This window comes from Streptomyces specialis, from assembly GCF_001493375.1.
Lineage (GTDB): Bacteria > Actinomycetota > Actinomycetes > Streptomycetales > Streptomycetaceae > Streptomyces > Streptomyces specialis.
The window spans coordinates 1-42571 of sequence record NZ_LN929762.1; the positions used below are offsets into that span (position 1 = coordinate 1).

The 42571-nt window shown below is 72.6% G+C and carries 33 protein-coding genes and 2 pseudogenes; 14 read left to right on the forward strand and 21 right to left on the reverse strand.

The window, feature by feature from the left end; translation table 11 throughout:
• The 10 genes from BN2279_RS03505 to BN2279_RS03550 all read right to left on the reverse strand — a co-directional run.
• Positions 1-4196 (reverse strand): amino acid adenylation domain-containing protein (locus BN2279_RS03505; protein ID WP_159037035.1); only part of this gene is annotated, 4196 nt, incomplete at its 3' end.
• A gap of 51 nt (positions 4197-4247) precedes the next feature.
• Complete coding sequence (locus tag BN2279_RS03510) at positions 4248-5429, reverse strand: alpha/beta fold hydrolase (RefSeq protein ID WP_059006309.1); 1182 nt, start codon at positions 5427-5429, stop codon at positions 4248-4250.
• An 11-nt stretch (positions 5430-5440) separates the two neighbouring features.
• The gene (locus BN2279_RS03515; RefSeq protein WP_079031800.1) at positions 5441-6406 is read right to left on the reverse strand and encodes a chlorinating enzyme; all 966 of its coding nucleotides are present in this window, start codon (positions 6404-6406) and stop codon (positions 5441-5443) included.
• 49 nt (positions 6407-6455) lie between these two features.
• Complete coding sequence (locus BN2279_RS03520) at positions 6456-8258, reverse strand: amino acid adenylation domain-containing protein (protein ID WP_059006311.1); 1803 nt, start codon at positions 8256-8258, stop codon at positions 6456-6458.
• Between the two features lie 78 nt (positions 8259-8336).
• On the reverse strand, positions 8337-9329 hold the full coding sequence (locus BN2279_RS03525) for a DUF6039 family protein (RefSeq protein WP_199827621.1): 993 nt from the start codon (positions 9327-9329) through the stop codon (positions 8337-8339).
• Between the two features lie 80 nt (positions 9330-9409).
• Entirely contained in the window at positions 9410-11713 is a 2304-nt protein-coding gene (gene fabD, locus BN2279_RS03530; protein WP_079031801.1) for an ACP S-malonyltransferase, read from the reverse strand.
• A complete protein-coding gene (locus tag BN2279_RS03535) occupies positions 11710-12495 on the reverse strand; it encodes an enoyl-CoA hydratase-related protein (protein WP_059006316.1) in 786 nt (261 codons plus the stop codon). Before BN2279_RS03535 ends, fabD begins: the two co-directional genes overlap by 4 nt.
• A 4-nt stretch (positions 12496-12499) precedes the next feature.
• Positions 12500-13732 (reverse strand): hydroxymethylglutaryl-CoA synthase family protein, encoded by a 1233-nt coding sequence (locus tag BN2279_RS03540; RefSeq protein ID WP_059006317.1) that lies wholly within the window; start codon positions 13730-13732, stop codon positions 12500-12502.
• Positions 13719-14618 carry a DUF6039 family protein gene (locus BN2279_RS03545; protein ID WP_059006319.1) on the reverse strand — a complete coding sequence of 300 codons (900 nt, stop codon included), beginning with the start codon at positions 14616-14618 and terminating at the stop codon, positions 13719-13721. Before BN2279_RS03545 ends, BN2279_RS03540 begins: the two co-directional genes overlap by 14 nt.
• A 101-nt stretch (positions 14619-14719) precedes the next feature.
• Positions 14720-15337, reverse strand: a complete 618-nt coding sequence (locus BN2279_RS03550) for a Crp/Fnr family transcriptional regulator (RefSeq protein WP_059006321.1) — start codon at positions 15335-15337, stop codon at positions 14720-14722.
• 504 nt (positions 15338-15841) lie between these two features.
• On the opposite strand from BN2279_RS03550, the gene BN2279_RS03555 reads away from it, so the two are divergent.
• Complete coding sequence (locus BN2279_RS03555; RefSeq protein WP_104530925.1) at positions 15842-17137, forward strand: cytochrome P450 family protein; 1296 nt, start codon at positions 15842-15844, stop codon at positions 17135-17137.
• Here BN2279_RS03555 and BN2279_RS03560 read toward each other — a convergent pair.
• Together BN2279_RS03560 and BN2279_RS03565 are read right to left on the reverse strand one after the other, a co-directional pair.
• Entirely contained in the window at positions 17121-17852 is a 732-nt protein-coding gene (locus BN2279_RS03560) for a Crp/Fnr family transcriptional regulator (protein WP_079031803.1), read from the reverse strand. The two genes, BN2279_RS03555 and BN2279_RS03560, sit on opposite strands and share 17 nt — an antisense overlap.
• 175 nt (positions 17853-18027) lie before the next feature.
• Complete coding sequence (locus tag BN2279_RS03565; protein WP_059006327.1) at positions 18028-18582, reverse strand: DUF1697 domain-containing protein; 555 nt, start codon at positions 18580-18582, stop codon at positions 18028-18030.
• A 962-nt stretch (positions 18583-19544) separates the two neighbouring features.
• Here BN2279_RS03565 and BN2279_RS03570 point away from each other — a divergent pair.
• Complete coding sequence (locus BN2279_RS03570) at positions 19545-22964, forward strand: WD40 repeat domain-containing protein (RefSeq protein WP_079031804.1); 3420 nt, start codon at positions 19545-19547, stop codon at positions 22962-22964.
• On the opposite strand, the gene BN2279_RS03575 is transcribed toward BN2279_RS03570, so the two are convergent.
• Together BN2279_RS03575 and BN2279_RS03580 are read right to left on the reverse strand one after the other, a co-directional pair.
• A complete protein-coding gene (locus BN2279_RS03575) occupies positions 22961-25141 on the reverse strand; it encodes a (Fe-S)-binding protein (protein ID WP_059006329.1) in 2181 nt (726 codons plus the stop codon). The genes BN2279_RS03570 and BN2279_RS03575 overlap by 4 nt on opposite strands.
• 519 nt (positions 25142-25660) lie before the next feature.
• Positions 25661-26764 (reverse strand): helix-turn-helix domain-containing protein, encoded by a 1104-nt coding sequence (locus tag BN2279_RS03580; RefSeq protein ID WP_079031805.1) that lies wholly within the window; start codon positions 26762-26764, stop codon positions 25661-25663.
• Between the two features lie 188 nt (positions 26765-26952).
• On the opposite strand from BN2279_RS03580, the gene BN2279_RS03585 reads away from it, so the two are divergent.
• From BN2279_RS03585 to argS, 8 genes are all read left to right on the forward strand, one after another.
• On the forward strand, positions 26953-27381 hold the full coding sequence (locus BN2279_RS03585) for an ATP-binding protein (protein WP_234347381.1): 429 nt from the start codon (positions 26953-26955) through the stop codon (positions 27379-27381).
• On the forward strand, positions 27378-27800 hold the full coding sequence (locus tag BN2279_RS03590; protein WP_059006332.1) for a hypothetical protein: 423 nt from the start codon (positions 27378-27380) through the stop codon (positions 27798-27800). The genes BN2279_RS03585 and BN2279_RS03590 overlap by 4 nt, the downstream gene beginning before the upstream one ends.
• 136 nt (positions 27801-27936) lie before the next feature.
• Positions 27937-28431, forward strand: coding sequence for an NUDIX domain-containing protein (locus BN2279_RS03595; protein WP_159037036.1), 495 nt, complete (start codon positions 27937-27939; stop codon positions 28429-28431).
• Positions 28432-28478: 47 nt separating this feature from the next.
• Entirely contained in the window at positions 28479-28823 is a 345-nt protein-coding gene (locus tag BN2279_RS03600) for a hypothetical protein (protein WP_059006337.1), read from the forward strand.
• A 5-nt stretch (positions 28824-28828) separates the two neighbouring features.
• A complete protein-coding gene (locus BN2279_RS03605) occupies positions 28829-29053 on the forward strand; it encodes a hypothetical protein (RefSeq protein ID WP_059006338.1) in 225 nt (74 codons plus the stop codon).
• A gap of 353 nt (positions 29054-29406) precedes the next feature.
• On the forward strand, positions 29407-29679 hold the full coding sequence (locus tag BN2279_RS03610; protein WP_159037037.1) for a hypothetical protein: 273 nt from the start codon (positions 29407-29409) through the stop codon (positions 29677-29679).
• 36 nt (positions 29680-29715) lie between these two features.
• Positions 29716-30549 (forward strand): SAM-dependent methyltransferase, encoded by an 834-nt coding sequence (locus BN2279_RS03615; protein ID WP_059006343.1) that lies wholly within the window; start codon positions 29716-29718, stop codon positions 30547-30549.
• Between the two features lie 167 nt (positions 30550-30716).
• On the forward strand, positions 30717-32495 hold the full coding sequence (gene argS / locus BN2279_RS03620) for an arginine--tRNA ligase (RefSeq protein WP_059006367.1): 1779 nt from the start codon (positions 30717-30719) through the stop codon (positions 32493-32495).
• A gap of 110 nt (positions 32496-32605) precedes the next feature.
• On the opposite strand, the pseudogene BN2279_RS27070 reads toward argS, so the two are convergent.
• Positions 32606-32758: pseudogene (locus BN2279_RS27070) on the reverse strand (alpha/beta hydrolase); the annotation flags it as partial.
• Positions 32759-32970: 212 nt separating this feature from the next.
• Here BN2279_RS27070 and BN2279_RS03625 point away from each other — a divergent pair.
• Positions 32971-33402 (forward strand): NUDIX hydrolase, encoded by a 432-nt coding sequence (locus tag BN2279_RS03625; RefSeq protein WP_059006345.1) that lies wholly within the window; start codon positions 32971-32973, stop codon positions 33400-33402.
• Between the two features lie 290 nt (positions 33403-33692).
• Here BN2279_RS03625 and BN2279_RS03630 read toward each other — a convergent pair whose 3' ends face one another.
• The 3 genes from BN2279_RS03630 to BN2279_RS03640 form a co-directional block, all read right to left on the reverse strand.
• Complete coding sequence (locus BN2279_RS03630) at positions 33693-34616, reverse strand: NsdA family TPR-like regulatory protein (protein WP_159037038.1); 924 nt, start codon at positions 34614-34616, stop codon at positions 33693-33695.
• 263 nt (positions 34617-34879) lie between these two features.
• Entirely contained in the window at positions 34880-35134 is a 255-nt protein-coding gene (locus BN2279_RS03635; RefSeq protein WP_059006348.1) for a type II toxin-antitoxin system RelE family toxin, read from the reverse strand.
• Positions 35131-35427 carry a hypothetical protein gene (locus BN2279_RS03640; RefSeq protein ID WP_059006349.1) on the reverse strand — a complete coding sequence of 99 codons (297 nt, stop codon included), beginning with the start codon at positions 35425-35427 and terminating at the stop codon, positions 35131-35133. The genes BN2279_RS03635 and BN2279_RS03640 overlap by 4 nt, the downstream gene beginning before the upstream one ends.
• Positions 35428-35763: 336 nt before the next feature.
• Between BN2279_RS03640 and BN2279_RS03645 the strand changes: the two genes are divergently transcribed.
• Complete coding sequence (locus BN2279_RS03645) at positions 35764-36174, forward strand: ATP-binding protein (RefSeq protein WP_059006352.1); 411 nt, start codon at positions 35764-35766, stop codon at positions 36172-36174.
• A 33-nt stretch (positions 36175-36207) separates the two neighbouring features.
• Here BN2279_RS03645 and BN2279_RS03650 read toward each other — a convergent pair whose 3' ends face one another.
• Entirely contained in the window at positions 36208-36873 is a 666-nt protein-coding gene (locus BN2279_RS03650; RefSeq protein ID WP_079031806.1) for a TetR/AcrR family transcriptional regulator, read from the reverse strand.
• A gap of 135 nt (positions 36874-37008) precedes the next feature.
• Between BN2279_RS03650 and BN2279_RS03655 the strand changes: the two genes are divergently transcribed.
• Both BN2279_RS03655 and BN2279_RS03660 read left to right on the forward strand, forming a co-directional pair.
• On the forward strand, positions 37009-37872 hold the full coding sequence (locus BN2279_RS03655; RefSeq protein ID WP_059006354.1) for an SDR family NAD(P)-dependent oxidoreductase: 864 nt from the start codon (positions 37009-37011) through the stop codon (positions 37870-37872).
• Positions 37873-37933: 61 nt separating this feature from the next.
• A complete protein-coding gene (locus tag BN2279_RS03660; protein ID WP_059006356.1) occupies positions 37934-38782 on the forward strand; it encodes a maleylpyruvate isomerase family mycothiol-dependent enzyme in 849 nt (282 codons plus the stop codon).
• Between the two features lie 53 nt (positions 38783-38835).
• Here BN2279_RS03660 and BN2279_RS03665 read toward each other — a convergent pair whose 3' ends face one another.
• Positions 38836-41574 carry a LuxR C-terminal-related transcriptional regulator gene (locus BN2279_RS03665; RefSeq protein ID WP_234347383.1) on the reverse strand — a complete coding sequence of 913 codons (2739 nt, stop codon included), beginning with the start codon at positions 41572-41574 and terminating at the stop codon, positions 38836-38838.
• Between the two features lie 350 nt (positions 41575-41924).
• Positions 41925-42571, reverse strand: a pseudogene (locus BN2279_RS03670) (hypothetical protein); the annotation flags it as partial.

A 42571-nucleotide genomic window follows, 5' to 3' on the forward strand; every position in this document is an offset into this window, starting at 1 on the left:
GGAGGGGACGTGACCGGCGCGGGAACGGGCTCGGGGGCGGCCACCGGTTCCGGGGCGGGCGCCCGATCGGCCGGGGCGGCGGAGCGGAGCAGCGCCGCCCGGTCCAGCTTTCCGTTGGCCGTCGCGGGGAACGCGTCCACGCACCGCACCGTGTTCGGCACCAGATAGGCCGGCAGCCGTTCCGCCGCGTGGGCCCGCAGCGCCGCCGGGTCCGGCGCGGCGCCCGGCGCGGCGGTGACCCAGGCGCGCAGCACGCGGTCCCCGCCCGGCGCGGTGTCGGCCAGCACCACCGCGTCCCGCACCGCGGGGTGCGCGCGCAGACAGTGCTCGATCTCGCCCGGCTCCACGCGGTGCCCGCGGATCTTCACCTGCCCGTCCTCCCGGCCGGTGATCCGCAGCAGCCCGTCGGCGCCCCACAGCGCCCGGTCCCCGGTCCGGTACATGCGGGCGCCGGGCGCCGCGTCGAACGGATCCGGGACGAACAGGTGCGCGGTGAGCGACGGCCGCCCGGCGAAGCCCACGGCCAGGCACGCGCCCGCCGTGTACAGGTCACCCTCGACCCCGACCGGGCAGGGCCGCAGCGCCCGGTCCAGCACGTAGTGGCGGGCGTTGTCGACGGCCCGCCCGTAGGGGATGCCGCGCCACTCGGGGTCGATCTCGCCGACCCGGTGATGGTTGGACCACACGGTCGTCTCGGTCGGCCCGCCCAGCGCCGTCGTGACGGCCGCCGCGAAGGCCCGCCGGACCCGGCCGGGCAGGGTCACGGGGATGACGTCGCCGCTGAGCAGCACCATCCGCAGCCGCCCGGTGCCCGGGCTCCCCGGCTCCTCCGGCAGCAGCGGCACGAGCTGGTGCAGCGTCGTCGGGGCGGAGTTCCACACCGTCACCGGCTCGGTCACCGGCACGTCCAGCAGCAGGCCCGGGTCGCGCTGCTGCGTCTCGTCCGCGACGTAGACCGCCGCGCCCGCGCCGAGCAGCCCGAACAGGTCGAAGACCGACAGGTCGAACCCGAGCGACGTCACGGCCAGCCCCAGGTCACCGGGGCCGGGCCGCAGCACGCGGTGGCAGAAGTGCAGCAGGTTCCGCACCGAACGGTGCGCCACGGCCACGCCCTTGGGGGTGCCCGTGCTGCCGGACGTGAACAGGACGTAGGCCAGGTCGTCGCGCCCGGCCAGGCGCTCCGGGTCCCGGTCCGCCGCCTCCGGCGAGGCACCGGGGCCCGGCACGCTCTCCAGGGCGAGCACCCGGACGGAAGCCGGCGGAGCCGGTGCGGCGGTCGCCTCGGTGGCGACCAGCAGCGTGCTGCCCGCGAGCCGCAGAACGGCCTCGGCCCGGGCGGCGGGCAGCGCCGGATCGACCGGCAGATAGGCGCCGCCCGCCTTCAGCACGCCGTGGACGGCGGCCACCATCGCCGGTCCGCGCGGCACCCGCACGCCCACCACCCGGCCGGGGCCGACGCCGAGTTCCCGCAGGCGGTGGGCGATCCGGTTGGCCCGCCGGTTGAGTTCGCCGTACGTCAGGGTGCCGCCGCGCCAGCGCACCGCGACGGCCTCCGGCCGTTCCCGCGCCTGCCGCTCGAACAGCGCGTGGACCGGGTCGTCGTCGGGGAGCGGGACGGCGGTGTCGTTCCACCGCTCCAGCACGTTCCGCCGCTCCTCGCCCGTGGCGGCCGGGCGCGCGGCGGTCTCCTCGCCGACCGCGTCGGCCGATGTCCACCACGCCTCGTCGGCGCAGCGCCGCAGCTCCTCCTCGAACGCGGCGAACAGGCGGGCGGCGGCCTCCTGGTCCACCACGCCGTCCGCGATGTCCCACGCGTACTCCAGCCGGTCGCCCTCCGCGACGGAGACGCAGTCCAGCGCGCAGCCGGGCGTGGCGGTGAGCCACTCGACCTCCCGCACCCCGTCCGGCAGCGGCAGCCCGTCCAGGTCCACGAGCCCGGTGTGGACGACCGGGTGGACGGGCGCGGCGGCGCCCGCGCGCAGCGCGCGGCGGCTCATCGCGGCCAGGCCGCCGTCGCCGCCCTCGGCCAGGTCGGCGAGCAGGCGGCGGCGGTAGCCGCGGGCGGTGTCCAGCGCCGGTTCCCCGGCGGGGGGCACGGTCAGCCAGGTGAGGAACGAGTGCTCGCCGACGGCGGACGTGCGCAGCTCCTCCGGGAACGCCACCACGGCCAGCGCGAACGGCCCGTCCGTCTCCCGCGCCAGCACCCGGCCCAGCGCGGTGAGCAGCAGATCGTCGGCCGTCAGGCCGTGTCCGGCGTGCTCACGGGTTTCCGCGCGCAGCCGGTCCAGGACGGCCCGGTACGCGGCGTCCCCGGCCCCGGTCAGGTCGATCACCGGGATCTGCCAGTGCGCGGGCCCGCGCGGATGGACCAGGGCGCCGTCCGCGCCGAACCGGGTCCGCAGCGCCGGATGCCGGTCCACCAGGCGCCGCACCGCGCCGGCCAGCCGCCCGGGGTCGGCGTCCGGCACGTCGTAGACGCGGTAGCACTGGCAGCCGTCGGCCGGGGTGTCCGAGGCGCGCGCCACCAGGTACGCCTGCCGCAGCGGTCGCGGTGGCCCGCCCGGCGCGGGTACCGGGGCGGGGAGCGCGGCGGCGGCCAGCGCGTTGCGGAAGAACGCGAAGGCGGTGTCGGCGGTGCCGGGCGTGAACCGGGAGTCGTCCACGTCCCAGCGGAACCGCAGCCCGCCGTCCTGCTCCCACATCTGGTGGTCCAGCGCCACGTCGGTGGTCTGGCTGACGCCGTACTCGACGGCGGCGCCGAACCCGCCGGCCACGCCGGGCGCCGGGCCCACGCCGAGCAGGCTGGTGAAGACCACCGGCGGCGCGGTGGGCGGCGCGGGGGAGTCCCGGTGTTCCGCGCGCAGGGCGCGCAGCGCCTCGGTGCCGGAGACCCGGCCGTGCCGCGGGTGCGCGGAGAGCCTCTCGCCCGTGGCGCGGACCGACTCCTCGGGATCCGCGCCCGCCGCCTCGTCCACCCGGTGGATCGCCGTGGACGTGAACGGCCCCACCACCGCGTCGGCCGCGCCCGGCAGGTACGGCCGCAGGCTGGTGGTGACGGTCAGGCAGTACGGGCGGCGGGCCCCGGCACGGTCCAGCGCCTCGGTGAACGCGTCCAGGACGAGGGCGGTCGGCGACACCCGCAGCCGGTCGGCGGCGTCCCGCAGGGCGTTCCACTCCTGCGGCCCGAGCGCGCCGTCCAGGGGGCGGCGCGGGCGGCACCACGCGTCGGCGCCGTCGTCCGGGGATCCGTCCGGGGTGCCGGCGCGCGGCGGGTCGAGCACGAGGTCCGGGCCGGGGGGCAGCCCGGCCAGTTCCCGTCTCCAGTGGGCGAGGTCCGCGGCCCGTGCCGGGTCGGCCTCGTCCGGCGTCCCGGGCGCGGGCGCGCCGGGGAGGGCGCGCACGCAGGCGGCGACGTCGGGGCCGGGTGGCGGCAGCGGGCGGTCGGGGGGGTGGTAGCGGTCGTGCCACTCCCGCAGCAGCAGGGCGAAGCCGTGGGCGTCGGTGAGCAGGGTGTCCAGGCTGAGGTGGACGATGCCGCGCCCGCCCGGCAGCAGCGACACCTCGATCGCGAACAGCGGCCGGGCGCCCGCGTCGTACCGGCGGTGGGAGAGCCTGTCCCGGACGGCGAGCCGGTCCCGTTCGGCGCGGCCGGGCGTCAGCCGGGGCAGGTCGTGCACCGGCATCGGCCATCGCGGCGGCCGGGGCGGGACGCGCTGCGTGCCGTCCTCGCGGATCTCGGCGCGCAGCATGGCGTGCCGGTCCACCAGGTCCTGCCAGGCGCGGCGCAACCGCGTCGGGTCGGGGGAGTCGAGGCGGAACTCGCGGTACAGGTGGCAGCCGACCGGGTCACCGACCGCGTCCGGGCGCTTGGCGACCAGATACGCCCGCTGCAACTCGGTGACGGGGAACGGCGCCCCCGGTTTTGCCTCCGGCTCCGGCTCCGGAGCGGTGGCCGGCGGCGCGGCGGGTCCGGCCCGGCCGATGCGTTCCACCAGCCCGGCCTCGGTGAGGTCGGCCAGCTCGCGCGGGTCGAGGGTGACGCCCAGTTCGCGCTGGATGCCCAGCCACAGCCGGGTCAGGGCGAGGGAACCGAGACCCCAGTCGCGCAGGGTGCCCGGCGGCCGTTCCGCCGCGTCGGCGGGCCGCAGCTCCGCGAGCAGTCCGGCGACGGCCGAGGCGTGGTCGCTGCCTTGCACCTGGTCTTCCCTTCAACGGTGGCTCGGTGGGGTCCGGTCGCCCGGTGGTGCTCAGTCGCGCGCGGCGGCGCCGGCCGGGATCCGGGACAGGAAGTCCAGGGCCGGCCCGGCCAGCCGGGCGCCGTCGGTGAACAGCGAGATGTGGTCGCCGTGCGGCTCCACCCGCAGCGTCGCGTTCGGCAGCAGCCGGGCCATCTCGACGGACCCCTCCGGGTGGGCGGTGGTGTCGTCCTCGCTGGTCACGACGAGCGCCGGCTGCGGCACGGCGGCGGGCAGGCGGCTGACGTCGAGGTCGGTGACCGGGCCGTTGACCCGGCAGTAGCGGTAGAACAGCTCCGGCGCGGCGAAGGGGTGGAGCACCAGGTGCGCCACGTCCGGGGGCGCGGAGCCCAGCAGGGTGCTGAGGAACACGCCGTGGACGGCGGCGGCGGTGTCGCGACTCTCGGCGGCGGCGGCCATCAGCGCCTGGATGTTGCGGTGGTGGTCCAGCTTGGGCCGGTCCGGGCCGAGTTCGTAGGCGCCGTGCCAGAGGCTGAGGGAGCCGACCCGGTCGGGGTGGTCGGCCGCGGCCTGGAGGGCGACGACGCTGCCGCCGCAGAAACCCATCAGGTGGGCCCGCCGGATGCCGAGCCGGTCCATCACGGCCCCGGCGTCGGCGGCCTGCGCCGAGGTGTCCCGGCCGAGGGCGTCGAAGTCGGCCGGCGCGCGCAGCGCCGGGTCGAACAGGCCCCGCGTCTCCCAGGTGACGACCCGGTGGTGCGGCGCCAGCGCCCGCAGCCACGGTTCGCACAGCCGGGCGGGCATGCCGCACGCCGAGGCCAGCACGACGGCGGGCGCGTCGGGGTCGCCCGCCGCGTACACGGGCAGCCTCGCGCCGTCGGGGGCGATCGCGTCCTCGGCCAGGCGGAACGCGTCGAACCCGGTCGCCAGCGCCTCCCGGGCGGCCCGGTCGGGCGGTTCCGCCTCGACCGGCCCGGCCAGGGCGGGCGCCAGATGCCGGCCGATGATCCGTTCGAACACGCCGAGGCCGTCGGGACCTTCCGGCCCGTGCGCGGGCCGCAGCGGGACGCCGAGCCGGGCGGCGAGGGCGGTGAGGGCCCGGGCCCGCGCGGCGCCGCCCGGGACGTGGACCCGGGGCGGCTCGGGCAGGGCGCGGGCGAGCTGGCGGATGTCGAGCAGGGCGTGGGCCAGCGCCGTCGCGGGCCGGCCGTCGTGGGCGGGCGGCTGAGGCATCGGCCCGCCCCTCACAGTCCGGACGCGCGGGGCACGAACGGCCGCCCGGTGGTGGTCCGGGTCGCCATCCGGTTGTGCCCGAACCGGTCCTCGCCGCTGACCAGGACGGCGCCCCAGCGGTCGAGGGAGACGGTGCCGCCGTACTCCTCGATGACGTCGGTGTCCGGGTAGACCCGCACGCAGGTCGGGACGTAACGGCTCGCGAACCCGAGCCGCATCTCGCCGGTGCCCGAGTGCGGCAGCGAGGCGTGCATCAGGGTGGACCAGAACATGATCGCCTGGCCAGGGCGCATCACCATCGACACGGCCTGCGACTCGTCCGGCTTCCAGTCCGGGTCCACCTGGAGTTCGCGGTAGTCGTAGCCGAAGAAGCCCCGGCGGACACCGTCCTTGTCGACCTGGTTGATGCTGTCGGGGGAGTACCGCATCCGCTTGGTCTCGTCGTAGTTCATCCGCTCGTGGGTCCCGGGGATGAACTGGAGGCAGCCGGTCTCCTCGCTGGCCTCGGTGAACGCGGTCCACACGGTGATGGTGCCGCCGAAGTCCTTGAACTCGTCGGGCCACACGATCTGCGGCTTGCCGGAGGCGTTGGCGAACGTGTCGGCCTGGTGCCAGTCGGTGCCCTCGTCCCCGGGGTACTTGGGGAAGAACTCGGTGCGCCAGCACAGCACATCGGGCCCGAGCGCGCCGCGCACCCGGTCGGTGATCTCCGGCCGGCAGATGTGCTGGGCGAGGAAGTCCGAGTCGAGGTGGCGGTCGTAGTTGGAGATGTTGGTGTTCCCCGACGTGGCCGCCTCGTCCTGGTAGATGGCGTCGCGGCGGTCCATCAGCCGCAGCCGTTCGCGCCGCCAGATCTCCTTCATCTCGTCCACCTCGTAGACGGTGAAGGGGCCGAAGTAGCCCTGCTCGCGGAACGCCCGCAGTTCGTCGGGGGTCATCTCCCCCGGACGGCGCGTGTCCTGCCCGGTCGATGCCATGGCGTGGGTCCTCTCGTGTCGGTGGAACGTCGGGGTCGGGGCCGGCCGGTCAGGCGGCGGCGTCGATCCGGGCGGCGAGGGCGCGGATCGTCGGCTCGTCGAGTTCGGCACCGGTCAGCCGCAGCCCCCAGCGCCGGTTGACGTCCGCGATGATCCGCACGAAGGCGAGCGAGGTGACCCCAAGACCGAACAGGTCGTCGTCCGGGCCCTGTCCGGCCCGGCCCATGACCTCGGCCACCACCGCCGCCACGGCGCGTTCGGTCGGCGTGCCGCCGGCCGGGGCCGGGGCGGCGGCCCGGCGGTGGGGGAGCGCGGCGAGCGCCGCCCGGTCCGCCTTGCCCTGCGGGGTCAACGGCACGCTCTCGACGAACAGGTGGTCGGACGGCCGCATGTGCTCCGGCAGCGCCGCCGCCGCGAGCGCCGTCAACTCGGCGGTGACGACGCTGAGTTCGGCGTCGGCGAGCGGGCGGTCCGGGACGGCCGTCAGATGGGCCGTCAGCCGCAGGTCGCCCTCGCCCCGGTCGGAGACGGTGACATGGGCGGCGCCGATCCGGGGGGGCCGCACCAGGACGGCCTCGATCTCCCCCGGCTCGATCCGGTACCCGCGGACCTTGAGCTGGTCGTCGGCGCGGCCCAGGTACTGGTAGCCGCCGTCCGCCGTCCGCACCGCCCGGTCGCCGGAACGGTACAGGCGGGCTCCGGCGGGCATCCCGGGCCCCGCGCCGGTGACGAAACGCTCCGCCGTCAGCTCCGGCCGCCGGAGGTAGCCGCGGGCCACCCCCGTGCCGCCGACCAGGATCTCCCCCGGCGTGCCGTCGGGAACGGGACGGCCCCGCGTGTCGCACAGGGTGAGGGTGACGCCCGGCAGCGGCACCCCGATCGGGCTGACCCCGGGCTCGTCGAGGTCGGCGCGGGTGATCCGCCGCCACGTCACGTGCACGGTGGTCTCGGTGATGCCGTACATGTTCAGCACCACCGGCCGGTCGTCGCCGTACCGCTGGAACCACGGGTCGAGCAGCTTCACGTCCAGCCGCTCACCGCCGAGCACCACCAGCCGCAGCGCGTACCCGGCCGGCGGGCGCGCCTGGTCCGCCGCCACCAGGCGGGCGAACGCGGACGGCGTCTGGCTGAGGACGGTGACGCGTTCGGTGACGAGCAATTCGCGCAGCAGCTCCGGGCTGCGCGCCGTCCCGGCCGGGACGATCACCAGCCGCGCGCCGTGCAGCAGGGCGCCCCAGATCTCCCAGACGGAGAAGTCGAACGACGCCGAGTGGAACAGCGTCCACACGTCGTCGTCGCGGTGCCCGACCAGCTCCGCCGTCTGCTCGAACAGGGCGACGGCGTTGCGGTGCTCGACGAGGACGCCCTTCGGGGTGCCGGTGGTGCCCGAGGTGTGGATGACGTACGCGAGGTCCCCGCCGTCCGCGTCCGGCGCGGCGCCGGGCGCCTCCCCGGGCAGGGGCTCCAGGGCGTCCAGCCACAGCACCGGGACGCCGCCGTCCGGCACCCGGTCCCGGACCCGGGTCACCGACACCACGGCGGACACGTCGCCGTCCCGCAGCAGGAACCGGATCCGCTCCTCGGGATACGCCGGATCGACCGGCACGTAGGCCGCGCCCGCCTTCAGGACGCCGAGCATGCCGACGACCAGATCGGCGCCGCGGGCCACGCAGAGCCCGACGAGGCTGCCGGGGCCGTGCCCCAGCGCCCGCAGCCGCGCGGCGACGGTGTCCGCGCGCCGGTCGAGCTGCCGGTAGGTCAGGGAGCGCCCGCCGTCGGTGACGGCCACGCGGTCGCCGTGACGGGCCGCCTGTTCGGCGAAACGCTGGTGCAGGGTCGGAGCGGATGACATACGGGTTCCCCTCCCGGTGAGGCCCGGTGATGCCCGGTGTGAGTGGTGGTCGGCTCCCGGCGGCGCCGGGGACGCGCGCTACGCGGCGCCGTTCTGCCCGGCGGGGGTCTGGGCGGCCTGGGCGGCCGGAGCGGCCTGGGTGGCGTACATGCCCCAGTGCTGCGGGGTGAGCGCGGCGTCCCGCAGGGTGCCCTGCACGAACATCCGCTCCCAGCCGCCGCCGCCCTTCTCCTGCGGGATCCACTGCCGGGTGAACACCTCGCGGGCCATGGCGTCGGTCCGCGCCCGCAGCCCCATCAGGTTGTAGTACGTGCTCAGCCGCTCCAGGTGGATGAACCAGTGGATGCGGTCGGAGAGGCCGAACGCCTCCTCGTACAGGTGGATGGTGGCCAGCCCGCCGAGGGACGCGTTCCAGCTCTCGGTGAGCGCCCGCGCGAACTCCCGGCCCTCGGCCCGGAACTCGTACTTCAGCTCGCCGGTGCGGTGCATGATGATGCCGCAGTTGGCGGAGTGCAGCGCGGTACCGGCCGGCTGCCCGGACTGGTGGGCGGCGGTGGGCACGTCCAGCCGGTCACGGTCGGCGCCGTCCCGCCCGAGCGTCTCGGGCTCCCGGTCGGCCGTCCCGTACATGCCGAAGCTGCTGGGCAGCAGCACGGTCTCCTGGAGCCCGCCGTCGAGGAACATCCGGTCCCAGCTTCCGCCGCCGCGTTCCTCGGGAATGCGGTTGCGGAACATGACGTCCCGCCAGCCCTCGTCGGTCGAGCCCATCTCGACGAGCGTCTCGTACGCCTCCAGGGACCGCATGTGCAGCAGCCAGTGCAGCACGTCCTTGGTGCCGAACGTCTCCTCGTAGACGAATACCGACGCCACCCCGACGTATTTCGTGTTGATGTGCTCGGAGAGTTCCCGGGCGAATTTCCGCCCCTCGGAGCGGAACTCGGCGCGCAGCCGTCCGGTGCGTTCCACGATGACGCCGGAATTCGCGGAGTGCAGAATGTCCCCGGGCGGCAGCGAGGTCTGCTGCTGGGCCACGGGCAAGGTGAAGACCGCGTTGTCCTGGGGCATGGGCATACCCGCTTCCTCTGATTCCGAAGGGCTCGGTGTGGTGCCTTCACCCATTACCGCATCAGATCGCGGCCGTGCGCTGCTCACTATTGGGCAGGGGTCGCGGACGCGGCGGAAAAGGCCCGCAACCGGGAATCCAGTACCTCGGCCGCGCCCGTCATCAGCGCCTCCGCGACGGAGTCCACATGGCGATTCCGCCAGTTCTCCAGCGGTGTTCCGGCGGCGAATGCGTTGAACGCTCCGATCGCCGGTCCGGTGTGGATCTGGAAATTCACCTTCTCGTCCGCCGCCCCCTCGATCGCGGCCCGCGTGGTGTGCGCGAACCACCAGCGGAACACCAGCGCCATGCGGTGCCGGGGGTCGCGTTCGGCCCGTTCCGCCTCCTGCGGGCGGCCGGTGCGCAGGTAGTGGTCCCGGGCCAGCCGCCACACCTCGTCCAGGCCCCGGCGGAACACGGTCTCCTCCAGGGCCCGCGTCTGCCCGGCCGTGAGGTCGCCGAGCCCGGCCGTGGTCCGGTAGAGCTGGTACAGCTTGTTGGCGCGGGCCGGGAAGAGCGTGCCGCGCCGCAGCACCTGGACCCGGGCCCCCGCCTCGAACATGTCGCCGGCGGGCGCGTAGGCGGTGTCCTGGACACCGGCCCCGGCCAGCATGTCCTTGACCAGCTCCGACGTCCCGGCCTCCACGGTGCACTGGTTGACCGAGCCGGTCATCACGAAGTCCGCGCCGAGGACGAAGGCGGCGGCGACGCTCTCGGGCGTGCCCAGGCCGCCGGAGGCGCCGACCCGCGCGGCCCGGCCGGACCGGCTCTCGCGCGCCACCCGGTCCCGCAGGCGGAGCATCGCGGGCAGCAGGGCGAGCGCCACCCCCTGGTCGGTGTGGCCGCCGGAGTCCGACTCGACGCAGATCTCCTCGCCGACCGGCAGGTCGCGCCCGGCGTCGGCCTCGGCGGCGGTGAGGGCGCCCTCGGCGACCAGCCGGTCCAGCAGCGCCCCGGGCGCCGGGCCGAGGAACGCGGCGGCGACCTCCGGCCGGGACACCTTGGCCAGCACCCGGCGCCGGGAGACGGCGGTGCCGTCCGGCGCGCGGTGGGCGCCGGAGAGCCGATACCGGACCAGCGCCGGGGTGAGCCGGGTGAACCCGGCGGCCTCCACGAACCGCACGTCATGGCGGAGGAACAGCGCGACGGTGGCGTCCTCCAGCGCCGGATCGTCCAGGGAGTGCAGCAGGTTCATCCCGAACCGGCCGCCGGGCCCCAGCGCCGCCCGCAGGGTCCGCAACGCGTCCTCGATCCGCCCCGGGGCGAGCCCGCCGGTGCCGAAGAAGCCCATCAGGCCCGCCTCCGCCAGCCGGATCACCAGCTCCGTCGAGGCGATGCCGCGGTACATGGAGCCCGCGAGGTAGGCGTACCGCAGCCCGTAGTCGCGGCGGAACGCCGCCGAGCCCAGCGCCCCGGCGGTGACCCGGGGCGCGGCGGCGGCCACCGGGACGACCGGCGCGGTCACGGCCGGGGCGGCGGGCGCGGTCACGGCCGGGGCGGCGGGCGCGGCCGAGGCCGTGGCGCGCCACAGGCCGCGCAGGGTGCTGCCCGGCCCCACCTCGGCCGGGTCGCGCACCCCCCGCTCCAGCAGCAGCCGCATGCTCTCGGACCACCGCACCGGGGCGGCGACCTGCTCGCCCAGCAGCCGGGCCACGGACCCGGCCTCGTACGGGCGGGCGGTGGCGTTGGCGACCACCGGGATCCGCGGATCGGCGAACCGCCACCCGGCCAGGAACGCCGCGTACTCCCGCGCCGCGTCCGCCATCCAGCGGGAGTGGAACGCGGCGCCGACCCGCAGCGGCACGCACCGGCCCAGCCCCGCCGCCCGCACCACGGCGGTGGCCGCCCGCAGCGCCTCGACCGGTCCGGACAGCACGATCTGCTCGGGGCTGTTGCGGTTGGCGACGTCCACCCCGTCCACCCCCGCCTCGGCGAGCGCGGCGGGCACCTTCTCGGCGTCCGGGCCCACCACCGCCGTCATACCGCCCCCGGCCGCCCGGCTCATCAGCTCTCCGCGCCGGGCCACCAGCCGCAGCCCGGTCTCGAAGTCGAACGCCCCGGCCGCCAGCAGCGCGTTGTACTCGCCGAGGCTGTGCCCCGCCAGCCAGTCCGGTTCCGGTTCGCGCCCGGCCCGTTCCGCGGCGGCCAGGGCGTTCACGACATACAGGGCGGGCTGCGCGTACCGGGTGTCGGAGAGCCGCCCCCCGGGGTCGTCCAGGCACAGGTCCCGCACCGGGTAGCCCAGCACCGCGTCGGCGGCGGCCACGATCCCCGGGTGGCGGTCGAAGAGCTCCCGGCCCATGCCCCGGTGCTGGGACCCCTGGCCGGGGAAGAGCCATGCCGTCGGTGTCATGCGTCCGTGACCTCCCAGGGGAACCGCCGCCGTTCGGCGAAGTCCGCGATCCGGCGGCCGACCGGGGCGGAGGACATGAGCCGGGCGAACTCCTCGACGGCCAGCCGCCCGGTCGCGGCGTCCACGGGCGCCAGCCGGCCGAAGTAGCCCTTGACGTCCGCGACGGTCACCGCGCTCATCCGCCGCGCCCGGAAGGCGAGCGCGCGCAGGCGCGGCTCCGGATCGCCCGGCTCCGCGTCGACCAGCCCCCGGGCGTGCGCCTCGCCGGCGGTCAGCGGCTGCGTGCCCAGGCTCATGGTGTACGCCGTGCGGAACCCCGCGCGGCGGATCAGGAACGGCGCCACGCAGCAGGGCAGCAGCCCCCACAGCGCCTCCGGCAGGGCGAACGAGCTGCGCGGGGTGGCGAAGGCGAAGTCGGCCGCCGCGACCAGCCCCACCCCGCCGCCGGCGACGGTGCCGTCGACCGCGCACGCCACGATCCGCGGCACGGTCGTGAAACGGCGCAGCAGCGCCCAGAACTCCGCGGCGCCCCGGGCGGCGGTGGCCCGGTCGGGCACGCCGCCGGCCGCCGCCGCCTCGAAGTCCATGCCGGCCGAGAAGACGCCGTCGCTGCCGCGCAGCACCACCAGCCGGCCGTCCGGATCGCTCTCGGCCGCGTCCAGCACCCCGTGCAGCGCGGCGATCAGCGCGGGGTCGATGGTGTTGCGCCGCGCGGGCCGGGCCAGGGTGGCGGTGACCACCCCCGGGACACCGCGATCGGTGCGGAGCACGGGCTCGGTCATCGCGTCAGCTCCATCGGTAACGGCGGTGGAAGCCCTCGATCCGGTCCAGCACGAGCAGTCCCCGGCCGTCCAGCGCGGCGTCGTAGACATCGGCCCAGGGCGCGGGGTCGATCCGGCTGTCGGCGACCCCCGCGGCGGACGCGGCCGTGTGCCGTGCCAGCTCCTCGTACCGCTCCATGGTGAGCGGGTGCCGGTCGGCGATCCGGCGGGCCAGCCCGGTCGCGGCGTGCCGGGCCGCCGCCTCCGGGTCGACGACGGCGCTGAAGAACTCCGAGGCGCAGCCCGAGCCGTACGCGAAGAGCCCGACGCGGCGCGGCGCGGTGATGTCGGCGTGGTCCAGCAGGGAGCACAGCGCCATGAACAGCCCGGCGGCGTACGTGTTCCCGACCTGCGCCGGGTGCAGCAGGGAGACCGCCACCCGCTCCTTGAAGTCCGTCTCGATCTCGGCGCCGGTCAACGCGGTGGTGCGGCGCAGCAGATGCCGGTGCGCGCCCTTGACCAGTCCCGCGAACGGCGTGTGGAACGCCAGCAGGTCGAACGTGGTGAGGATGTCGGCGCCGGTCACCGTCTCCCGGTAGTGCGCGAAGCTCTGCTCCAGGCACTGGAGATACGCCAGCAGCGACAGGTCGGCGTCCCCGGCCGCCAGGTCGGGGCGGGGGCGGCAGGTGTCCATCACCTCGTAGCTGTGCAGGCCCACCGCTCCCGGGTCGGGCTCGATCCCGGGCGGCCCGCCGCCGCCGAGCAGCAGTGCGACGGCGCCGGCGCCGTGCGACGCCTCCCAGTAGGGCATTCCCTGCACGTCGCCCCCCGCGTCGGCGGCGATCACCAGCACCCGGGCGGCGGGGTCGGCGCTGGTGGCGAGCAGCCCCAGCCCGGTGCGCAGCGCGGCGGTGCCGCCGTAGCAGGCGTGCTTGACCTCGAACGAACGGCAGCGCGGCCCCAGGCCCAGGTGGTGGTGGATGTAGGTGCTGATGGGCTTGCCCAGGTCGAGCCCCGACTCGGTGCCCACCACCACGGCCTCGATTCGCGCCCGCTCCTCGGGCGTCAGGGCGTCGATCAGCGGGCGGGCGGCGTTGACGCCGTTGGTGACGGGGTCCTCGCAGGGCAGGTTGACGGACTTGCGCTCCATCATCAGGTTGTCGAAGCGGCTCAGGTCCAGGCCCCGCGCGGTGAAGAGGGCGCGGACGTCGAGCGCCGCCCGCCCGGCGTAGGCGTGGACGGCCTCAATGCCGGCCATGGAGCGGGGCCCAGAGCGTGTCGGTGAGGGTGCCGTCCAGCAGGGCCCGGTGCCACGGTTCCGCGTCGCCGTCCGGCCCCCCGGCGACGGGCCGGGCCAGCAGCTCCCCGATCACCGGGTCGTGGGCCGGCAGGTCCAGGATCTCGCGCCAGACCTCGGGCCCCGCCAGGTGGACCAGCAGGTGGAGACGGTCCTGACGGCCCCACATCTCCTCGTAGAGGAACGCGGAGGCCCGGCCGGGCAGCGCCTCGGTGACCCGGGCCGCCCACGCGTACCAGAACCCGCGGGCCTCCTCCCGCAGCCGGTACGGGACCCGCACCCGGCGGTGCACGGTGAACGGCGCGTTGACCGAGTGCAGCAGTCGCGCCGGCTCCAGCCGGGACTGGAAACGGGCCGGCGGCTGGAACGTGTCGAGGTCGGCGCCGTCGTGGTGGCCGACGCCGTGCTGGGGGCAGATGATCGTCTCGCTCATGCTGCCCTCGACGAACATCCGCTCCCAGTTGCCGCCGCCCTTGGTGGGCAGCCGGTCCCCCTGGGACACCTCCTGCCAGCGCTGGGAGTGATCCACCATCTCCAGCAGCCGGCCGTAGTCGTTGGGCTGCTTCAGCGTCAGCAGCCAGTGCAACCGGTCGGCGGTGCCGAAGACTTCCTCGAAGGCGAGGATGGTCACGTGCCCCACCTGCGCGGTGTTCATCAACTCGACCAGATCGGCGGAGAACTCCCGCCCCTCCGCCCCGAACTCGGCGCGGAGCTGGCCGACGCGGTGGATGAGGAACCCGGCGTCCGCCGAGGTGATGAGCTTCTCGGCGGGGACGGAGGTCTGGTGGTGCGGCGGCTGCGGGGCCCGTGTGGCGGGTGCCGTGCCGGAGTCGGTGTGCGCGGTCAACTGCCGCCTCCCGTAAGACGTTCCGATGGATTCGCCGGCCGACTCTAAAAGGAGCCGAGGGCCGGGGCTGCTCAGTTCTGCGCAGGGTGCGGCGGGGCCGCTCACCCCTCGGCGTACGCGGCAAGGGCCCGGTGGTCGACCACCAGCGTCCGCTGCGTGACATCGACCAGTCCCGCCTCGCGGAACCGCTTGAGGAAGAACCCGACGCGGGAACGGGTGGTGCCGACCATCTCGGCCAGCTCCTCCTGCGTGACCCGGGCCGATATCCGGACCCGCGAACCCTGGGGCACGCCCGCGTGCCGCGCCAGGTGCACCAGCCGGGACGCCAGGCGCCGTTCGCTCTCCAGCGTCACCATGTCGACCAGCGTCCGCTGCTGTTCCAGCACCCGTTCGCCGAGCTGGCGCAGGTACTCCTCCAGCAGGCCGTGCTGGGCGAGGGCGGCGAGGAAACGGTCGGCGGGCACCCTGCGGAGCACGCCGGACTCCAGCACGCAGGCGGACTCGGCGCGGACGCCCTGGAGGAGACCCAGCTCGCCGAAGACGTCACCGGCCGTGTGGATGGACAGCAGGCACCGCTTCCCCCGGGCGGTCATCATCAGCGTCTTGATCTGCCCGCTCTCGATCACATAGATGTTCCGGTCGCTGCCGCCGCACGTGTACACCTGGTCCCGCCGGGCGATCGGGATACGGGTGCTGTCGGCGAGTTCCGTGCGGCACAACAGCAGCAGATCCCTGCGGAAGCCGTCCGTCCCGCCCGGACATCGGGACGCTTTCTCGCCGTACTGCGGATGAACGGGCGCTGAAGAACTCCGGGTAGGCATTAATCCCCCCATGAACAACCTCACAACCATTGCGGGTGCGGCCCCGTGCGGTTCCCGATGGAGCCCGATCGTAACTACCGATCGCGGCCGTGACAAGGAGAGCAATAAAGATCTTCCGGCCTCCGGGAGGGCGTCGGCAAGCGCCGGGAAAAGATCTTTTCTCTTCTCGCGCACCGCTCTGACCTGCGGTGATAGCAACTCCGAGGGAGGAGTGACGCACAGACTGCTCACTTTGGGGCAGACGCGTTTCGCGGGCCCGCCTAGGCTCGTCGCCCACGCCGGACAACGCGCCGGAGAATATGCGTCCGGACTTTCCTTCAGCTCTCCTTCTCCCTGCGGACGGGAATTCTCGATCACCGCACGCGCCGCACCGAGACGTATCACCGAAACGGAGTGCAATTCATGAGCGAGCCGTCCCGAAAGAGCACCGAGGAAAACTCATCGGAGGAGCCGGTGGTCCTGCCGACCGGACCCCGGGTGGACCCGTACGAGATGTACCGCGCCATGCGCGAGGAGAAGGTGGTCCACCTCATCCGCGAGCCGAACGGCCTGCGCCGCCGGCTGGTGCTGCGGTACGCGGAGGCGCGCGAGGTGTTCACCGACGCCCGGTTCGCCAAGGACCCCGGCCTGGCCTGGGACCAGTTGCGGGACGCCGGCTACGTGAAGGGCGACCGGGACAACCGCGCCGACTACCTCTACCACCTCGTCAACACCGACCCCCCGGACCACACCCGGCTGCGCCGGCTCATCGGCAAGGCGTTCAGCGTCCGCCGCATGGAGGCCATCCGGCCCCGCGTGGAGGAGATCGCGGAGGACCTGCTGGCGCGGATGAAGCCGGACGCCGTCACCGACCTGGTGGACGACTACGCCCACCCGCTGGCGACCACGGTGATCTGCGAGATCCTCGGCGTCCCCGACGCCGACCGGACCGACTTCCGGCTCTGGGCGACGGCCATGCTGACCGCGCCGGACGCCGTCCCCGAGGGAGACCTCACCCCGCAGGAGGGCTACGCCGCCATGCGGGGCTTCTTCACCGAACTCATCGCCCGCAAGCGGGCCGAACTGGCCGGACGGGCGGCGTCCGGGGACGCCGACCGGCAGCCCGACGTGCTGTCCGGCCTGATCGTGGCCCGCGACCGGGACGACCGGCTCACCGAGACCGAGATGATCTCCACCGCCATGCTGCTGCTGAGCGCCGGTCAGGAACCGACCGTCAACCTCATCTGCAACGGCACCCTGAGCCTGCTGCGGAACCCCGGCCAGCTCGCCCTGCTGCGCGACAAGCCGGAGCTGATCGGCTCGGCCGTCGAGGAGTTCCTGCGGTTCGACCCGCCTGTCGAACTGTCCACCATGCGGGTCTCCACCGAGGACGTGGAAGTGGCGGGCACCGTCATCCCGGCCGGCAGCGTGGTGACCGTGTCGATCGCCTCCACCAGCCGCGACCCGGGGAAGTTCACCGACCCGGACCGCCTGGACATCACCCGCGAGGACAATCAGCATCTGGCGTTCGGACACGGGCTGCACCTGTGCATCGGCGCCCCGCTGGCCCGCATCGAGGGACAGATCGGCATCGGGCGGCTCCTCGCCCGGTACCCCGGCCTCACGCTGGGCTGCGCGCCGGAGGACCTGCGCTGGCGGCCGACCCGCATCATGCGCGGCCTGGTGGAACTCCCGGTCCGGCTCACGCCCGGGGCCTGAACCGGCCGGCCCCCGCCACCCCGTCCGCGTGGGCCGCGTCGGACCCGTCGAGATACCGCGTCATCCGCCACTCGTCCAGCGACAGCCACGCCGTGCCCTCCGCCGCCAGGAGCAGCTCCCGGTCCCGGAAGTGCTTCAGGAAGAGGCCGATCCGGGACCGGGTGGTGCCGACCATGGCGGCCAGCTCCTCCTGCGTGATCCGCTCCTCGATGCTGAGCGTGCCGTCGTGGCGCCGGCCCAGCTTCTGGGCCAGCTCCAGCAGCACGGCCGCCAGCCGCTGCTCGCAGTTGAGGGTGACCATGTTGGTGATCGCCCGCTGCTGCTGCGACAGCCGGGCCACCAGGTGGAGCGCGAACCGCCCCGCCAGGTCCCCCCCCCGCAGGACCGCCGACAGCCGCGTCACCGGAACGCGGCGCAGCACCGTGCTCCGCATCGACGTCGCCATCTCGGTCTGGGACGGCACCAGCGCCCCCAGCTCGCCGAACATCTCGCCCGCCACGTGCACGGCGAGCAGACATCGCTTCCCGTCGCGGGAGTCGGCGACCGACTTCATCATGCCCTGCTCGATGTAATACACATAGGTGTCGTTCCGGCCGCAGGTGTAGACACATTCCCCCTTGGCGAGCCGGACGACCGACATGCCCGACCACTCCCGCTCCAGGGCGTCGCGAAGAAAAGTGGCCAGGAATGGCTCTTGAATTCTCTGAGAGAGCATGAGCGCGGAACCCTCCGTGCGAGTAAGACCCCATTCGGAGGGTGAAACCGGCTCCCCACCGGCGTAAAGGCACAAAGCCCACGCCCCCTCGGCATGATTACCCGGGGCGTCACGGTGCAAACGCCAGTTCGTTTCAAGTTCTCCGCAAAGTCCTACGTCAACCGTCACACGCGGCTCAGGAGTCGGCGATCTCCAGGAGCTTGCCGGCGGTGTTCCAGTTACGGGCCGTCAGGAAGACGCCCGGCAGGCGGATCGAGGTGAGTTTTCCGGCCAGCCGTGACCGGCCGAAGCCGGTCGGCGTGTGCAGATAGATCACCCGGCCCAGCAGGTGGAACGAGTCCGGGGCGAAGGCCGCGCCGTCCAGCGCGTCCAGCTTCTCCGTGTCCGCGGGCGCGGCCGACAGGAACAGGCAGTGCACCGATTTCGGCTCCGCCGCGGCGGCCTCCGGATACGGGTTGGCGGCCAGCTCCGCGGCCAGCTCGTCCCGCGTGCGCACCGTCACCGGCACCTCGCCGCCGACCTCCGCGGCCAGCCGGTCCGCCAGCTCGGCGGCGATCGCCGCGGGGCTCTTCCCCTCCGGGGCGGAGAACACCAGATTGCCCGTCTGGAGGTGCACCGTCACGTCGGTGAGGCCGAGCCCGAGGGCCAGATCACGCTGCTGCCCCATGGTGATCCGCCGGTGCCCGCCGACGTTGATGCCGCGCAGCAGCGCGATGTGACGCGTTGTCATCCCCCCATCGTGGCACACGGCACCGACACCCGGGCCGGCCCCCCGGCCGCTCTTTGCCCGGCGGAAAACTCCGGCGGATTGTGAAGATCATCCGGAGGGCGGTGCGCCACCGGGGGCGACCCCGGAGCGTTTCTCACCAGCCCCCGGAGAATTCCTCACCGAACCTGAAGGAAATGCCGGACGGCCGGAGCGGGAAGGGAAACCGGCCGGAAGAATCCGACGCGGCGGAAAAGCGACGGGGCGCGGCCGGAACCCGTCGGCATTTCCACCCGGCCGATGCCCGTTCCACCGTCCGGCACCGGTCCGGAACCCTGATTTCCCACCGTCTTTCCCGCCCTCCCGGATTCGGGGCGGACACCCCGCCGCTCACCCGCCGGTACGGCAGCGGAATATCTCCTCCCGGGGCTGCCGGGAGGCCGGCCGGCGGCGCGGCGCCATGACGGTCGGATGGTGGTCGAGGCCCGCGCCGGCCCCCGAGGCCGGCGCGGGGACGTGAAGGGCGGGCTGTGAGAGACGTTCCGGTCGCGAAGGGCGCATGGTCGGTCGTCAGTCCTTCTCCGTTGCTGCGGAGGGCCGCCCGGTGCGGGGGCGGCGCCGTGCGGCGATGGCCGCCGGGTGCCGTCACCGCGTCGGGCGGCCGTGGCCGGAAGGCACCCGAAAGGCAGTCTCGGCGGCGCCCGCGTTGTTGCGCAGGTCCCCGCCCGGGTACGCAACAATGCGCGTCGCCGCTGGTCAGACCCTGATCGGGGGCGCGCGGCATGGCCGGAAACGCCCCGTTGTGCCCACCCGACACGCCTGGGTAACTTGACGGCCGCCCGGGGGGGTACCGGGTGGGACCGTGGGGAGATGGGCACGTGGGGCGTCGGGAGATCCCGCTGGATCCGGCTTCCGGGCCGGTACGACGATTCGCGCACGAATTGCGCGCGTTACGCCGTGCGGCCGGCGGACCCACCTACCGCACGATGGCCGAACGCACCGGATACGCGGTGCCGACCCTCTCCCGCGCCGCCGCGGGGGAGAACCTGCCGTCCCTGGCGGTCACCCTGGCGTACGTCGAGGCGTGCGGCGGAGACCGGGACGCCTGGGAACAGCGCTGGCCCCGGGCCGTCCGCGACGCGGCGACCGACGCCGCCGGCGGCGGCGCCCCGGCGCCGTACCAGGGCCTGGCCCGGTTCGAACCCGGCGACCGCGACCGGTTCTTCGGCCGGGACCAGCTCGCCGCTGACCTCCTCGGCCTGGTGCGCGCCCACCGCTTCACGGCGGTGTTCGGCCCCTCCGGCAGCGGCAAGTCGTCCCTGCTGCGGGCCGGACTGATCCCCGCACTCCAGACCTCCCGGGACCCGGCCGAACGCGCCGAGTTCATCGACCGGTTGCTCGCCGCCCGGAAACCCGGCAGCCGCCTGCGCGTCGTCATCGCGGTACGCGCCGACTTCTACGCCCGCTGCGCCGAGCACCCCGAACTGCCCGCCGCGCTCAACGACGCCAGCCTCCTCGTCGGCCCCATGAGCCCGGCCGAACTGCGCCAGGCCATCGTCAAACCCGCCAGGGCGGCGGGCCTGATCGTCGAACGCGCCCTGACCGCACGGCTGGTCGAGGAAGTCGCCGGCGAACCGGGCGGCCTGCCCCTGCTCTCCCACGCGCTCCTGGAGACCTGGCGCCGCCGCAGGGGCCGCACCCTCACCCTGGCCGGCTACGAGGCCACCGGCGGCGTCCGCGGCGCCGTCGCCCGCACCGCCGAACACACCTACACCCGGCTCGGCACCGAACAGGCCGCGCTGGCCCGCCGCATCCTGCTGAGGCTCATCACCCCGGGCGAGGGCACCCCCGACACCCGGCGCCCCACCGACCGTTCCGAACTCGCCTTCGCCGAGGGCCCGGACACCGACCTCGTCCTCGAACACCTCGCCCGCGCCCGGCTGATCACCCTCGACGACACGAGCGGGGACCTCGCCCACGAGGCCCTCATCACCGCCTGGCCCCGGCTCCGCTCCTGGATCGAGACCGACCGCGAACGGCTCCGCGTCCCCCGCCGCCTCACCCAGGACGCCCACGCCTGGCAGGACCTCGGCCGCGACCCGGGCGCCCTGTACCGGGGCCACCGCCTGGCCACCGCCGAGGAGACGTTCCCCACCGGACGCCACGACGAACTCACCGCCCTGGAGCGGGAATTCCTCTCCGAGAGCCGCCAGGCACGGGACCGCGAGCAACGGGCCGCGGCCCGCGTCACCCGGCGCCTGCGCGTCCTGACCGCCACGTTGTCCCTGCTGCTCGTCATGGCGACCACCGCCGCCGGCTGGGCCATCCTCCAGCAGCACACGGCCACCACCGCGCAACAGGTCGCCCGGTCGAGGCAACTGGCCTCCGAGTCGGCCGCGTTGCTGGAGACCGACCCCGACCTGGCGTCCCTCCTCGCCGTCCAGGCGTACCGCGCGAGCCCCACCTCCGAAGCCCTCACCAGCCTCTACGCCGTCGCCGCCCTGCCGCTGCGGCACCGGCTCACCGGCCACAACGGCCCGGTCGAGGCGGCCGTCCACAGCCCCGACGGCCGCACCCTGGTCACCATCGCCGACAACGACGGCACCGTCCGGCTGTGGGACCCGGCCACCGGTGTCCTCCAGGGCAGCTTCGACGGCCACTTCGACGGCGTGTCGGCCGTCGCGTTCACGCCCGACGGCCACCGCCTCACCACGGTCCACCCCGATGGCACGGTCCGCGCCTGGGACCTGTCCACCGGCCGGACGGCGGAGTCCGGCGACCGGACCCCCACCGAGATCCCCACCGGAGTCCGCACCGAGACCCGCGGCATCGCGACCGCCGCCTTCGCCCCGGACGGCCGCACGCTCGCCACGGCCACCGACGACGACGGCACCGTCCGCCTCTGGGACACCGCCACCGGCGACCGGCTCCTCACCCTCAAGAGCACCGGACCCGTGGAGACCCTGGTCTTCAGCCCCGGCGGCGACACCCTGGCGATCGTCGGCGGCGGGGACACCGCGACCCTCTGGAACACGGCCACCGGGGAACCGGGACTCACCTTCGGCGCCGCGTCCGCGCTGGCGTTCTCCCCGGACGGCGACACCGTCGCCACCGGCACCGGCGACGGAACGGTCCGCCTGTGGGACAGCGCCTCGGGCGAGCGGCTGCGGACCCTGGTGGGGGAGGCGCCGGTGTCCGCGCTGGCCTTCTCCCCGGACGGCGCCACCCTCGCCACCGCCGCCGCCGGAACGGTCCGCCTCTCGGACACGGCGACCGGCCGCGCCGGCGACACCCTGACCGGCCACACCGGGGCCGTCCGCGCCCTCGCCTTCAGCCCGGACGGCCGGAGCCTCGCCAGCGCCAGTGTGGACGCCACCGTCCGGCTGTGGAACGCCACCACGCGCCGCACCACCACCCTCACCGGCCACACAGGCCGGGTCAACGCGGTCCTCTTCGCCCCGGACGGCGAGTCCCTCGCCACGGCCGGCGCCGATGGCACGGTCAGGATCTGGGACCCCGCCACCGGCCGCGCCCGGATTCTGCCGACCTCCCACACCGGCGGCGTCGCCGCGGTCGCCTTCGGACCCGGCGGCGACACGCTGGCCACCGCCGGCGGCGACGGCGCCGTCCGGATCTGGGACGCCACCACCGGGCAGCGCCGGGCCGCGCACCCCGACGTCGGCCGCGGCACCGACCTCGCCCCGGTGGTCTTCGCGCCGGACGGCAGACTCGTCATCATCGCCATGCAGCCCCAGGTCCGGCTGCGGGACACCACGACCGGCCGCACCGTGGCCAACGTCTTCGCGACCCGTTCGGTGACCGCCGTGGCGTTCAGCCCGGACGGCGACACCTTCGCCATGGCGGGCACCGACGGCACCGTCCAGATCGCGGACGTGGCCACCGGCGGGACCCTGACCACCCTGAGCGGCCACTCCGGGGCCGTCGACGCGGTGACGTTCAGCCCGGACGGGGACACCGTCGTCACGGCCGGCGCCGATGGCACGGTCCGGATCTGGGACACCGCCACCGGCGACGAACAGCCGGCCCTCACCGGCCGCACCAGCGGCGTCAACGCCCTCGCGTTCAGCCCCGACGGCGACACGCTGGCCACCGCGAGCGCCGATGGCACGGTCCGGATCTGGGACCTCGCCACCGGCCGCGTCCGGACCACCCTCACCGGCGAGACCGGCGACGCCGACGCCATGGCGTTCAGCCCGGACGGGACCACGCTCGCCACGGCGGGCGCCGACGGCGTCCTCCGCCTATGGGACGTGACGCTGCCCGGCCCCGAGGAAGCGGTGCGAGCGATCTGCGAGACCCTCGACCGCGACCTCACGCGGCAGGAACGCGACACCTACCTCACGGACGGATCGGAGACCCCGACGTGCCCGGCCGAACAGCCCTAGGCGCGTACCGTGTCGGGTTCTTCGGGTGCGGTTTCGGGGGTGTGCTGTACGGATTCGAGAAGGAGTTGTGCCACGTCCACGACTTTGAGGTCGTCCTTGGCCTTGCCTTCGTTCTTCTTGCCGTTGACGGAGTCGGAGAGCATGACGAGGCAGAAGGGGCAGGCGGTGGAGACGATGTCGGGGTTGAGGGCGAGGGCTTCGTCGACGCGTTCTTCGTTGATGCGTTTGCCGATGCGTTCTTCCATCCACATGCGGGCGCCGCCGGCGCCGCAGCAGAAGCCGCGTTCCTTGTGGCGGTGCATCTCCTCGTTGCGCAGGCCGGGGACGCGGCCGATGATCTCCCGGGGCGGGGTGTAGACCTTGTTGTGGCGGCCGAGGTAGCACGGGTCGTGGTAGGTGATCAGGCCCTCGACAGGGGTGACGGGGATGAGTTTGCCGTCGTCGATGAGGGTCTGCAGGAGCTGGGTGTGGTGGATGACCTGGTAGTGGCCGCCGAGCTGGGGGTATTCGTCGGCCAGGATGTTAAAGCAGTGGGGGAAGGTGGCCACGATCCGTTTGGCGGGGGTGTCGCCGAAGGCGGTGTCGAGCATCTCGACGTTGTTCTGGCCGAGCTGCTGGAAGAGGAACTCGTTGCCCAGGCGGCGGGCGGAGTCGCCGGTGCAGGATTCGTCGCCGCCCATGATGGCGAAGCTGACGCCGGCGATGTGGAGGAGTTCGGCGAAGGCTTTGGTGGTCTTCTTGGCGCGGTCTTCCAGGGCGCCGGCGCAGCCGACCCAGTACAGGTAGTCGATGCCGGTGAGGTCGTCGATGTCCTTGCCGACGACCGGGACGTCGAAGCCGACCTCGCTGACCCATTCCAGGCGCTTCTTCTTGGCCAGGCCCCAGGGGTTGCCCTTGCGTTCGAGGTTCTTGAGCATGGTGCCGGCCTCGCTGGGGAAGGCCGATTCGATCATGACCTGGTAGCGGCGCATGTCGACGATGTGGTCGACGTGCTCGATGTCGACGGGGCACTGTTCGACGCAGGCGCCGCAGGTGGTGCACGACCACAGGACGTCGGGGTCGATGACGCCGTGTTCCTCGGCGGTGCCGATCAGGGGGCGCTGGGCCTCGGTGAGGGCGGTGGCGGGGGTGGTGTCGGTGTTCTGGCCGGCCAGGAGGTAGGGGGCTTTGGCGTGGGCGTGGTCGCGCAGCGACATGATCAGCAGTTTGGGTGACAGGGGCTTGCCGGTGTTCCAGGCCGGGCATTGCGACTGGCACCGGCCGCACTCGGTGCAGGTGGAGAAGTCCAGCAGGCCCTTCCAGGAGAAGTGCTCGACCTGGGAGACACCGAACTGGTCCTCCTCGCCCGGGTCCTCGAAATCGACCGGCTTCCCGCCCGACGTCATCGGCAGCAACGGCCCCAGCGACGTCCCACCCGACGCGTTCCGCTTCAGCCAGATATTCGGAAACGCCAGGAACCGATGCCACGCCACACCCATGTCCGTGTTCAGGCCCACGGTGATCATCCAGATCATCGAGACACTGATCTTGATCATGGCGACCAGGTAGACGATGTTCTCCAGCGTCCCGGTGCTCAGCCCGTCGAAGGCGAGCACCAGCGGGTACGACAGGAAGTACGCCGGCTCGTAGTGGTCCACATGGTGCAGCGCGCCCTCCAGACCGCGCAGCGTCATGATCGCCAGGCCGACGGTGAAGATGATGAACTCGACGAAGTACGCCTGCCAGGCCGTCGAGCCGGCGAAGCGCGACTTCCGCCCGAGGCGGCGCGGCACGCTGAGCTGCCGGATCGCGATCAGCACCAGGATGCCCACGACCGTCATGGTGCCGATGAACTCGACGAAGACCTCCCACGGCAGCCACCCGCCGAGGATCGGCAGCGTCCAGTCGGGCTGGAAGAGCTGCCCGAAGGCGTTGACCAGGGTGAGGATCAGGCTGAGGAAGCCGACGGCGACGAACCAGTGCGCGACGCCGACGATCGCCCACCGGTTCATGCGCGTATGGCCCAGGAACTCCCGGGCGACGGTGACGGTCCGCGCCACGGGCGCGTCGGTCCGCGTCCCGGCGGGAACCGCCTGGCCGAGCCGGACGAAGCGGTAGATCTGCGCGACAGCTCGGCTGAACAGCGCAACGCCGACCGCGGTGAGCACCAGCGAGACGATGATCGCGGCGAGTTGCATACGGGCTCCTCGGGCCTGCGAAAGCGGGCACTACTGGTTGGTAACTTATGTCGTCGGGTCCGAGACTACCCAGATATCCCGCCGCGCTGTACCCGGTGCGGCGGTGATCTACGTCGCTGACACCCCGTGAGCCGCCAGCCACGGCACCCACCACGAAGCCCCCCGCAGGCCCGCCGACCACCGACCGGAACCGACAAGATCACCTGCGGGCTGGTCACACCGCAGGTCACGGCGGACCTCGGCTGACAGAAACTCCCAGGTCAACCGGGGTTCCCGCGAGTGTCCGAGGGGGGGCTTGAACCGCCATCCCCACACCGGGCCGCCAGGACTCTGACCTGCGGCGATGCCTCATGGCAGGAGCTGGAGGAGGCAGAGTGCCGCACGCCCCGTACTGGAGTTTTCTGCCCGTTCCCGGGTGCTGTTGTGCACGCGTTGCTCACGCGGCCCCTCAGTACGCAGCTCCCGCACTCGACACTTCCAGGCGCGGAGCTCGTTGTGATGATGGCGTGGTCGCCGCCACTACCTCCTGATCTCGTCCATGAGCATCCTCAGCGTGAGGGAGTGCTTCTCCGGGGGAAGCTGATCAAGGGCAGCTTGCGCGTAGGCGACCCCTCCGGCTCGGTCGCCGGCGCGGGAGAGCATGAGACCCCGGTGCATCTCCAAATGTGTGGCGAACCGCGGAAGACTTTCCGGTAGTTCCCTCCGTGCGGCCTCCTGCGCTTCCACTGCCCGCTTCTCGTCTCCCAGACGGGCCAGCAGGAGGGAACTGAAGACGTTCATGCGCCACCAGGGAACCGCGTAGTCGCTCGTTTGGTCGTACGAGGCCGCAGCGTCGAAGATCCGCTGGCCCCGCGCTCCGAGAGCCAGAGCCGTCGCCCGATCACCCCGGATGGCTGCCGCGTGAGCCTTCCCCATGATGGCGTTCAACAGACCGAGGGATGGCTTCTCGCTGATGGCCATGGCCTGATCGGCGAGGAGATCGGCCACGCCGAGGGAGGCTCCTTCGTAGCCCAGGGCGATAGCCGCTCGGCCGCGAACCCAGATCCGGGCCTGGTCGTCCCCCGACTCGTCCGCGGCTTGCGCGGCCATGCGGTACCACGTCACGGCCTTGGAACCGTCTGAGCCTGGGAAGGTCTTGGCGTACAAGGTCATCAGACGGGACGCGACCGACCAGAGATGGGGGCTGTCGAGCTGCTGCTGAACGACGACCAACTCCCTCGCCACGCGGCGCTGAATGTCGGCTGCTCCCAGGCTCATGTACTCGGTGCCGTAGGTGGCTAGTTTTTCATCCCAGTCATCGGCGGAGGGGCCGCCGTGCAAGCGCGCCGCGAAGCCTGTGGCCAGCAGGTCGGACGCGACGATGGGAGCTATCGCCGTAGCGGCAGCATCACTCAGGAACGTTCGGCGCTTCACTTCACCTTCCAGGACGGCTAGGGGTACGTCCAGAACCGCCGAGAGGGAACGGAGATAGAACGGCCCTGGTACCACCCGGCAACGCTCCCAGCGGCTGATGTACTCCCGAGTGAGATTGGTTCCGAACAACTGGTTGATCTCCGATGCGAGCCGTCCTTGGCTCCATCCTCGCGCTTCGCGTAGGTCTTTGATCAAGTAACCGATGGCCATGAGTCCATCCTGCCCCCATGAATGCCACTAGGTATCTCACCCTGAGTGAAAAGACCGTCACTGCCCCTAGGGCTGCCCCTAGTTGCCGCTGTGCAACTCCCCGACAGTGGAACTGACAGCGCCACGCATCCATCCCTCGCGCGGCTGAGGCTGTCGATCCAACGGCGGAGGTGCCCATGCCTGTTGTGGTGTATGCCACCGAGTTCCCCAGTAGCCACGGATGGGCGCTGACCGCCCGGTCGCGGGACGCGGAACTGTGGCGGCGGATCGTCGCCGACCGACTGAGGAAATGGGGAGCGCCTCGCACGTCCGTCGAACTGGCCTGCTTCGGTGTCAGCGAACTCCTCGCGAATGTGGTCAAGCACGCGGGTGACCCCCGTTGCCGTCTGGAGGTCGCGCGGGTCGGCAGCGCGGCGGTGGTTTCGGTCTTCGACCGTTCCCTCCGGCTGCCGGAGATCAGCCGGCCGGACTGGGACGCGGAGTCGGGGAGAGGTTTGTGGCTGCTTCAGGACATGACCGCCGGGGCGGGCCTTGGGTTTGAGCGTGCCGCTCAGCCATGGGGGAAGCGCGTCTGGTTCACCTGCGACCTCTCGGCAGTGAAGGAGGTGGCGTCGTGACCCAGCCTGTCGCCTTCCGGGGTGAGTTCGTCACCTACTCCGGCGTGCCCGAGCCGCAAGTCATCCACCTGGGGGAGGCGTTCTCCACCGACGTTGGTGAGGTCCGGCAGTGGGCGCACGACCGGGCGCGCGCAATCACGCTCTACCTCGGTGACGAGCCGGAAGTCAGGGACGCGCTCCTGGCCTGGAGCCGCGAGGTGTCCGGCGATGAAGTAGGGCACCGGCTGGTCGAGGGTGAAGCTCTCATTTATTCATTCACCGACCCGCATCGCGTGTGGGAGCTGACACTTCGCCCGGTGCCAACGGCCCGGCTCACTGACGAACATGCTGCCTCCTCCTGGAGGCGTCGTGGCACCTGCGGGTTTTGTGGTCGTGGCCGGTGCTGCTGGTCAGTCCGCGTTGTCGGCGCACCGCTGTGAGGGCGCCAAGCGGTCGGCGGAGACCCGGGAGAACGAGTAGTTGGCGTGCGTCTTCGCCGCCGCCTGCCGCGACCGCGGCTGAGCTTGCGCCGAGCTGTCGACGGGCGACCTGTCCGTTCATGTGAAAGGGGACTTCATGCATCTGGAATCCGACTTCATCAGTCCGCCGCCGCGTCGGTCGGCCGGGCTGGCGCTTATCCGTAGTGACCGGGGGCGGGTGTTGCTGGTGGAGAAGGCGTACAAGAGTGGTCCGGAGCGTTTCGGGCTGGTGGGTGGGAGCGCGCGGCCTGGTGAGCACGCTTCGGCGGCGTGTCAGCGGGAGGTGTTCGAGGAGACGGGCCTGCGGCTGTCCGTGGGGCCGGTGCTGGCCGTGCACTGGATGCCCGGGAACGGGACGGTGAAGGAAGGCACGAATGTCGTCTTCGATGTCCCGCCCGTCCGCGAGGACACCCGGATCGTTCTGCCGGAGAGCGAACTCGTGGACTACCTGTGGGTCTTCCCGGAGTACCTGGCCGGGATAGTCGCGCCTTACACGGAGTGGCGCATCACGGCGGCGCTCGAAGCCCTGGGCGGGGGCCCTGTGCGTTATCTCATCGGTCACCCGTACTGCGAAGTGCCTGTGGTGGCGTGATGTCCCGGGATGAACGGGGCCTGTCCGGTCAGGAGGGAAGGTGGCCGATGGGATGTTCCCAGCCCAGTGGCCCGCGTGAGCTGGAACGTGCCTATGCCGCGGGGGCCAGCCTCCAGTTCCTGGCCGCGGCAGCCCGGAAGAGTGAGGAGCGGGTCCGGGCGCTGCTCGAAGCGCAGGGAGTCGAGGTCACACAGGACTCCCGTTACTCGCCCCGCGGCAGGGACAGCCGGTTCCACTACGGCGAGGGGGAGCGTCAGGAACTGGCTGTTCTTCTCCGGGGCTGGTACGAGAGTGGCGCGTGCGTCACCGATCTGACGCGTGCCACCGGGATCGAGTCCGGTGAGATCGAACGTCTGCTGGTGATCGCCGGCACGTCGTTCCGGACGAGGTGAGCCGGATGGCGGATGGCATGCGTCCGGGCTCCGGTCCTCCCGTCCCGGTCGAGGAACTGCGGCGGCGCTATCTCGTGCAGCGTCACTCGGCGGCGCTGATCGGCCGTGACCTGGGCGTGAACGAGCAGAAGGTGACGGCATGGCTCCGCGCGGCCGGTGTGCGGATCCGCGGACGCCAGGAGGCCAATCGGCTGAGCGGATTCAACAGACACAGCCGCATGTGGCTCTGAGCCGAACGCCCGGCCCGAAGACCGACGCACGGCACCGAACCGCACAACGCAACACGGCCCGGAAAGGACCCACAGCACCGGCCGCAACCGAAGGAAGCTGAAGGGATGCCACCCTGGCCAAAATCGTGATCGACAAAGGCAGTCCACGTTCCTGACCGCAACCGCCAGGTCAGTGAGCAGGCGCACATGCCAATTGGCTGACCGGGCACCTTTCGGAGGCGTTGCGCGCCGGTTCGAGTCCAGCTCCGAGCGCGCCCGCTTCGACGATGAGCGTTCCATGGGCTGGTCACCGCTACTCGCTCCGCCGGGCATAGAACAGCAAAAGATGGCGATATTCCGCCTACATCCGCAGCGTGACCATCGGTAACTTTGAAGTGACAACATCAAAAGGAGGGCTCGGAATGTCAGTCCCACTTCGCGCGGTTCTCTCCCGTAGCAACGATGACATGGAATTCCGTTCCGGAATCCTGGAAGGAGACCTCAGTGGCCTCAAGGAGTACGATCTCACGGCCGAGGAGGTCGAGGCCCTGAAGAGCGGTGATGAGAATGTCATCTACCGGCTGCTCGGCGACACGAAGTATTTCCACCTTCGTGAGCAGGGAAATTACGGCGACTCGGGTGTCTGACCCACAGCCAACGATTCGCGGACCGGAAGGAAACGTGTGACCGAGGAGACCAGCACCGCGCGCATCTCGGTTGTGGGCATCGGAACTGTCAGCCTTGTGCAGATGACGCGGGAGGCTGACGCGGTGCTCCGCCGTGCCGAGGTGCTATTGGTCCTGCACGGCCAGAGCCTAGTCCTGGACTACATGCGGGAACACTATGAGGCCGACGTTGTGGACCTGTCTTCGGCCTACGCGGAGGACAAGTCGCGCAGCCAGACCTACATCGAGGTCGCCCAGGCGGTGATCGACGCCGCGACGCAGGGAAGAGGTCGACGCGTCGCCTACGTGACCTCTGGCCATCCGTTCGTCCTGGTCAAGCCGACCCAACTGATCCTCCAAGCCGCGCAGGAACGCGGCATCCCGGTAACACGGGTGCCGGGGGTCTCGTCGCTGGACGCGGTGTGGTCGGACTTGGGCTTCGACCCCGGGCCGGACGGGGCGCTCATGTTCGAGGCAACCAGTCTGCTGCTGCGCCGCTATCCACTCATTCCCACGGTGCCCTTGTTTCTGTGGCAGGTGAACACCGTCGAGACAGCCCTGTACTCCACACACAAGAACCGGCCCGAACGCTTCGACCGCTTGCAGAAGTACCTTCTGGAGTTCTACCCACCCGACCATGTGGCTGTCTTGGCCCACAGTGCCTCCCTGCCCGTCACCCGCAGCGAGCTGGTGGAAATCCCGCTCGATGGACTGGGGGTGCTGGCTGAGGTCGCCACATCTACGCATATTTTGTACGTGCCGCCCGTCACCCGGCAGCCGGTTGCCGATGGCGAGCTGGCGCGCGGGGTGAACAGCGTCGAACATCTGCATGGCTTGATCGTCATGCCCTGACGCTGCCCGCGCTAATCTGTTGTCACACTGAGCAGCGGCAGCTCTGAAGGGCCGGGCGGCCTCAGCCGTCCGGCCCTTTGGTCTTCTCTTGCTGCCGCGATCCAGGCGGGCGAAACAGCGCGAGGGCGCTGTGATCGCCGTTCCACACACGGGAGATGTTCGCGAACATGGTTGAGCAAGTGCGGCCGTTGGCCGACGAGATCGAGGCGGCTGTCCAGGCAGCACTGGAGACAACGCTTGGTGCGGACCTCGCGTCGGAAGACCCCCTCGTTCGGCGCTCCGACCACGCGGACTACCAGGCGAACGTCGCGCTGTCCCTCGCCCGGCGCCTCGGCCGGAACCCCAGGGAACTGGCCGGTCAACTGCGTACCGCGCTGGTCACGGAGTCATGGATGACCTCGGTGGAGGTCTCCGGTCCCGGCTTCCTCAATATCTCCGTCACCGACGCGGCCATTCTCGGCCGCCTCGCGGCTCGTCTTGCGGACCCCCGGCTGGGCGTGCCACGGACCCAGGCCGGCCAGACGGCCGTCATCGACTACTCAGGACCGAACGTCGCCAAGGAAATGCACGTCGGCCATCTGCGCTCGACACTGATCGGTGACGCGCTCGCCCGCGTCCTCGGCTTCCTCGGCGCCCAGGTCGTGCGACAGAACCACGTCGGGGACTGGGGTACCCAATTCGGGATGCTGATCCAGTACCTGTTCGAGCATCCCGAAGCGGCCTGGCGGAACAAGGACGTCCAGGCGGAGACCGCGAGCGCGGTCTCCGCACTGGACGCCCTCTACCGGACGGCCCGCAAGGAATTCGACGCCAGCCCGGCCTTCAAGGAACGCGCTCAGCGACGCGTGGTCGCCTTGCAGGCGGGCGACGAGGAGACCGTCGCGGCCTGGGAGGAAATCGTCGCGGAGTCCGAGGAGGCGTTCCAGCAGGTCTACGAACGACTCGGCGTGCTCCTCACACTCGATGACATCAAGGGTGAGTCCTTCTACAACCCCTGGCTGCACGACGTCGTGGACGAGCTGCGGGACAAGGGCATTCTGGAAGAGAGCGACGGAGCGAAGGTCGTCTTCTTCGACGACATCCGCGGCCCCGAGGACAAGCCTGTCCCGATGCTGGTCCAGAAGAGCGACGGAGGCTTCGGCTACGCGGCGACCGACCTTGCCACCATCCGCCACAGCATCAAAGAACTCCACGGCACGCGCCTGATCTACATCGTGGACGCCCGCCAGTCGCAGCATTTCCAGATGGTCTTCCGCACCGCCCGTCGGGCCGGTTGGCTCACCGACGCCACCGAGGCCGTCCACGCCGCCAACGGCACGATCAACGGACCGGACGGCCGGCCGTTCAAAACCCGCGCGGGGGGCACGGTCCGCCTGGCCGATCTCCTGGACGACGCAGTGCGACGAGCCCGCGAAGTCGTTGCTGAGAAGGACCCGGACCTCGCTCCGGACGACCTCGACGCCATCGCGCACCTCGCCGGCATCGGGGCGGTCAAGTATGCCGAGCTGTCCACATCCAGGACCAAGGACTACTCCTTCGACGTGACCCGCATGGTCAGTTTCAACGGCCAGACCGGGGTCTACCTCCAATACACCCACACCCGTATCGCCTCCATCCTGCGCAAGGCCGACGAGGCCGGTACCGGCCGCGGGCACTTCGCTCCGGACCTGGCCCTCGAACCGGCGGAGCGCGCTCTCGGCCTGGCCCTGGACGAGTTCGGCGCCACCCTCGACGCCGTCGCCACGACGCTCGAACCACACCAGCTCGCCGGCTATCTGTACGGCTTGGCGAAGGCGTTCACCACGTTCTACGAGTCCTGCCCGGTCCTGAAGGAGGGCGTATCCGCCGACGTCCGGGGCAACCGTCTCGCCCTGTGCGAACTCACCCGGGCAACTCTGGCCCAGGGACTGCACCTGCTCGGGATCGCCGCTCCGCAGCGCATGTGACCGCTGGACCGCCGGGAGGGAGGGCGGGACTCGCCCCCCGTCTTCTCTTCGGCCTCCGTCGCTCAACTGCCTGTTCCGGGGGAATCACGTCGTTGTGGCGTCTGGTGCCGTCATTTCCCGGAGCTCGAACTCGGGACGCCGGTGTGCTCGCCCATATTGGCGTGCAGCGTCTTCTCCTTGGAGCCGAAGGCGTCGAACAGGTCCAGGGCCGCCTGCCGGTCGTTCCCCTCGTCGTCCCACTGCAACAGGACATGCAGCGGGACGAGGTGCTCGGTCTCCAGACGACGCGGACCACGCCGTCTACCAAGCGTGCCAGGAGAGCCACGTCCCCCTGATCGAACTTCCCACCGGCCTCGACACCGCGGAGCGTGTCCGTTGGATAGCGGACCAGGTTGGTCACCGGGGACTCATCGAGAACTGACTGCCGCTCAGCGCTAGGGTCCCTACCGCCCCACCCACCAGGCCGGAGGGACCCATGCAGCCCCACACCGTCATCGACGCAATGATCATCTTGGAGCGCGACCGGCACGTTCTGCTCGCCGAACGCTCCGGTACCGGCTACGCGGACGGGCTCCTCAATCTTCCCAGCGGGAAGGTCGATCCAGGGGAGAGCGTCCTCGACGCCGCCGCGCGCGAAGCACGGGAGGAAGTCGGTGTGACCATCAGGCCCGACGCCTTGCGGCCGGTGCACGTCATGCACTACCGCAACCCCGAAGGACAACCGCGGATCGGGTGGTTCTTCGCGACCAGGGTATGGGCAGGGACGCCGACCAATGCCGAACCGCACAAATGCGCCGGGATCCCATGGCACCCAGCGGACCAACTCCCGGAGAATACCGTGCCGTACAACGCGCTCGGCATCGCTCACTACCTGAAAGGCGAGCCCTTCTCCGTACACGGCTGGTGACTTCGCGTCCTGACGAGACACCGTCGCACGCGGCACCTCGGCGCCACCGGTGTCGAGCCTGACACCGGGTAGGCAAGGAGGCCACCAGTACAGGCGGCCTGGTCCTGCTCGACCACCTCCGCGGCTCTCGACGAGCCCAGAACTCGTTTAGGTGGCGTGCTTGATTTGAGAGCAGAATTCCAGGCACCGAAGCGCCAGGGCTTTGACCTGTGGTTTCTCGTCCCGGTAGGGCTGCGGCTGAGCTTTATCCCGGACTGAGGTCGGTCACGACGATTCACCGCGCGCGCAACTCAGAGTTGTGCTGTAGCCAGGAGTTCGTCGACTTCCGGGACTCCCCGGTGCTTTTCGAATGCGGTGAGCGTTCCCCGCAGCAGGGCGTCGGTGCGTGGAGAGGCCGTGCTGTGTGACAGCCTGAGTGCCCGATTGGCCGAGGTGACTGCCCCGTCGATCTCTCCCGCGTCCAGGTAGGCACTTGCGAGCCAGCAGGAGTACAGCGCGACCTCGCGGGCGTGGGTGTCGTCGTAAGGCGCTGTCAGGCTTTCCAGGATGGGCACCGCCTTGTCCGGCCGCCGCATCTCGGCCCAGCAGCGTCCGGCCATGATCTGTGATTCGTCGCGGTTGATCCAGTAAACGGTGTCGGGTTCCTCGGCGGCGCTGGTGTCGCGCCGATCGTGCGAGTCCTCCGAGATCGCCAGGGCGCGCTCCACAACGGATGCGTCACCGACCCGGGCCCCGGCCCATGCCAGACGGTCGGCGAGAACGACACGGATCACGGGCAGCACCTCGGTGGAGGCGTTGGCGAGTGATGCGCGAGCCATGGCGACAGCTTCCGCCGGACGAGCGGACGACGCGGTCAGATAGGAGAGTTCGGAGAGCGCTGTGGCTCCGAGGGTGCGGTCGCCCGCCTGATTGGCCGCGTCGGCAGCGGCGAGAGCGAGCCGCCGTGCCTCTTCCCCCCGGCCCGCGTCGAAGGCGGTCCAGGCCGCGAACTGATACAGCTCACCCAGGGTGGACAGCAGTTGTCGGCCGACGCCTTCCGTGTAGCTCCCGCCGGAGGCCAGGCCCGACAGAGCCCCGATCTCCTCGATGACCAGGGGATAGACCGACGCCCCGCCGCTGAAGTCGTCCAGCCGCCGGAGGTCCGCGATGCGCTGACGGAAGCGCGCCACATCGGAACGCCCGATGCCGCGTCCCTTCGCTGAGGCATTCGCCACGGGCAACGCTATTCCAGCGAGCGCCCCGCCCCGATGAACTGCCGTCGATCCACAGGTACCGTCCCTTCACCATCCGGGATGCCCACAGAGCGGGAGGTCTGTCCACGGCAACCGGACAGATCGATGTCGAGTGCTCGTAGCCCGCGGAAGGAGCACCAGCGCCTCGCTGCCGCTCCTCGAAGCCGGGGAGCCGCGGCCCGGCACCTACCGCTGCCGCCGGGCCCGCAGCCGCGAGCGTCGCGGAGACCGACCCGGTATGCCCGTCAGGGGGTATTGCCCCGGCCGACGTGCTCGACGGAGATGATGACCGGCTTCTCGCTTTTGATCTCGTAGATGACGCGGTAGAAGCCCATATGGATGCGGTACCAGTTCTTCCCGTAGGGGTGGGCGCCTGCCGGGCGGGGATTCCTCAGCAGCAGGCTGATGCCGTCGAGAACCTGATCAGCGCCCCGAGGGTCCTGTTTGGCCAAGCGGGCGAAATTCTTCTGTGCCTTCGGGTCCCAGATCACCTTGCTCACGGAGTCTCCCCCCGGATCTCGCGCACGACGTCCTCGTGGGGAATCCCCTCCTCGCCCTTCAGCGTGCGCAGTTCGGCGCGGGTGATCGCCAGCTCGTCTTCGAGGTCTTCCAGGACCGCCGGGCTGATCACCAACGCGACGATCTTCCCGTCCTCGTCGGTGAGCGCGATGTCGTCCCGGGAATCGGCCACCCGGCGGGCGAGCACGTTCAACTGCTTGCCGGCCGACGAGATCGGGATCGCGTCCCAGGGGCCGAGCTTGTGCAGCCCCTCCAGCGGCGCGTAGTCATCCATGTAGCCGATGGTAGTCAGACGTGAGCCTGTCACGCCTTTGTCCGCGACGTCGAACACATGAACCCGGCCCCTGAGACAGGCGGCGGCGACTGAGCCGGAACGACGGCCAGGGATCGCCCGGCCCCGGGCCGGGGAGGCGGCGCCGGGCGCGGGTCTTCCCGCGTGCTCCGGCCGCCGGTTGCGGTTCTCGGTGGTCGACGGACGCCGGGCAGGGACCGAAGCACCCTCCGCACACCGCCCGTTCCGGGGGGATCACGTCGCGGTGGCGTCCGGTGCCGTCAATTCCCGTACCCGGGGTACACGGTCACGCAGGTGGACGGGAACCGGGAGGCTGTGATGAGTGAATCGTCGGTGCGGGCGGTGGGTTGGGCGCGTTCTCTGCCGGTGTCCAGCGGGGTGCGGGCGGCGCGGCACTGGGCGCGGGAGCATCTGGACGCCCTGGGATGGACCAGGGAGGCGCCGGACACGGCGGACGCCGTGCTGCTGGCCGTCTCGGAGCTGGTGACCAACGCCCATCTCCACGCCCGCAGTTCGGCCCAGCTCATCCTGGCCTGGGACAGCCGGTGCCTGCACGTGAGCGTCCACGACGCGTCCACGGACCTGCCCGTGCCGCGCCGGCCGACCACCGAAGGCACCGGCGGGCGCGGCATGTTCCTCGTCGACGCTCTGTCCGACACGTGGGAGGTCCGCTCCCATCCGGACGGCAAGACGATCACCGCCCGCTTCCGGCCCCGCACCGCCACCTGACCAACGGCCCTGCGCCGCGCGTCCCGGGGCCGGTCAGGCGGGTGGCCGCAGGAGGCCGTGGAGGGCGGTGTCGACGACGGCGTCGGCGAACTCGGGGGTGAGCGGGCCCCGTCGCAGCCAGCGGGCGAGAAGCGGCGACCAGATCAGGTCGACGGCGGTGTCGAGGTCGGTGTCCGGGGGGAGTTGCCCGGCTCGCTGAGCGGCGCGCAGGCGCTCCTTCTTCAGCTCCTTCATCGGTTCTTCCAGGCGCTCGGCGTAGAGCGCGGCCAGCGCCGGGTCGTTGAGCGTCTCGACGGTCAGGGCGCGCATCGGGGCGTCGAAGCGTGGGTCGTTCAACTCCGCGACGGTGGCGCGCAGCACGGTCTTCAGGTCCGCGGCCAGGTCGCCGGTGTCGGGCAGGGCCGGGTCGCGGCGGCCGTCCGCGTCCGGGGGGGACTCCGCGAGCATCAGGAAGGCGTCGAACAGCACGGCGCCCTTCGAGGGCCACCAGCGGTAGATGGTCTGTTTGCCCACGCCCGCGCGGGCGGCGATGCCCTCGATGCTCAGCTTGGCGTAGCCGGTCTCGGAGACGAGGTCGAAGGCCGCGGTGAGGATGGCACGGCGGGCGCCCTCACTGCGGCGTGCCGCACCGGAAGCGCCGCGGCGGGCCGCACCGGAGTCGGCGCTGCGGGCGGAGGGGGCGTCGGGGTGCGTGGCCATGGGCCGACCCTACCAAACGACGAGACGAGACGGTCCGTCTTGACAACGGACCGGCGGCCGGGCATGCTCGGGGCCGTTGGAACGAGACGGTCCGTCTCGACGCGGCACGCCGCACACCGACCCGAGGGAGCCCCCATGACTCGCAGCACCGCCGACACCGGCCGCGTCTGGTTCATCACCGGCGCCGGCCGCGGCCTCGGCCGGGCCTTCGCCGAGGCCGCGCTCGCGGCGGGCGACCGGGTGGCCGCCGTCGGCCGGGGCGCCGCGCCCCTGCGGGAGCTGGCCGACGCCCACCCCGGGCGCGTCCTCCCGCTCACCGCGGACGTCACCGACCGGGCCGCGGTCTTCGCGGCGGTGGACCGGGCCGTCACCGAGTTCGGCCGCCTCGACGTGGTCGTCAACAACGCCGGGGCCCTGCACATGGGCATGGTCGAGGAGTACACCGAGGCCCAGGCCCGCGCGCAGATGGACGTCAACTTCTTCGGCGCGCTGTGGGTCTCCCAGGCCGTCATGCCCCACCTGCGCGAGCGGGGCAGCGGGCACATCGTGCAGGTGTCCAGCGTCGCGGGCCTGGGCGGCTTCGCCTCCACCGGCCTGTACAGCGCCAGCAAGTTCGCCCTGGAGGGGATGAGCGAGGCACTCGCCATGGAAGCGGCCGGGTTCGGCGTGAAGGTCAGCATCCTCCAGCCCGGCGGGTACTGGACCGGTCTGTACGACGGCATCGTCGCCACCGCGCCGCGCCCCGCCTACGACGGGCTGCGGACGCGGCTCGCGGAGCAGTTCGCGGAAGGCTCGGTGGACAGCGCCCCCGAGCTGGCGGCCCGCGCGCTGATGACCCTGGTCGACAGCGACGAGCCGCCGCTGCGGCTGCTGCTCGGCAGCATGGTCTACGACCTCGCGTTCGACATCAGCGAGCGGCGCATGGCGACCTGGCGCGGCTGGGAGCGGGTCAGCCGGGCCGCGGAACACGCCGTCCCCGCGCCCACCACCCCGGTGTGACGCCGTGCCGTGGGCGGGGAATTCGCTGGTGCCCCCGGCCGGGCGGTGTGACGATCGGCCGATGAACGATCAGCGCGCCCAGGACGACTTCGCCTGGCTCGGCCCACCCGTCGACGCCCGTCCCCTCTTCCGCCCCGAACGCGCCCGGCTCGTCGCCGATCTGCGCGCCCTCGCCCCGGCGGACTGGGAGACGGAGACGGTGCCCGGCTGGACGGTCCGCGACATGGCGGCGCATGTGCTGGGCGACGACTACGGACGGATCTCCCGCGACCGTGACGGCCACCGGGGCCCGGGCCCACGGCCGGGCGAGGCACTCGAACCGTTCATCCACCGCGCCAACCAGCAGTGGGTCGACGCCTGCGCCCGCCTCAGCCCGGAGGTCCTCGTCCAGACGCTCACGCTGACCGGGGACGCCGTCGCGGACCTGTGGGAGAACGCCGCCCCCGGCCGAGCCCGCCTCGGCGTGTCCTGGGCCGGCGCCGATCCGGCGCCGTTGTGGCTGGACCGCGCGCGGGACCTCACCGAGTACTGGACGCACCGGCAGCAGATCCGGCACGCCGCCGGGCTGCCCACCGACGCGGACCCGCGCCACCTCGGCCCGGTCCTCGACACGTTCCTGCGCGCCCTTCCGCACACGCTGCGGGCCGTGCCGGCGCCCGCCGGGACGCAGGTGTCGGTGACCGTCGACGGGCCCGCGGGCGGCACCTGGACCGCGACCTCCACCGGCCGGGGCTGGACCCTGGCCGAGCCCGCCGCCACCCCGGCCGCCACCGTGGCCCTCGACCCCGAGACGGCCTGGCGGTTGTGCGTGCGCGCGATCGAGCCAGGGGAAGCGGCGGCGCGCGGCACCCTCGGCGGCGACCGGGAACTCGCCGAGGCGGCCTGCGGAATCCTGTCGATCATCCGCTGAGACCGCCCTCGCCCCGGCGCGCGGGCCGGACGCCGGGACGGCCCGCCACGCCGTCAGGAGCGCAGCCGGATCAGGTCGATGCGCGAGCGCAGGCCCAGCTTCCGGTACACCTGCCGCAGATGGAAGCCGACCGTGTGCGGCGAGACGAAGAGCTGCGCCGCGACCTGGCGGTTCGTCAGGCCGCCCGCCACCAGCTCGGCCACCTGCCGCTCCGCCTTCGTCAGGCTGTCCCAGCCGGAGACCGGGCGCGACGCGTACGTCCAGTGCCGTCGCCTGACCCCCAGGTGGCGCAGCTCCCGGCGGATCCGGGCGCCGTCGCGCTCGCCGCCGAGCGCGCCGTACACGTTCAGCGCCCGCTCCAGCTCGGACACCGTGCCCTCCCGGTCGCCCCTGGCCTGGAGCAGCCGTGCCCGGTCCTCCGCCGCCGCGGCCTGGGCCCAGGGGTCGGCGTGCAGCGGGCCGGTCCGCGCCAGCGCGGCGGCGTCCCCGTCGAGCAGGGCGCGGGCGTGGGCGGCGGCGGTGCGCGGCGCGGACAGGTCGCCGGCGCGGTCCCGCAGCTCCTCCGCCGAGGCCACGGCGGCCCGGGCGACGTCCGTCCGGCCCGCCTCCAGCGCCCAGCGGACGCAGCGGGCGGCGGCCGACGGGTCGGCCAGCAGCAGCTCCCGCCGCGCCGAGGCGCTCGCCCACACCTCCGCCAGGCTGTCCAGGGCCGCCGCCGGGCCGGACCGCGCACCGGCTATCTCGGCGGTGAGCCGGGCGCGCGTGGCCCGCCAGGGGCGGGCGGCGTCGGCCGGGAACTCCTTGTCCAGACTGCCCAGATGCCCCGCGGCCTCGCCGAGCCGGCCGCGCCGCAGGGCGACGAGGGCGCGGACGCGCCACGCGTGCGGCGCCAGCAGCGGCAGGCAGGTGCCGCGGCCCCCGGCCAGCCCGGCGCGCGCGTCCTCGTCGGCCTCCGTGAGATGCCCCCGCGCCAGATGCACCGGGGCGCGCAGGAGCGCGGCGACGGCGGGCCCGACCGCCTCGGGGGAGGTCCGCGCGGCGGCCTGGGCCATCGTGAGTGCCTCCTCGAACGCGCCGGTCGTGGTGAGGAACGCGGCGAGGAACCAGCGCGGGTCGAGGACCCGCACCGCGCCGGGGGCCGGGTCCAGCCGCGCGGCCTCCCGCAGGAGCGCGATCGCCGGTGCCGCCTCGCCCTCGCGCCACCGGCGCAGGGCCTCCACGGTCAGCCCGGCCGCCCGCCCCGCCGCCGGGCGGTCCGCGTGCCCGCCGCGCCCGGGGCCCGGGTCCTCCTCGGTGAGGCAGCGGGCGGCCAGCAGGCAGATCTCCGCGCGCTCCCCGTGCCGGGAGCCGTCCGGGGCGACGGCCAGGGCCTCCCGCGCCGCCCGGGCCGCCTCGTGCGGCCTGCCCTCCAGCAGCAGGGTGACCGCCAGCCAGGAACGCAGCGCGGCCGGACCGTCGCCCTGCCGGGGCGCGGCCTCCCCGGGGGTGGAGGCGCCGAGCCCGGCCGCGGCCTCCCGCGCGGTGAGCAGCGCCCGGTCGGCCGCGCCGGCCCGCACCAGCCCCTCCACGGCGGTGGCGGCGAAGCCGAGCCACCCGTCCTGCTCGGGGGTGAGCAGCCGCATCCCGCGCGCCGCCAGCGACGCCGCCGTCTCCGGCTCGGTGGCGAGCAGCCGGACGGACGCCTGCGCGATGATCCGCACCGCCTCGGTGTCCCCGGGCTGCGCGATGTGCGCGACGTGGAGGGCGGCGGCCTCCACACCGTCGGGCCGGGACAGCAGCATCGCCGCCGCCTGGCGGTGCAGCAGCGCGCCCATCGGCGGCGGCACCGAGTCGAGCACGACCCGCCACAGCGCCTCGCTGCGGAAGGCGAAGTCGGTCGCGCCGCAGCTCACCAGCCCGCGGCCGATCGCCTCGTCCAGGGCGGCCAGCAGGCCGGGCGGGGACTCCCCGAGCAGCGCGGCCAGATCGGGCGGGGTGAACGACGAGCCCAGGACCGCCGCCAGCTTCAGCACCTTGAGGGTGAACGGGGACAGCGCCCCCAGCCGCTCGCGGACCAGCGCGGCGAAGCACGCGGGCACCGGCGGGGGAGTGCGCGCGCCGTCCGGCGGGCCGAGGAGCGGCGCGGGCCGGGGCCGCAGACGGGCGACGCCGGCCGCGACCCGGACCTCGCCGCCCTCGATCAGGCCGCGGGTCAGGTCGATCACGGCGCGCGGGGTGGTGCCGACGCTCTCGGCCAGGGTGACGATCGCCGGGTCGGGAACACCGCCGAGGTGATCGGCGACCATCTCCGCCACCGCCTGCCCGGTGAGCGGCTCCGGGTCCGGCAGGCGCTCCAGCGGCAGCCCGCCGAGGCTCAGCTCGGCCACCCCGCGCCGCGCCGCTCCCCGGGTGGTCCCCGAGGCGAGGATCCACAGCACCGGATGGCTCTGGAGCTGCGCGATCAGATCGCCCAGCGCGGCCAGGGCCGGCAGCTCGGCCAGATGGAGGTCGTCCAGGACCACCAGGGCCTGGCCTCGCTCCAGCGCGTCGCGCAGCCGGGCCCGCAGCTCGCGGTCGTTGTCGAGCGCGCCGAGCCGGTGGACCTGCGCGTCGAGCGCGGCGGGAACGGCGCCGAGCAGGGCGTCCGACGTGGTGACCACGCCGCTGACGACACCGAAGCCGTGCCGGACGGCGATGCCGATCGATTCGATGAGCAGCCGGGTCTTGCCCGCCCCGGGCGGGGTCTCCAGGGTGAGGACCTTGCTCTGTCTGCTCCGGGTGACGGTGTGCAGGCCCGCGGTGATGCGGCTCACCTGCGCCTCCCGGCCGCGCAGCGGACGCAGCGGCGCCCGTCTGTGCGGGCCGTTTATCCTCTGGCTGCCCCGATCATATGTTTTCGAACCGTTCACCAAGGCCCCTTTACGCTTTTCCGGGACTCGTGCAGTCGGCGATTGGTGAGTTTATCCACCGTGCCGGAGACCGGGCAATACGGCCTCAAGGGGCGGGTGTGTGCGAAAAGGAAAATGCGGGGTGGCCGGGGAAGCGGGAAAAGGGAAATGCTGGCCCTTTTCGGTCGGTGCCTTTCCTTTTTCCGTCGCCACTGATTCCGTGCGATGTCCTTATCGTATGGTGAATGCATGGTCCATCGGGGCCGGATGATCCGTCACGGCCCCGCTCCGCCGGCGAAGAGGAAGTCCCGCAGCCGCCGGGCCGCCACCAGCGCCGGCCGCGCCGCGGCCCGGGCCGCCACCGCGCCGTGGAGCGCGTCCGCCCACCACACCCCGAGCACCAGCACGGCGACGAGCGCGGCCGGTTCCCGGTCGCCCGCCAGCACCGGCCACAGGCACCCGGCCGCCGCCGCGACCGGCACCACCAGCGCCGCCGCGACCGGCCGGAGGTGATGCACCGCCAGGCCCGAGACGGCGATCAGGTCCCGCGTCGCCAGCCGCGCCAGCCGCGCCGGCCCCTCCCCGGTCAGCCGGCCGGCCGGCGTCGTCAGCGTCCGGGCCACCAGCCGGTACGACAGCCGCCGCGCCAGACCCACCCCCGCCGCCCGCGCCCGGCCGGCGGCGTACCGCGACACGGCGGCGTGGCAGGCGGCGACCGCCAGCAGCGCGACCAGCCACGGCCCGGGTTCCTCCCCGGCCAGGGCTCGCGTCAACACCGGGACCGCCAGCACCACGGCCGCGCCGTGCAGCACCGCGCAGCACGCCGCCGCCCCCACCGCGGGACCGGTGCGCGGGCCGCGCAGCAGACGCCCCACACCGGCCGCGCCCGCCCGCGGCACCCCGTCCCGGCCCCCGCGCGGCC

Coding starts and splice junctions, on each gene's coding strand:
- BN2279_RS03555 (WP_104530925.1), top strand. CDS start 15,842: ATGAGCGAGCCGTCCCGAAAGAGCACCGAGGAAAACTCATCGGAGGAG.
- BN2279_RS03515 (WP_079031800.1), bottom strand. CDS start 6,406: ATGGCATCGACCGGGCAGGACACGCGCCGTCCGGGGGAGATGACCCCC.
- BN2279_RS03525 (WP_199827621.1), bottom strand. CDS start 9,329: ATGCCCATGCCCCAGGACAACGCGGTCTTCACCTTGCCCGTGGCCCAG.
- BN2279_RS03580 (WP_079031805.1), bottom strand. CDS start 26,764: ATGGCCATCGGTTACTTGATCAAAGACCTACGCGAAGCGCGAGGATGG.
- BN2279_RS03570 (WP_079031804.1), top strand. CDS start 19,545: ATGGCCGAACGCACCGGATACGCGGTGCCGACCCTCTCCCGCGCCGCC.
- BN2279_RS03605 (WP_059006338.1), top strand. CDS start 28,829: ATGGCGGATGGCATGCGTCCGGGCTCCGGTCCTCCCGTCCCGGTCGAG.
- BN2279_RS03650 (WP_079031806.1), bottom strand. CDS start 36,873: ATGGCCACGCACCCCGACGCCCCCTCCGCCCGCAGCGCCGACTCCGGT.
- BN2279_RS03575 (WP_059006329.1), bottom strand. CDS start 25,141: ATGCAACTCGCCGCGATCATCGTCTCGCTGGTGCTCACCGCGGTCGGC.
- BN2279_RS03655 (WP_059006354.1), top strand. CDS start 37,009: ATGACTCGCAGCACCGCCGACACCGGCCGCGTCTGGTTCATCACCGGC.
- BN2279_RS03625 (WP_059006345.1), top strand. CDS start 32,971: ATGCAGCCCCACACCGTCATCGACGCAATGATCATCTTGGAGCGCGAC.
- fabD (WP_079031801.1), bottom strand. CDS start 11,713: ATGACACCGACGGCATGGCTCTTCCCCGGCCAGGGGTCCCAGCACCGG.
- BN2279_RS03600 (WP_059006337.1), top strand. CDS start 28,479: ATGGGATGTTCCCAGCCCAGTGGCCCGCGTGAGCTGGAACGTGCCTAT.
- BN2279_RS03660 (WP_059006356.1), top strand. CDS start 37,934: ATGAACGATCAGCGCGCCCAGGACGACTTCGCCTGGCTCGGCCCACCC.
- BN2279_RS03560 (WP_079031803.1), bottom strand. CDS start 17,852: ATGCTCTCTCAGAGAATTCAAGAGCCATTCCTGGCCACTTTTCTTCGC.
- BN2279_RS03520 (WP_059006311.1), bottom strand. CDS start 8,258: ATGTCATCCGCTCCGACCCTGCACCAGCGTTTCGCCGAACAGGCGGCC.
- BN2279_RS03565 (WP_059006327.1), bottom strand. CDS start 18,582: ATGACAACGCGTCACATCGCGCTGCTGCGCGGCATCAACGTCGGCGGG.
- BN2279_RS03540 (WP_059006317.1), bottom strand. CDS start 13,732: ATGGCCGGCATTGAGGCCGTCCACGCCTACGCCGGGCGGGCGGCGCTC.
- argS (WP_059006367.1), top strand. CDS start 30,717: ATGGTTGAGCAAGTGCGGCCGTTGGCCGACGAGATCGAGGCGGCTGTC.
- BN2279_RS03645 (WP_059006352.1), top strand. CDS start 35,764: ATGAGTGAATCGTCGGTGCGGGCGGTGGGTTGGGCGCGTTCTCTGCCG.
- BN2279_RS03535 (WP_059006316.1), bottom strand. CDS start 12,495: ATGACCGAGCCCGTGCTCCGCACCGATCGCGGTGTCCCGGGGGTGGTC.
- BN2279_RS03510 (WP_059006309.1), bottom strand. CDS start 5,429: ATGCCTCAGCCGCCCGCCCACGACGGCCGGCCCGCGACGGCGCTGGCC.
- BN2279_RS03640 (WP_059006349.1), bottom strand. CDS start 35,427: ATGGATGACTACGCGCCGCTGGAGGGGCTGCACAAGCTCGGCCCCTGG.
- BN2279_RS03595 (WP_159037036.1), top strand. CDS start 27,937: ATGCATCTGGAATCCGACTTCATCAGTCCGCCGCCGCGTCGGTCGGCC.